Origin of the sequence: Aquiflexum lacus (assembly GCF_015476655.1) — a bacterium.
Lineage (GTDB): Bacteria > Bacteroidota > Bacteroidia > Cytophagales > Cyclobacteriaceae > Aquiflexum > Aquiflexum lacus.
In genome coordinates this window covers 57,672-115,342 of sequence record NZ_JABFHF010000018.1, presented here as the reverse complement: position 1 = coordinate 115,342, position 57,671 = coordinate 57,672, and the positions used below count along the sequence as shown (strand labels likewise).

Genomic DNA, 57,671 nt, shown 5'->3' with positions numbered 1-57,671 from the left:
TCGAATATAGGCTTTACCATAAATGGAGATCAGCTTTTTTTCCTCGAAGTATATGCCAAAAGGTAAATAAACTAACAACAAGGCCAAATGAACCAAGGAGGTAGGATAGGGCTGATAAAGAAAATATCCAAAAAAGATCAGTATCAATCCTGCGTAAATCGGATGTCTGATATAGCTGTGAACCCCTTTCGATACTAAATTCCCCTGATCTTCCAAGTCATCATGAGGCGATACGCCGAGAAATTTCTTTCCACTAATATATTTCAAGCTACGCACCAATACAATGGTGCCAAAGGCAGCGCCCATATATCCCAAATAAGTCAAAAAGGGGCTTTTATCAAAAAGAAGGGATTGCGGAATTCCTGCAGCGTAGATCAAAATCACCATTAAATGAAAAAGTGCAAATACAGAATACAGCAGCCTGTACCATATGTATTGTCTGCCCATCATTCCTTTAATTTTTCTTTTTATATTGAGGCTTGCTAAGAATGAATGCAAAAAATAGAATAAAACCCAAAGTATTACCAAAATCAAATACGACATGCTGTTTCTTTTTTTACGAATATCCCAAATCAGACATCAAAATGAAAATTTATCCTCAAGAGTACCTTAGTCACCCATAGGAATAATTAATTTTGATTGTTTTTATTTCCAATTGAATAACCCAAGATACATGAAGATAGGTTTAATAAAAGAAGGAAAAATACCGGCAGATAAACGGGTCCCATTTACCCCGTCTCAATTGGCTGAAATAACAGAAAACTATGCCGGTCAGCTTTCATTTTATGTGGAGTCGAGTGAGATAAGGTGTTTCACGGATTCGGAATACCAAGAGGCAGGTGTCGAGGTGGTAGATGATATTTCTTTTTGTGACCTTCTGATGGGAATTAAGGAAGTTCCTGTTGCCCAATTGATCAATAATAAAACTTACGTATTTTTTTCCCATACCATCAAAAAGCAATCACACAACCGAAAGTTGTTACAGACGATCTTGGAAAAAAACATTACCCTGATGGATTATGAATTACTTAAGGATCAAAAAGGAAATCGGACAGTTGCTTTTGGAAGATGGGCAGGTATCGTTGGGGCGTATAATGGACTTTTGACTTATGGGCAAAAAAGCGGTCTTTTTGACTTGAAGCGTGCATTTGAATGTTTTGACAGGGAAGAAATCAAAAGGGAATTGCATAAAGTTCAGTTACCTCCAATCAAAATAGTGGTGACAGGCACAGGAAGAGTGGCAAAAGGTGCCCTAGAGGTTTTGAATGAAGTGGGAATCAGGTCTGTACCGCAAAAGGATTTTCTGGTCCAATATTTCGATGAACCTGTATACACAATATTAAACGGAAGTGATTACAATCGGCGAAAAACCGACGGAGGCTTTGATAAGGAAGAGTTTTATAATTTCCCTGATAAATACGAAAGCCATTTTCTAAAGTATGCGGAAGTAAGTGATATCCTCATAGCTGCGGCCTATTGGGATCATCGGGCACCAAAACTTTTCCAATTGGAAGATATCAGCTCAGAAGATTTTTCTCTTTCAGTCATTGCTGATATTACTTGTGATATCAATGGTTCTGTACCAACCACATTACGTGTCAGTACCATTGCTGATCCTGTTTTTGATGTTGACAGAGAAAATTTCTCGGAATTACCCGCTTTTGGTAAACAAACGAGCATCTCCGTGATGGCAATAGACAATCTCCCTACAGAACTGCCAAGGGACGCATCAGAAGAGTTCGGAACACAATTGACCGAACATTTTATTCCAGAATTGCTCCAAGATAAGTCAGCGGTTTTGGAAAAAGCCACGATAGCCAAAGATGGCGATTTGACCATCGAGTTTATATATCTGAAAGATTACGTGGATGAAAGGAAAAATACAGAAAAAGATGATGAAGAATATTGAAAGATATATAGAACAGACGGTCCTGAAAGTTCAAACCACTGATTTGGATATAGAAAATCTAGTAAAGGATGCTAAGAATTACGGTTTTATAGGAATATGTGTACCTCCTTTTTGGGTTAAAAAGGCGAAAAGAGAAATCGGTGATTCTGACATTCAATTGGTCAGTGTGGCAGGTTTCCCTTTGGGTTATAATTTGACAGAGACCAAACTTTTCGAAGCGGAGCAGTTGATGAAAAACGGTGCAGATGAAATTGACGTTGTCTGGTCCATTACTGCTTTCAGAGCCGGCATGAACTGGCCGAAGATCGAATTGGCCAGAATGTCTCAATTGTGTCATGACCAAGAAAAAATACTCAAGGTCATCATAGAAACGGCATACCTAGACAGGGAAGAAATCATCAAAGCCTGTGAAATCTGTGCCGATGCAGGAGTGGATTATGTAAAAACCTCCACTGGTTTTGCTCCTGAAGGGGCAAAAGTTGAACATATTTCTCTTATGCGTGAACACCTTCCCAGCAATGTTGGAATCAAGGCAAGCGGTGGAATCAAATCTTTGGAGCAGGCAGTAAGCCTCATCAAAGCCGGTGCAGATAGGCTGGGGACAAGCTCAGGAGTTCAGATCGTAAAAGATTCCAGAAAAACTGATTCATAATTTTTAGCGGAATTATGACTAATTATCTCCGTTTTTGGTGATCTGGAAGTATCGGTATCCGTGTGGGGGGAACTGTCTTTTTTATTGAAATAGATCAACAGGAATGGAACCAGAAAAAATGTCAATAGAATATAAGCAAAACCCACAATTCTGGATCTGACCGATTCTTTGCCAAGGTAAGTGGCAATTTTTACCGGAATATTTCTTATACCGGAATAGGGCATAAAAATCAGTGCTCCTAATAAATTGAACAAGAAGTGGACAATCGCTATACTGATGGCTGCTTCTGTTTTGTAAATGGCTGCAATCGCAGCGGTGATTGTGGTCCCGATATTGGCACCTATGATGAAAGGAAATACTTTGACCAAAGAAACTTTCCTATTTGCTACCGCCGGCACTATCAACGATGTGGTAACTGTACTTGACTGCACAGCGGCAGTAAAAAACATCCCATACAAAAATGCTATATACGGATGTTTGAAAATATGTTTACTGAGATTGTTGTAGTTTTTGGAGACAAAAGTTTGGAAGACGGTGACCGACAAGTATTTAATAGAAACAAAAACCAAAATTACAGCTAATATCAAAGTAACTATGGGACTATTGATAAAATCAACCACCCAATTGGTCAAGGGTCTTGTAAAAAGGATATTGTAAGTATACTCAATATCATAATTCTTATTTTGGTCAAAAAAGGAAGTAGTCAGAAAAATGGCTGATTTACTCAAAAAACCAAAATAGATTTCCAAAGGCAATAATAAAATTACTGTAAGGATATTAAAAATATCGTGCAATACCCCTGCTGAAAGTGCTTTGCGGAACTCCCCTTTTTTCAAAATAAATGAAAAGGCCACCAAGGTACTCGTAATGGTAGTACCTATATTGGCACCCATTACCAAGGGAACTGCCTGAATCAAACTAAGATTGCCCGAAGCCACTACGGCAACTATCATCGCTGTAACGGTAGAACTGCTTTGAATTAAGGCAGTCATCAACAGCCCAACAAATAAGCCTACGAAAGGATTATTGGTAGCCTGAAACAATTCCTCTGCCAGTTGATTATTCATTCGGACCATTGACATGGTAAGCAAATCAATGGAAAACATGAACAGAACAAATGCAATCAGCATCTGAACAAAGGTCAGAACATTGTTTGGCTGTAAAAGGAATTTTTTCAGTTCGGTCATTTATACAAAAACCCCTTGCGCAAAGGGGTTAGATTCCTGTTAAAACAAATGCAAAGTAACTGTAAACCCATTTAATAAGAGCGGTTTTGATATGAAACTTTTGTTAATATTAATATAAAGATCTAGAAATGCCATAATCATTGTTGGAAACTTAAATATTTGCCCAGATTCTTTTTTGGCTATGAAAATTGTATTAATATCAACTTTATGTTTTAAAATCAGCTGTTGGATAAAAATAATGAGAATACCTGGGCTTAACAATTTCTTAATATACAAGCCAAATAATCTTCTTTAAATTTGCACCGGAATTTAAATTTCTTCCACACACCCATTTATGGCCAAACTTAAAGACCAAAACATCAATCAGGACGCTCTTTCCAAAGCGGCCTATTCACTTTTTGATTTTACAAAAAAGGAAAAATCATTTTTATTGGTTGTCTGTATCCTTATTTCGATTGCCGGAGTAATCACACCTTATACTTATTTGGCAATGTGGTTTGGTTTTTTTCTTGCTGCTTATTCAGCTATTGCCAATGACAGTATTCAGACCATAGGAACTTTCATAGCATCCAATCAGACAAGAAAGTGGTACTGGCTATGGCTCTTTATGGGGTTGATTTTTGTTGGAACTGTAACATACAGTTGGTTTACTTATAATGGGGATGTCACCTATCAGCGATTACAAGTTCCTGGATTGGATCGTGCTCCCGAAAACTTTGTTTTCTTACAACTTGCTGCCCCTATTGTGCTCTTGGTAATGACCAGGATGCGGATGCCTGTTTCCACCACGTTCCTGCTATTAAATGTATTCACTTACAAAGCGGGAACAATTGTGGATGTGATGCAAAAATCATTTTTGGGTTATCTTCTGGCCTTCGTCATTGCTATTATTGTTTGGTTCATTCTTGAAAAATTTGTAGAGACCTATTTAAAGGGTGAAGCCAAACCTTATTGGTATTTATTGCAATGGATTACCTCAGGTACTTTATGGGCTGTTTGGATTATGCAGGACGCTGCAAACATTGCGGTCTTCTTACCTAGACAATTGAATGTTTGGGAGTTTTTGGGCTATACGGGATTTGTCTTTCTGGGATTGGGATTTTTGTTTTACATGAAAGGGGATAGGATACAGGGAATTGTCAATGAAAAAACCCGTGTTACGGATGTCAGGGCTGCTACTTTAGTAGATTTTGTTTATGCGATTATTCTATTCTATTTTAAAATGCTCAATAATGTACCAATGAGTACAACTTGGGTTTTTATCGGTTTGCTTGGAGGTAGGGAATTGGCTATAGCATTGGCAAAATCCAAAAAACTAGAAAAAAGAAAAGCACGTCTATTCCGGGCCTTTTACCTTGCCAGAAAAGATTTGTTAAAGGCAACAATCGGACTTTTGGTATCCCTGATTTTGGCTTTAATAATCAATGACGGCGTTAGAGAGGAAGTATTTGACCTATTTAGATAATTGATCGCGAACCTTTATAAAGGCGTAGTTTTTTGAAAAAGACTGCGCCTTTTTATTTTCGGATGCTTATTTTGTAAGATGGATTTATACTCGGACAAATACTTTATGAATGAGGCCATGAAAATGGCCAAAATAGCCTTTGAAGAAGGTGAGATTCCTGTAGGGGCCATTATTGTCTGTAGGAACAAAATCATCGCCCGTGCCTACAACCAAACCGAAAAGCTGACTGATGTAACCGCTCACGCTGAAATTCTGGCAATCACCTCTGCCGAAAATGCCTTAGGTGCAAAATACCTCACCGAGTGTAAAATGTATGTGACGCTAGAACCTTGTGCAATGTGTGCAGGTGCCTGCTTTTGGGCCCAATTGGGAGAAATCCACTATGCAGCCAATGATCCAAAAAGAGGATTTTCAAGGTTAAGCGATAACCTGCTCCATCCCAAAACAAAAGTTCAATCGGGTCTATTGGCAGAAGAATCCAAGCAATTGCTTGATGAATTTTTCAAAAAATTAAGAAACTGAATCCTTTTTGAAGATTTTAGAACCATTTTTCCAGTTTGGTGGTTGCTTAAACGTGACAATCACAGAGAAATTATTTAATGTTTAACCATAAAACTTTATTAAAATGGCTTTTGAACTTCCCAAATTACCTTATGATTTTAATGCGCTTGAGCCGCATATTGATGCAAAAACGATGGAAATCCATCATGGCAAACACCACAATGGCTATGTCACCAATCTGAACAATGCAATAGCAGGTACAGACATGGAAGGCAAAAACCTGGAGGAGTTGATGAAATCAGCAGGTTCGAATGCTGCTGTAAGAAACAATGGTGGAGGACACTTTAACCACAGCCTTTTTTGGACTGTACTTTCCCCTACAGGTGGTGGAAATCCAAGTGGTGACCTTGCCGCAGCTATCAATGCGAAATTCGGCTCTTTGGAATCATTCAAGGAGGAATTTGGAAAAGCAGCAGCTACTAGGTTTGGTTCCGGTTGGGCATGGCTATCTGTAGCCAATGGTGAATTGGTAGTCAGTTCCACCCCAAATCAGGACAATCCTTTGATGGATGTTGCAGAAGTAAAAGGAACACCAATTTTAGGTTTGGATGTTTGGGAACATGCATACTACCTGAATTATCAAAACAGACGACCTGATTATGTTTCAGCTTTCTGGAATGTAGTCAATTGGGACGAGGTGGCAAAAAGATATACTGCTGCCAAATAAATCCCTTTTAATATCATTATAAAAAAGCCTTGGGAGAATTTCTTCCAAGGCTTTTTTGTATCCCAACCGAACGGTTTTTATGTACGATTTTGGAACAGTCCATTTTTGGATAAAAAACATATACAACTGTTTTTCAATTGTTTACAAACATTTTTATGCATTGGCATTTTATTTTCAATAGGTGTGGTACAGTACAATGAAAACTAAACCAACTATGAAAATTTCAACCCAGATTTTTACAATGCTATTCCTGTTCTTTCTAGGAATGAGCAATCTTGCCGCTAAGGAAGTGGCCCATATCACCGGACAGGTCAAAGACCAAAAAGGAGAAATTCTTCCCTTTGTGAATGTAGCATTGGTAGAAGCAGGAAACGGAATATTGTTGACAGGATCAGTAACAGATGAAAGCGGACTGTTCCTGATTGAATCTTCCCGATCAGGCAAGGTCCAATTGGTGATTTCCTCCATAGGATTTGAAACCTTCAAATCGGAAGAATTTGACATCAAACCAGGCTTCTCCAAAGATTTTGGCATCCTGGCAATCCAAGAGGAAGTCGGTAATTTAAATGAGGTCACGGTAAGGTCCACCCGGCCGGAAATTATTGTGGAAGCTGATAAAACCACCATCAATGTGGAAGGCACAGTTATGGCAGAAGGCAATACTGCCTTGGATGTCATCGCAAGGTCTCCGGGCGTATACCTCGATGAAAATGACAATATCAACCTCAATGGTAGATCAGGGGTCACTGTCATGATTAACGACCGTCAGACCTACATGAGTGCCAATGATCTGGTCAATTTCCTCAGAGCCATGCCAGCTGAAAATATCAAAAGCATAGAGATCATCAACAACCCTACTTCTAGATTTGATGCAGAAGGCACCGCAGGAGTCATCAATATCAGGTTAAAGAAAAACAATATTGATGGAATGTTTGGGAATGTTCAACTAGGTGGACTATATAATGGCCTATTTGCACCCAATACAGGTCTTAGCCTAAATGTAAAAAAGGGGAAGTGGACTAACATGGCCAACATCAATTATAGTGAATTCAATTACCACAATGACCTGAATATTAACCGGAATTTTCAGCTCAATGAGGGTGTGTCAAATTTTGATCAGAACAGCAGGATCACTACGAAAAGCCAAAACCTCTTTTTTACAGGAGGGTCAGATTATGAGATCAATGATAACCATAGCGTTGGAGTAAGTCTTCAAGCATCACAAAGAAAGGGAGAAGATGTAGGCAAATCCATGACGGAGATCATCAATCCGGGAACAGATGACCTTATCTTTATCAGATCCCTGAATGATGCTGACTCAAAAAATGACAGAATATTTGGAAATTTCCACTATGTAGGCATCCTGGATTCTTTAGGAACCAAAATCACAACTGATGTGGATTATACCAAAATGCGCTCAAACAGTACTGCCCTTTTGACCAACAACAATTGGATCAATGACCTGGAAGATCAATCTAGCAGGGACTATATACTGACCTTGAACGAAATGGATTACAGCATTTTGACTGCAAAGGCTGATTTCACCAAGCCTTTTGGCAAAGGACGTGTATTGGAAACTGGAGTGAAGGGTAGTTGGGTAAATTCAGACAATGTACTCGATCTTAGCAAGGCGGTAGAAGAAGAACCTTTTGCACCGGACCCTAATAGCAACCATTTCATCTATGAAGAAAATGTGCTGGCTGCCTATGCTACTTATAAGAGCAAGTTTTCCGAAAAAGTAAGTTTCCAAGCAGGATTGAGAACAGAATATTCAGATATTACCGGAACCTCGATCACCTTGGACAGGGTGGACAAACAAAATTACATTGACCTGTTCCCAAGCTTCTTTGTACAGCAGCAAGTGACAAAAGACTATCAGATCATTTACAATGCCAACAGAAGGATTGCTAGGCCAAATTACAGGCTTCTGAATCCATTTGTATATTATATTGATCCACTTACCACCGAACAAGGAAATCCCAATCTAAGACCACAATATGCAAATAACCTGGAGATGAACCATGTCATCAAAGGTTCCTATCAGTTTACTTTGGGTTATTCCTTGACCAATGATGTATTTCAGCAGATCTTCACACAGGATGAAGAATCCCGAACCACAACTACATACACCGCCAACCTCGACAAATCCCAAAACTGGAATTTCAGGGCGATGATCCCTGTAGAAATTACACCTTGGTGGAATACCAGCAACATGATCCAAGTAAACAACTCCAAGTGGAAATCAATGATCGGAGATGCCCTACTTGATGTTTCTCAGACATCTTTGACCTTGAGGTCACAGCATACCATCAATTTGCCCGCAGGATTTAAGGCCGAAGTAATGGGGATGTACATTGGCCCATCTCAATATGGACAAGCTTCGATAAAAGGCTTTGCATGGGTGGATGCAGGACTGACCAAATCCATCATGAAAGAAAAAATGACCTTGACCCTCAATGGCACAGATTTATTCAGGAGTCAATATATCCGCGCAGCTGTTCAATTTGATAACATTGATACCAGGTTTGAACAATATAGAAACACCCAAGGGCTGAGGTTTACAATTAGATATAAATTTGCCCAAGGAGAAAGCTTCAGGGTTTCCAACAGAAGTGGTAGCACAGAAGAAAGAAACAGACTAGATTAATTTTCCAGGGAGTGGCATTTCAAGAAACTTGAAATGCCACTCCCTGGAAAATTATTGATTGATAATTTAAATTTTGATGAGCCACCAAGAAACAGGTAGCCATCTACTGGCATGAAAGCAGATTATCGGTATCTAAATTTAAATATACCGATTAGAAGGAAAAATTGTCAGTAGGAATCAGCCCATTCATTAGGAAATGCAAATCTTTAACAGGCTTTATCCGAAAAATTGGCTGGTCGGATTAGATATTTATCTTTCTGGCATTTCAATTGTCATTTAATAATTTCTTTAATTTTATTGTCAAAATATTTCCCTCAAGAAATGAAAAAGATTTTATCAATCATTTTAATAAGCTTCCTTACTGTGGCTGTTTCAGCCCAAGAGTTTGATCATGAAAAATTGGATAGTTATTTTGAAACTTTGGCCTCCAATGATAAGTTGATGGGAAGCATCACAATGGCCAATAATGGAAAAATCATTTATCAAAAGGCTTTTGGCTTTGCAGACATAGAACTCCAAACACCCTTAAGCAACGATAGCCGGTTTAGGGTAGGATCCATCACAAAAATGTTTACTGCTGCGCTTATTTTTAAGGCAATTGAGGAAGGGAAAATAAAATTGGATCAAAAAATTGACATCTTTTTTCCGGAGGTGGAAAATTCTGAATTAATCAGCATCAGTCATCTGATGAACCATAGAAGTGGAATTCATAGCTTCACCTCAAATTCAGATTATTTGACCTGGCATACCACACCAAAATCAAGAAAAAGCCTCTATAGTATCATCATTGATGGAGGAAGCGATTTTGATCCTGACAGTAAAGCCGATTATAGCAATTCCAATTATGTGTTATTGACTTGGATTTTGGAAGACATTTATGAGGTTGATTATTCGAATTTGTTAGCGAAGTACATCACTAAACCACTGAAATTAGATAACACCTATATCGGCATAAAAACTTCCCCTGCGGACAATGAAGCTTTTTCTTATAAGTACTCGGGTGAATGGGTAAAGGAAGCAGATACAGATATGAGTATTCCTTTGGGCGCAGGAGCTATTGTCTCCACAACAGGTGACCTGACAAAATTTATTGAAGGACTATTCGAAGGGAAAATTATCTCACCGAATAGCTTAGAACAAATGCAGGAAATGAAAGATAACTTTGGAAGAGGTATGTTCAGAATACCTTTTTATGATAAGTTCTCCTATGGACATACAGGTGGGATAGATGAATTCAAATCAATGCTTGGGTATTTTCCTGAGGAAAATTTCAGCATGGCCATGTGTGTAAACGGAAGTGTCATTGACACTAATCAAGCGGCGATAGCGGCATTAAGTGCTTATTTTGGAAAAGATTATGAAATACCTGAATTCAAAAATATTTCTCTAACATCCGAGGAACTTGACAGCTATTTGGGAATATACAGCAGCCCAAATTTCCCTTTAAAAATTACCATTACAAAAGAAAACAAATCATTAGTAGGGCAAGCCACAGGACAACCTCCTTTCACATTAAATGCAGAAGGAGATCATATTTTCAGTTTTTTCCAAGCTGGACTTACACTGATATTCAATCCTGATAATGATGAAATGACCCTAAAACAAGGAGCAGGTGAATTTATCCTCAAAAGGACTAAGGATTGATTTGGTTAGTTTTCTTGGATTTTTTTTGCTTGGGTTGAAACCTCAATCCACATTCCAGGCTTGACATTGCTACGTCGCACAAAGGCTTATTCAAAACCAATCAAAGAATATCATGTGTTCCTCCTGCCAAGGGAAGGCAGGCGCAATGACAACAAACCGCATCTTCCGTCTTCAGTCTCCCGTCTTCCGTCTTTTTTAAACATCGGTCATCTGTCATCCGACATCGTCATCATCCCAACTTCCTACTTCCCTCCTTCCTACTTCAATATATAGCTCACCCCAAAATTAGCTACGATGTTCTTTTTATCCAGTCCCGGAACAAAATAAATATCAGGTACATTTTCAAGATACCATTTATAGTTGAGGGTGTTAACCATTTGTAGCTTGGCATTTAATAATAGGTTTCCAAACCGCCAATCTGTAATTAAAGATGGCACCAAATCCACATACTTGTTCCTCCAATCTTTGGAAGCTTCGTATCTGAAATAATAGAAATCATTGTTGTACACGATCCGTTCAAAATGGAATGCTACCCTATTGAAGTCTTTTACCCAAGCGATCTCTGCCCAGTTGACATTGGCTGCGGGACCGTAGCCCATCCCGAGTACCTGACCCTGATGGGTATATCCATGGCGGACATGATTGTGGATATACCAAGTATCCAAGTCTCGGATACTTTGTCTGATGGTCTGCCCGGTTTGTGTCATTTCAGCACTGAATTGAATAAATTGATTTTCCCCCTTTAAGGGCATTAGATTGGAAAATCCAAAAGTAAACCCTCTGTTTCTTTCAGGCGTAATCATGAAATCCATCAACCTCCTACTATTGCCATTGGTGCCATATTCTCCGTAAAATTCAAAATGTCCTTCAGCACTCATCCATCTAAAAAATCCTGAGCTGAATTGCTGTCTCCTATTTCTCACCGGATTAAATACGTTGCTGAGCCTTTTTTCTCCATTGAATATTGGGAGGTAATCGTCAAATCGGTCCATGTCTGACTGATACATGTGATTGACAGAAGCATAGCCCAAAGACAATCCCGGAATCCACTTGGGCTGATAAGATATAATCAACCCTGAGATATACCTGTTTCCATCCTCTCTTTTTGGAAAGTAGACAAAATTGTTCTGAAATATATAATCTGAATGTGGATGAAGGAAATCGGTACTTCTCAAAAACCCGGAAATCACCTGACCTTCAAAACTCCCTATCTTAGTTTCTATTGGTTTTTGCGTATTTAAAGTAAAATGCAGAAATCCAGGTGCATTGTTGCTCATGATGAGAGATGTTCTTTTTCCCGGTCCCCACCATAAATTTTCAGTTGATAGCCCAAATGAAACGCCGTTATGGTTAAAGCGAATACTTGACTGTCCTCCCAGTAGCCGGATATAAGCTGCTGTTCCAAACCTTTCCGGCATATCGATCCGGTTGAGGTACTCGTAATAATACAAAATGGTAGATTGATGTTCTATTGGAAAACCTTGGAATTCTCTATTTTCGGCAATAATGATTTCAGGTTGGAGCTGAATACTGAGTTTCCCATATTGCGCAAAAACTCCGGCACTGATCACATTCTGCATTCCTCTGTTTGGAATCATGGCCCCATTGTTCTGGCCAAAGGCATAATGTGAATTGTACTGGAACCTATTGGTGAAGGGTAATGCTAGAATTTTGACCTTTTCTTTCTCGTCCAAAAATCCATAAAACTCTGAATTCTCAAAATCTGCAAATGAACCATCAAGATCGAATCCAATTTCTTTGTCAAAAGCATAGACTGGGTATAATGGACGAATATTAAAAGAGGTTTTGTTACTCAATTCACCAAGCAACTGCATTCTCCTCATATATTCATCCAAGACAGGGGATCCGACCGGTACTGTTTGCGCAAGGGCCGCCGAAGTTGCCAGAATAAGGAGAAATACTGAGATTAATAACTTTCGGATTGTCTTCATAACCAACATCATTGCACCACAAAAGTTGACAATTCAATTTTTCCCACTGACCAGCTTTCATCACATTTGGGATCAGGGCTATTGGTCTGTACCAGTTCATCACCCAATGTAAGTTTTACACTGGGGCCTTCATGTTTAATCAATCTGGTAACTCGGTACTTTGTAGTACCGTTGGGTGTTCCCCTCAAATGACAAAGACCGGGAAGAATTGTTTGGATAGCACCTTCTTTGGGTAAATTTTGCCTAAAATAATCATGTGGATAGGATTGCCTGATACAGTATGTGGATTCACAGGGACTGTTGGAAAATGTAGTTCTCATGACTTCCTCCCCATCTACTTTCATAAACCAAAAATCAGGACCACTGAAGCCTTCGTCCAGATTGCCATCCCAACTGTCATGGATTAATAGCTCAATGGTCACCCTCACCACATTATGATAAGGAAGGCCTGGTATGGTCACAGATACTTCCTCATTGTTATAATTTCCCAAGATCGTATCATTCTGAAAAACAAAAAGTCTCCCATTTTCAAAATTGTGCAGGTCCATTTTTGAAAAATCGTTTGAATAAATATTTTCAAAGCTTTCACATCCACAAAGGGTATCTTGACAGGAATTTAATGTCAGCGATACAAATAATAAAATGAGTACAAAAGGGTGATAATGCTTAAACCGAAAGGACATGTGGGAATAAATGAAATCAACTTGATGCAATAAATCCGGTAAGGGAACCATCTGGAATACAAATAAATGAAAATTAAACCGAAAATGGATATTCTTTGAAGAGTTTGTATTTTTCATTCACCCCTGTCTCTTTTAATTGCTAGGTGAAATTGCTTTTCTTTATTTACTTTTGATGCTTCCAATCCCGGGAAAAATTACCTTTTTAAAGCAAAGTCAAAAAGTCTTAACTCATGATCAGTCCCCTTGAGCTTCAATCCAAAATAGACAGAACGGTCAACTATCAGGGATCAGAATACCTGTTTTTCAGTGGGACGGCTTATTTGGGGATGGGTAATGTTCCAGAATTTGAAAAATTGATCATAGGCAGCATTACCAAATATGGCATCAGCCACGGACTCAGCAGGATCAACAATATCAGGCTGCATGCTTACCATCAATTTGAAACTTTCTTTGCTGAAAAGGCCGGGGCAGAAAAATCCCTGGTTTGGAGTAGTGGCTTTCTGGCGGGAATGGCAGCAGTACAGTTTTTATCCAAGCATGCAGACCATGTATTTGTTGCCCCCGATACCCATCCTGCCATTTTACCGCATGGTATAAACACAGATCCTTTTTTAGATCATATCACCTGGGCAGAATCCTGCATAAAGAAAAGTGAGGAATTGCCCAATTCAAAAATCCTGATTTTGGCCAATGCAGTAGATCCTTTAATACCGACAGTCCATCAGTTTGATTGGATCAAAAACCTTCCTGATAGACATGATTATACTTTACTCATAGATGATAGCCATGCTTTTGGAGTATTGGGAAAAGGAATCTACGGGACCTACAGCCAATGGAAACATTTGCCTGTCAGGTTGTTGGTATCAGGATCCTTGAATAAAGGGTTGTCTCTGCCTGCGGGGATATTACTTGGCGATGCTGCAACGATAGATGAAATTGCCGGAACAAATATCTTCAGGTCTTCATCTCCTCCGGCACCGGGATATTTACAGGCTTTTCTTCAAGCAGAGTACCTCTATCAAAGTCAGCAACAAAAACTCAAAGAAAATATCAGACTCTTTCAGAATTTGACCAACAGTTTAAATGTTTTCAATTTTGTAGAAGGTTATCCTATATTTTCATTTCCAGATCAATCATGGTCAGAAAAGTTGTTTCAGTCAGGTATTATTGTTTCCTCTTTCCCTTATCCAAACCCTTTCGATCCATTAGCCAACAGAATTGTAGTTTCTGCTACTCACCATCCCGAAGACCTGATCCAGTTGCATAAAGTAATTTCTGGTTTGTGAGAATGAAGGGATTTGATTTAATTGGTTAGAATTTTAGTAATTCCGCAAGTAGAAATAAATTCTGACACTGGTTTAATATCTTTAAATTTCTAGTATCAAATAATATCTAAATTTCATCTAATGTCTCTCAAAACCAATTTCTTTAGCATCTTACTTTGCCTCTCTATTCTTATATCCTGCCAAACGAAAGACCAAAAACCTTTTGAAGATATCCCTGATACCTATCCTGTTCTGAAAAAGGTGCTTCAAAATCCTGATGAATATCAAGTTCAGATTGTCTATACCCAGATCGATAGAGATGAAAACAATGTGCCCTCTTTCCGGGATTTCGATTTCAGACTTGATGACGACAAATATTTTTATCCTGCCAGTACGGTCAAATTACCTGTGGCCATATTGGCTTTGGAGTGGCTTGGTGAACAGGATATTTATGGACTAACGGCGAAAAGTGTGATGCTGACCGATTCGGTCCGTCCATCGCAATTGCCCGCTGATAATGACAGCAGCGCTCTGACCTTGCTGCCCAGTATCTCGCATTACATCAAGAAAATCTTGCTGGTCAGTGACAATGATGCTTACAACCGACTCTATGAACTTTTAGGTCAGGATTATATCAATTCAAAAATGCAGGAAAAAGGCATGAACCATACAGCAATCAACCACAGATTGAGCATGCCGATGAGTGAAGAAGAAAACAGGTACTTTAATCCTGTTAGTTTCCTGAATGAGGAAGGTAAGGTCATTCTTGAAATACCCGAAAGAAAAACCGATAATATCTATTCAAACCTTGATCATCCCAAAATCGGAAAAGCGTATTTCAGCAAAGGGGAATTGATTGAAGAACCGATGGACTTTACATTTAAAAATAAATTTGCCCTCTCGGATTTCCATGGGGTAGTCCAAAGGATTGTATTTCCTGAGAAATTCGCCTCAAATGAGAGATTCAATATATCAGAAGAGGACCGAAACTTTATACTCCAATACATGTCCATGCTGCCCGGCGAGAGCGATTATCCCAAATATTATCTTCCTGAATACTATGACAGCTATTCCAAGTTTTTCAAGTTCGGTACCGACAAAAACCCAATTCCAGCACAATTCAGGATTTTCAACAAAACTGGCAATGCATACGGACATTTATTGGATGGATCCTATTTTGTGGACTTTGAAGAAGGCATTGAGTTTTTGGTGACTGCGGTTATCTACACCAATGCCAACAAAACGCTGAATGACGATACCTATGAATATGAAGAAATTGCTTTTCCTTTCTTCGCAGAATTGGGGGAATATCTGTATCAGTTGGAGTTGAAAAGGGAAAAAGAAAGGAAACCAGTCCTATCTAAATTAAAAATGGAATATTGAAATATCATAAAAAAAGCTGGTAAATAACCAGCTTTATACATTTTCTGCCATAAACTTATCCAAATCCTCCAGACTGATTAAGTTTTCATAATAAGCCCTTCCAAAGACCACTGCGGTAACACCCATATCCTTAAGTTTTTTGAAGTCATCAATGCTCCTGACACCACCGCTTGCAGCCAAGTGAATCCCGGGAAATTTGCCAACGATTTTTTGGTATAGTTCAAAATTCGGACCTTCCATTACGCCATCTCTAGTTACGTCTGATACCTTCAGGTATTTGAGACCTCTTTCATAGAATAACTCAATATGATCAAAAAGATCAATTTCAGTTTTTTTCAGCCATCCTCTGGTTTTGATTTTCAAATCGGAGGGATTGGTATCCGCGGCAAGGATAATTTTTTCCCTTCCATAGGAGACAAGCCATTGAGAAAATCTTTCAGGAAAAGATGCCGCAACTGAAGCAGCTGTGATGGTTTTCGCCCCAAATTCGAATGCCTTGAGCACATCACCATCTGTTGAGATTCCTCCCGTAAAGTCAACTGTCAAATCTGTATAACCGGCTATGGCTTCCAAGATATGGTAATTTTTAGGTTCTCCTCGCCTTGCACCATCCAAATCAACCAAATGCAGCCACTTGATACCATGGTCCTCAAATGCCTTTGCTATTTCCAAAGGATTGTTGGAAATCACTTCCTGGGTTGCAAAATCACCCCTTTTTAAACGGACACACTTACCGTTGATAAGGTATATAGATGGGATAATATCAAACATAGTTGTATAATTCAATAGGTTTAAAAAGGATTTCTAAAGTTATGGGATTAGATCAGAATCTGGATTTAAATTATTTACTGATCGGATTTAAAGATAATACAAGATAGGAGAATTTGACAAGCCTCCCCCAAAATGTTTGGTAAATTTACCGCTCACCACTACCAAAAAAGAATTCGAAATATCAATAAGCCAGTTTTGCAACAGTACCATTGCTGCCTGAGGCCCAAACCGATGTGCTTGTTTTATCCATTTTGACCGCATGATAACCCTCATCTGAAAATCTGACCCAATTCTCGCCTCCATCTTTGGAAAAATCAGATCCATTGGGACCAACACAGATCAGCCAATGAAATCTCTGAAAATACTGAACCCCAGACCTGAATCCTGAAGGTGCTTGTCCTTCGCCTAAGCGCCAGGTTTTTCCGTCATCCACGGAAATGACAAAGTTTTTGCCCACTCCATCTATTTCAAGAAAATCACCTCCTACACCTACCATTACCTGACCTCCGATTTTTGCCAATGAAAATATCCCTTGGGAATCTTTATCCTGAATGATGGGAGTGTCATAAGTATTCCAATGGTAACCATTATCTGAGGAATGGTAAATCTTGCTGGCATTGCCGGCACTAGCAAACCAAATGTTGTCATAATCCACCAAAATGCCAGAACCGCTCGCAGCAAATGAGCCTCCGCCTTTTGGTCCATCGGGAGACAATTCCAACACCCTCCAGGTATCACCCTCATCCTTTGTCTCAATTAATGCCCATTTGCCATTTACCACATCACCAACCACGTAGCCCTTGTTATGGATAAAATCCATCCCATCAAAAAAATCCTCATCGGATCCTTGAAATTTTTTCTCCCAATTATTTCCTCCATTATTTGTTTTGTAAATCACCGCAGGCTGACCAGCTGAAAGGACTATTGCAGTATTCGCGTCTATTGCCTCAATATCCCTAAAATCGACCGTATCCAATCCCGCAACAACCCCTGATTCCCATGTTTCTCCTCCGTTGAGTGTTCTCAGCCAAGTTCCGTTAGAACCACTGGCCCAAACAATCTGATCTGTCAAAGGAGATAAACCCCTAAGAGATGCTTTGGTTGGCGTATCCAACTTTTGCCAGCCGGATGGAATTTCGGGGATCTTAGTTTTTTTTTCTTCATTACAAGAAAAAAAACTGATCATGAAGAAAAGGGAAAACAGGTATTTGGCCATATTACTTTATTATTTTAAAATTAACCCAGATCATATCAAAGTTCGTCTTTTTCAATTAAATAATCAGGGTTAAAACAAAAAAAGCGACAAGTTGACTTATCGCTTTTTTATTTCATGGGATCATAAAATTACATTTTGGCAGAATAATTAGGCGCTTCCCTTGTGATGCTGACATCATGAGGGTGTGATTCTTTGACACCGGCAGCGGTAATTTTTACAAATTTACCGTCTCTTTGAAGGTCTTCAATGGTTTTGGTGCCGCAGTAACCCATACCGGCCTGTAACCCTCCTACCAATTGGTACAAAACTTCTGAGACAAGACCTTTGTAGGCAACCCTTCCGACAATACCTTCCGGAACAAGTTTTTTGATGTTGTCTTCAGCATCTTGGAAATACCTGTCTTTAGATCCGGATTCCATGGCTTCCAAAGAACCCATGCCTCTATAGGACTTGAATTTTCTTCCTTCGAAAATGATCATTTCTCCCGGTGCTTCTTCTGTTCCTGCCAAAAGCGAACCGATCATGATAGATCCCGCCCCTGCAGCAATGGCCTTGACCAAATCGCCGGAATAGCGGATACCACCATCTGCTATGACTGGAACATTCTTTCCTTTGAGGGCTTCGGCACATTCAAAAACCGCAGAAAGCTGTGGAACCCCCACACCTGCAATCACCCTGGTGGTACATATACTCCCAGGACCCACTCCGACTTTTACAGCATCCGCGCCGGCATCTGCCAATGCCAAAGCAGCCTCGGGCGTGGCAATATTTCCTACAATTACATCTAGCTCGGGAAAAGCATCTTTGATTTTCCTGCAGGTTTCGATTACACCCTTAGAATGTCCATGGGCGGTGTCGATAGAAACGACATCTACTCCTGCATTTTTGAGGGCTTCAACTCTTTCTACAATATCTGCCGTGACACCAACTGCTGCCCCAACCCGCAATCTTCCAAATTCATCCTTGCATGCAAAAGGTTTATCCCTTCTTTTAAGTATATCCTTGTAAGTGATCAGCCCTGTCAGTTTATTTTCATCATCGACAATGGGTAATTTTTCGATTTTATATTCCTGAAGGATTTCCTCTGCCTGCTCCAAAGAAATTCCTGCTTTGGCAGTAATCAGATTCTCTTTGGTCATAATGTCCATGATTTTCACATGGGGATCTTTAATGAAGCGTAGGTCTCTGTTGGTGATGATACCCTTCAGCGTCCTTTGATTATCAACCACGGGAATACCTCCGATATGAAATTCACGCATAATGGCTTCGGCATCTCTTACTTTAGCACTGATGTCCAATGTAATGGGATCTAAAATCATCCCTGCCTGAGAACGCTTCACCTTCCTTACTTGGGCAGCCTGCTTCTCAATGGACATGTTCTTGTGAATAAAGCCAATGCCGCCCTCCAAGGCAATGGCTATGGCCAATTCAGCTTCTGTAACCGTATCCATAGCCGCAGAAGCCAAAGGAATATTCAGCCTGATGTTTTTGGTAAGTTGAGTGGAAGTGTTGGTGTCGCGCGGTAGGACTTCTGAGTATCCCGGGACAAGAAGCACATCGTCGTAGGTGAGTGCTTCAAAGAGGAATTTATCGTTATTTCGATTCATAGCAAATATTGGTTAGGTAACCCTATTTGCCCGTCAAAGATACACACAATTTCTATTGGCAATCAAACCGATGTCAAATAAAATTCAAGTTTCATACAAATTTCATCTGGAAAAGGGAATTTTCTTTGGTCATCACGGATGAAAGGGACTTTGATTAAGTTTTTTAAGTTTTACTCCCCGAATCAGGAAATAAGTCAATAAACCTACAGGGCCCAGCATAAAAGTGAGAATCAAACAAGGTAAAACAATCCACCTGTTGATGTCTTTTTCCCAGGCATCTTTGGTGATCCACATCCCCACAAAAAGATCAAAAACCAAGTAGTGGATCCATCCTGCCAACAAAGCTTCATCAGATCCAAATAAAGTCCTAACCTCAGCCAAGCTGCCAAATCCCCCTTCAGATTCTCCTCCAAGACCCATCACAATATAAAACAGATAAGTCAAGGCTAAGATGATAAATACCCCAGAAAATAAGGTTTGATATATCCATTTGCGGGGATAAAAAATGAACAGGGCAATCCAGGAAAAAAAGGCCAATGTGCTGGCCATTCCAAATACAGCTTCAAGAGTCGTCATGATTGGGTTGAATTTTAGTTTTTGATGAAATTAACAAAAATTCCCAAGCAGTCTTTTATTTTGATGAAGAATCTTTCCTTTTCAACTTAGCAATATAAAACCCATCAAATCCGCTTTCCTGGGCCAACACTTTTTGGTCTTCCAAAAGCTCAAACTCCTTTCCCTTTTCAGATGCCAGGAATTTTTCCACTTGATGTTGGTTTTCGGAGGGTAAGATACTACAGGTAGCATAGACCATAATTCCTCCTTTTTTGACCATGGAAGAATAATTTTGTAAGATTTCCTGTTGGATGGCCTGCACTTTTTCAATCGATTCGGGACTGAGCTTCCATTTGGTGTCCGGGTTTCTTTTTAATACTCCCAATCCGGAACAGGGAACATCCAAAAGCACACGGTCTGCAGATTCACTCAATCTTTTAATGGTTTTATTCCCTTCAATTACTCTGGGTTCAATGATACTGATACCATTCCGCCTTGCTCTTATCTTAGTGTTCTGAAGTTTCCATCCCTCCGTGTCCATCGACAATATCCGACCTTTGTTCTGCATCAGGGCCGCCAAATGAAGGGATTTTCCTCCGGATCCTGCGCAGGCATCTATTACCCGCATGCCAGGTTCTACATCCAATGCCGCAGCAACAAGTTGTGATGAAGCATCCTGAACTTCAAATAATCCCTCTTTAAAGGCGGCGTTTTTAAAGACATTCTGCCTTTTGGCCAAGACCAATGCATCTTTATATCCCTTTGGTGCATAGGACTCAATGTCTTCATCTGCCAAACGGTTCATCAATTGTTCCCTAGTGATTTTAAGGGTATTTACCCTCAGAACTACTTCTGCCTGCTGATTGAGGGTATTGATTTCTTCCTCCCATTTATTGCCTAATTGTTCGGCACCCATCTCATCCAACCAGTCCGGAATAGATTGGATGACTGCCCTGTTATTCAGCCTTTCATATCTTCGGTGAATGCCATCACCATCAAGACCTTTGAATTCTTTCCAATCAGGTAAAGTTCTTCCCTGTAGAAACCAATAGGTGCCAAAAAGCTGATAGGTGTCTTTGGATGGACTCAAAAAATTAATCAACCTCCACCATCTTACCATATCATAGACAGATTCCGCAATGAAGCCCCTGTCCCTTGCACCCCATTTTGGATTTGATTTGAGGGTTCTTTCTATTACTTTGTCCGCATATCGGTTATCATTGAAAATTTCGTCTATAGCCTGAACGACTGCATAGACTGTATTTGTGAAAAGCTTCATGTTTTTTTATTTGAGAGCACAAAGATAGGAAGATTCCCAAGAGCGGAGTGGTGAAAACCAAAATCCCTACTATGGATATTTTTGTTAATTTTGCCCTCTCATTAAAAATAGATTTTATGCTTGACAAATTACAAGCGCTGAAAGATAGATTCATCGAAGTTGGCCAGCTCATCATACAGCCTGATGCCATGTCGGATATGTCCAAATACACCAAGTTGACCAAAGAATACAAGGATCTTGAAAAAATAGTGATCCTGTATGACGACTATAAAAATGTACTGGACAATATCAGCAGTACCAAAGAAATTCTGGACAAGGAAAAAGACACTGATTTCAGGGATATGGCCAAAATCGAGTTGGATGAACTGAAGGATAGAATGGTGGAACTTGAGGAGGAGCTCAAACAGCAATTGATACCCAAAGACCCCAATGATTCCAAAGACTGTATCCTAGAAATCCGGGGCGGTACGGGTGGTGATGAGGCTGCAATTTTTGCAGGTGATCTTTTCAGAATGTATGAAAGGTTTTGCGAAAAACAGGGTTGGAAACTGACTGTTCTCGATTTGACTTTCGGTTCTTCAGGAGGCTACAAAGAAATTATCAGTACCATCACCGGTGCAGATGTGTACGGGATGATGAAGTTTGAATCAGGTGTACACCGCGTCCAAAGAGTTCCTGCCACTGAGACACAGGGAAGGGTGCATACTTCTGCTGCCACTGTAGCCGTGCTTCCCGAAATGGATGAAGTGGAAGTGAATATCAATATGAACGAAATCCGAAAGGATACCTATTGCTCTTCCGGCCCCGGTGGTCAATCTGTCAACACAACCTATTCAGCTGTTCGTTTGACACATATTCCCACTGGACTTGTGGTAACTTGTCAGGATGAAAAGTCTCAGATTAAAAACTTTGAAAAAGCCTTAAAAGTACTTCGATCAAGACTTTATGAAATCGAATTGAACAAACACAATGAAGCCGTAGGAGCCCAAAGAAGGTCCATGGTGGCAAGTGGTGACCGTTCGGACAAAATCAGAACATACAATTATTCCCAAAGCCGGGTAACAGACCACCGTATCAATAAGACTGTCTATAATCTTCCTGACATCATGGATGGTAATATTGAAGAATTTATTTCTGCCCTTAGATTTGCAGAGAATCTTGAGAAAATGAAAAATACGGGAATGGAGGAAGTCTGAAGAAAGGATGAAGGTAGAGGGTAGATTTTAGATTTGGGAAGGAGGAAGGATAAAGGACGGTTAAATGATGAAACTACAAAAGTGACAAAAGAATACAATAAGTTACTGAATATCAAGCTTTTGGTAATTTAGTCTTTTGTTCGCTTTTGTTTCTTTTGTGGTTCAAATAATATTCCCTACGTGATTATCCACAAATTTTCAAAGGAATCTTACATCCATCCATCAACCATCATATCCACCTCTTCCAAAAGTCCTTTCAATTGATTGTAAGATTTGACAGGGGATTTACCTTCCTCTTCATGGTCCGAGGACGTTGAAAAATCACATTTTATGCTGTCTTGGGCTTTCTTATTTTGTCTTTTTTTATTCTTTTTGAAATAAGACCTATCATCAAACCCTATATATTTTTCCTTGTTAAGGATATCGGGAGTGTTCATAGTTTCCAAATTACATAAAAATGATATCCCAGGTAATTTATGCTCATCGTGTTGTGTAGTCAAACTAAATCCAGATGATAAGGAAATCAACAAGAGGACTAAAATAAGTCCATAGGACTTTGACAATGATCGTTCAAAATACATAATAGGTTTGGGTTGGCGCAATTACATGTTTTTGACTACTTCTTTTTTGGGAAGTCGGATGCTCCACATACCTCTCAAATCTCCGATTTTATGACCTTTGGCCTTATCTTCGGGATATAGTTCGTCCAGGACTTTTTGGGTTTCAGGACTGATTTCAGTACCTGTCTGTCCATGGCAATTAAGACAAAGTGCATTGGGAATCATGATGGCCTTGGTAAACAACAAAACTTCCCCACCTTCAATTTTCTGGATATTTGGTTCATTCGCAATGTCGTTTTCACCATTGTAAACATAAGTATCCAAAATTCCTTCTTCATATTCCAAAGGCTTATCAGCAGGGTTTCTATATTGATTGGATACCCTTTTGATCTCCACATTGTATTTATCTGATACTTCTTTTAGGATCGGCAGCGCGTTTACATTGCAGAATTTGATGGCTTCAGGAACTCCTTCATTTGCGATGGCCTCCTGTAAGGCTGATATCAATTGCTTTTGAGCTTCATTACTGATTTCCTCTCCCCATACCATGGCTGCCTGAATGATGTCTGCCTCATTGAGTTTTTTGACTTCCATGCTTTTATTCACTTCCTCAAAAACATCCTTACTCACTCTTTCATTTGAATTACAGGAGATTAAAAGCAATGTTAACAAAACTAAATTAAATAAATTTTTCATTTTTTTTTTGCTTTCTACCCTACAAAAGTAGATGTAAATCACGAGTTTCTAAAGACATTATTGCTGTTTATATCCCAAATCTGCTAATTAAATAGTTTCAAATGTCTCTTGAGCATCTCCTAATGTTTCATTTATGGGATTTAGTCCTATTTTTGTATCAATAGAAGCATGAATTTACACGATGAAGCGCTTAGCACCCATTCTTATTTTTATTTTATTTCACAGTCTTGTTTATTCCCAAACTTGGAGAAGAGTGGGAGGCTGGGGCAATCAACTTTCAGGAATAACATGGGTCAGTGATGAGACTGGTTTTATTGCCGGAGATCAAGTCATTTTGAAAACCATTGATGGTGGACTCAGTTGGGTAGAGCAGGAAGCTCCTTCCAAAAATAAAATGTTAGGGGTTAGTTTTTTCAATGAAACCCTTGGCCTCATGGTTGGTGAAGAGGGAGTCGTGTACCGTACAACCAATGGAGGGCAAACGTGGCAATTTTCCAATGCCGGAACCCAAAGGACCTTGAAAAGTGTCAAATTTCTGAATGAAACAAGGGTGTATGCCGTAGGTGAAAACGGAGAAGTTTTCCGATCTACCAATGGAGGGCAAACTTGGGCAAGGCAATCAGTGGGCACTACTTCAGATCTCAATAGCCTGTTTTTTGTCAATCAGGATACAGGATATATTGCCTCCTCCGATGGTCAGGTCATCCTGACTTTTAACGGGGGAAACAATTGGAACATTCAAAACACAGGACAGACCAAAAATCTAGCCGATATCTATTTTACCACAGGTACGGAAGGATTTGCAGTCGGGCAACAGGGTACCATCATCAAAACCACGGATGCGGGCTTGAGTTGGACACTTTTGAACAGCGGAACAGAGAGAAACTTAAATGCCGTTTCATTCAATAAGTCAAATCCTAATCTGGGTGTTTTCCTTGGAGAAAATGCCACAATCTTAAGAACAGTCAATGCAGGTACCACCATTGATGGTATCAATATCAACAATACACAGAATTATAATTCCGTCAGTTTCAGAAGATCGGCCAATGTGGTATTTGCAGTAGGTGAAAACGGTTTGGTTATTTCCTCCAACAATTCCGGTTCAAGTTGGGCTGTAAGGCTTGCCGGAAGGGACAAGGATTACTCAAACACACAATTCAGAACCGCGACACTTGGCTATATCATCGGTGAGGAAGGGTTGGTCTTGTCCACCAACAATGGCGGAAACTCTTTAGCGGATCGTTCGAGGCCGCTTTCGGTGACTTTCAATGACTTGGCATTTACTACCAATGCTTTTGGTTATATCGGCGGAGATAATGGAATACTCCTTCGAACCACTAATTCCGGTGGCAATTGGACTTCGCTCACTCCGGGAACCGAAGGTGCAATCAATGGCATTTATTTTTTCAATAATGCTAATGGTTTCATTGTCGGCGCAAATGGATTTATGGCCAAAACTTTAGATTCCGGGGTTACTTGGTCTGAGTTATCTGTTGCCAATACGGCAGTCACCTTGGTTGATCTTGAATTTTTTGATGCTACTACTGGTATAGTCATTGGAAAAAACGGATTTGTTGCCCGAACTGATGATGGGGAAACCTGGCAGGTTGTAACCTCTCAGTCTTCTGAAGATCTTAATGGCATAAAAAAATTGGACGAACAAACTGCCATTGTCATTGGAGATGCCGGTACAATCCTAAAAACTTCCGACCAAGGAAAAACCTGGACTAAAATCAATGCAGGAATCACAAGAAAATTAAACGCACTGGACTTTCTGGATGAATCTGTCGGATTTGTAGCTGGGGAAAAAGGATGGATGATGTCTACTCGGGATGGTGGGGAAACTTGGGCAAGTATGCCAACAGCTACATTTCAGGATTTTACAGGAATCAGTTTTGGGGATCTGAGCAGTGGATTTGCAGTGGGCGAAAAAGGTACCTTATTCAATTATAGCTGTCAGGTACCGGAAGAAGCCACGGTGATTTTTGGGGAAGACAACATCTGTATTTCACAACAAATATATACTGTACAGAACAATGAAGGCCCTGATGCGGAATTTGAATGGAGGGTGGATGGAGGAACAATTCTTGAAGGTCAGGGAAGCAATAGAATAGTAGTAAGTTGGGATGTCCCAGGAAGAAATGCTGTTTTGGTACGAGGCAAAAACAATTGTGGAAACGGACGTACCAAAGGCCTCGAAGTCTTGGTTTCGACACAACCTCAGGCGATTATTGACATTGAAGGAGAAGGAGTCACTTGCCAAAATGAATTGATGGATTATCAAGTGACAGAAATTCCGGGTACGGTATTTATATGGGAACTGGAGGGCGGAGAAATCACAGCAGGTCAAGGTACTTCACAAGTAACTGTAATGTGGACTGGACTAGGTCAAAGACAATTGAAAATAACACCAAACAATCCCTGCGGTGTTGGTTCAACTTTCAGCAAAAGCATTCAGGTATTGACCCCACCAGAACAGCCTTCCGAAATCATTGGCCCTGAAATGGTCGGATTGACAGAAGAAGAATATGAGGTATCCAATGTGCCAAATGTCAATTTCCAATGGAGTACCAGTGGTAATGCAGGAAAAGTAATCAGTGGACAGGGAACCAATAAAGTAAAAGTTCAATGGGAAAAAGAAGGAGACTATACCCTTACAGTAACTCCTATGAACGGCTGTAATTCAGGAATATCCCAAAGTCTCGAAGTAAATGTAAATCTGATCACCAGCATTAATCCAGAGATTTCATTAGGGAAAACGTCTGTCTACCCCAACCCATCTCAAGGAGATGTCATTGTTTCTTTTAAAGGGATAAACCAAGTTAACTCCATATCGGTGACTGATATGTTGGGGATTGAAATCAGAAAGATTATACCTTATGGTGGAGAAGATCTTGTAGAATTCAAAGGACTTCCAAAAGGAATGTATGTTGTGTCTATAAGGAGTAGGGAAAAAGAGTATGTCAGTAGGCTTTTGGTGAGATAAGGGGTTTGGTTCAGTGGACAGTCGTAGTTTTGTTAACAATCTCAATAGGCAGTCTCAGTGGGTCTGTGAGGAAAAAAGAGTTTGGTGAAAAATATTAAAGTTTATTCCCTATTGGGAATTCAGGTTTTTTCTCAATTTCAACAATATCAAAACTTAGACTTCAATCAGAATGGCTTCATTTTTAAAATAAACCCAATATCTTTTTACTGAAACTGATAAAACTCCGTTATCTTAATGTTTAAATAATTGTTTGTTCATGAAATTACAGGGAAAAGAAAATATTTGTTTGGTAACTTGGCATGAAGGGCACTTTCACAGTCTTTATCCTATCGCCAATAATCTCAAAATTTCTAAAAATCTTAGAGACAGCTTTCCTTCTCCTTATACCATACATGATGCCCGTCATTGGATTGAACATAACCAAAAATTCAATCCTCCACAGAATTTTGCCATAGAATACGATGGAAAACTTGCCGGGTCGGTAGGCTGTGAAATTGGAAAAGACGAACTGAGAACCAATATGGAAATTGGTTTTTGGGTCGCAGAATCATTTTGGGGTAAGGGAATAGCCACAGAAGCTGTTCAGCTTTTTACCGAATATGCACTCGCCAAATTTCCCGATGTAAAAAGAATCTTTGCCCAAGTGTATGATTTTAATGTTCCTTGTATGAAGGTTTTAGAAAATTCCGGATATGAACCGGAAGCTATCCTAAAGCATGCCTACATTAAAGAAGGTCAAATCGGCGACCTATTTCAATATGTCATTGTCAGGGAAGAGGTGGAAAAATTTTTTGATTGATCTTTCAAATTAAACATTTATTACATTTGCCCCCTTATGAAATGGGCCCTACCAATATTTATCTTCTCCTTCTTTGCTTCCCAAATGGTAAGTGGCCAAGTCTCCAAAGATTCAGTTGGAAATTCAGCCCCTATCGAAAAATTATTTGATTTTGGTGATCTGGTAATAGATAAGATTTCAGGAGAAAATTGGGCATTCATCCCAGCTGTGGTGTATTCTCCCGAAACAAGCCTAGGGTTGGGGTTAAGGGCCATTAGAGTATTTAGATACAAGGAAAAGCAATCCTCAACGCTTCGTCCTTCTTCTCTTCCCATTACCTTTTTGTACACCCTGAACAATCAGACCATTTTCACCACAGAACTCGACATTTGGGCAAATGACAACAAAGAGTATCTCAATGCCAGGTTAGAGTTGTCTAATTTCCCTTTCAAGTTTTATGGAATTGGCAATGAACCTGTCATCTCAGAGGGAGAATTTTACACTACCCGGTTTGCTTATATTCATCTCAATTACCAAAGAAAAATTGCACCGGGACTTTACCTAGGACCTAGATATGAGTTCCGGGTAGATGATATTTTCAGAAGAGTTCCCGGAGGAGTCTTGGAAACGACGCAAGTCCCAGGATATGATGGTCAAAGGATTTCAGGCTTGGGATTTGTATTCAACCATGATACCCGTGACAATATATTTCAACCCACCAAAGGCTGGCTCAACAGCGTAGAATGGACAGGATACGCTTCTTTCCTTGGCAGCAATTTTAATTTTAGCCAGTATACCCTAGACTTCCGAAAGTATTTCAAAACCAATGAAAAACAGGTCTTGGCGCTGCAAAGTTGGTGGAGCTTCACCACAGGAACCCCTCCTTTTCAACATTTGTCACTGATTGGGGGAAGCGACAGAATGCGGGGTTTTTTTGAAGGCCGGTACAGGGATAACCATGCCATGGTGCATCAGGCAGAATATAGACTACGTTTATATAGAAATTTGGGTATGGTGGTTTTTGGCCATGCAGGACAGGTCGCAGCCCATGCATCTGATTTCAATTGGAACCGCTTCAAATATGGAGCAGGATTTGGATTCAGGTATAGACTCAATCAGGAAGGACTAAATATCAGGCTTGACTTTGCTTTCGGTGATCAAAGGGCATTTTACTTTGGATTGAATGAGGTGATATAGCTTATAATTCCTGCGGACCTACATTTTTTTTAAATAACTCTTCCAATAAACAGTAAGTCTATTTGGTGTTTTCAAAAACTATCGATTAATTGTTTCGTATTCGATATTGATAACCCAATATCTTTAATGGTTTAATATGAAAAATTTTATCATTTTTTTCTTCTTGATTTTTATATTGGCTTTCCCTGAATACGCTTTCTCACAATTTGAGATTAAAGGGAAAGTTCTGAATAGTGAAACCAATATGCCATTGGAATTTGCAACAGTATTTATCAACAACACTACTTTTGGGGATATTACAGACGCTGAAGGGAAATTTACGATTCAAATACCTGAAGGTAGGCATGAATTGGTCATTAGTTTTGTAGGATATCAAACTTTCAGATACAGTTTTAACACACTCAGTTTAGCTGAGAATTATACTTTCAAAATCTCTCCTGAAATCTTTGATCTGGAAGAGACGCAGGTGTCGGAAAAAAGGGATGAAGCATGGTACAAAAACCTTGAAATATTTACCCAAAGATTTTTGGGAACGAGTTTCAATGCTCAAAAATGTAAGATCATCAATCCTGAAGTATTGATCTTGGACAATGAAACTGATAAAAATGTATTATTGGCAAGGTCTAAGGAAGCCTTGGAAATAAGGAATCCCAATCTTGGCTATACCATCAAATTTATTCTGGAAGGTTTTGAATATAACTTTGAGAACAAGGTCATGAAATTTGCCGGAACTCCATTTTTTATAGAAGATAAGGTTGTCAAGCGCAAGCAAAAAAGGATTGATGAACAACGAAGCAGGGCATTTAATGGAAGCGTAAATCATTTTATGCGGTCTCTTTATCAGGATAGATTAAAAGAAGAAGGTTTTGAGATCTATGGCTTGACAATGGCACCTAATCCTGAAAAACCTGATATCGCCACAATCGAGTCAGCAAAGAATCTGATTGAGGAAACCAATACTCCAGTAGTTTGGGATAGTTTGGGCAGAGTTATAGCAAAAGAAAGTTTGCCTGATGAAATCGAGATGTTTTCAGAAAAACCTATGGAAAGAAACGAGGTGGTAGAGATTTCCAGAAATGACCTGTTGTTTCTAACTTACAATCAACCTATTTTCATCCTTTACCTCAACGAATTTGAAGAGCCAAACTATAGGGATGTAGTTGATAGCAAATCACTTAAGAGTGGTTATGGTAACAGATTTAAAATAGAAATAACTTCTGCAGACCAAAAACAGGTCAGCAAATTGAAAATGCAGGGGAAAGCAGTTCAGCTTTTCGAAAATGGCAGTTATTTCCATCAACTCGACATTTACGTTGAAGGCTATATGGCCTGGGAAAAAGTAGGTGACCTGATGCCCTTTGATTATGGAATGGAGAATTAGGTTCTAAACCTATTAAAAAAGCTTTTGAAAACGTATAGTACTTTGGACCAATATAAACATCCAAGTTAATTTATCCGTTTTTTCATTATATTGACAAACTAAAAAGTCCTTGCATGAAGCTCTTGACACGTCCGTTATTTATCCTACTTTGTTTTTTAATTCAATCCTCAGTTTTTGCACAGGACCAATTTCCCATCGTCAATCTGATAGACCAATACTCAGAAAAATACCCTTGGGAAAAGATATACCTCCACACCGATAAACCGCATTATTTCTTAAACGATACCATTTGGATCAAAGCTTATGGCCTGATTGAATCCAATAAGGAACTGCCGGAAGCTACACCTACGATGCCTTTGTATGTCGACCTTATCGATGGGAAATTGGACAGATTGGTCAATCAGATCATCATCAAAATGGAAGATGGAACCGGACAAGGGGATTTTGTTTTGCCCAGAGACTTGGTTCCCGGGGCATATACCATCAGGGCATATACCCAATGGATGCGTAATTTTGGAACAGATGCGTTTTTTCAAAAGGACATTTGGGTGGGTGACTTAGGTGATGGATGGGAATTCCGAAGCAGAGACCCGGAACTGAACCTGCAATTTTTCCCTGAAGGTGGTAATCTGATAAACGGAATTAAAAGCAAAGTCGGGTTCAAAGCTACCAATGTATATGGCAAAGGGACGGATATCATAGGATATGTTTTAGATGCCAAAAAAGACACCCTTTTGCGCTTTGAATCTGAATACTTGGGAATGGGTCAATTTATGTTTACACCTCAGAATAACCAAAACTATGAAGTGGTGGCTAAGTCTGTTGACAAAGATTGGACAAGGTTCAGGTTTTCTACTGTACAGTCACTCGGATATGTTCTTGAAATCAATCCATTTATCTCAGAAGACGAGATAGAGATAAAAATTAGCCATAATCTAGGAAAAGGGATAAGTGGTGAAAAATTACATTTATTAGGTCTTTCAAAAGGCAAGGTTGTATATCATGGGGAATTTGATGGGTCTCTGGGCAGCAACAGTATAGTCTTGGATAAAGATGATTTTATGCCGGGTTTGGTCACTTTTACTTTAATGGATGAAGAAACCACCCTATTGGCAGAACGATTGGTTTACATGTTACCATTTGCCAGGGGATCTGCTAATTTTTATACGGAGAATAACACATACAAACCCAAGGACTGGGTCAAGATGGAAATTGAAGTCATGGACGAGTTTGAGAGTCCTATTGAGGGTAATTTTTCCATTTCGGTCACGGATGCTTATCAGGTGATGAATTTGGAAAACAGCCAAAATATCTATTCTTACCTACAGCTGAGTTCCGAGGTCAAAGGGGAAATAGAAGAGCCGTATTATTATTTCAATCCTGAAAACAAAAATGCAGAAAAGTATCTGGACAATCTCCTCCTTACACAAGGGTGGAGGAGATTTTCTTGGGAGCATTTAGCCAGATTGAAGAAGGATCCTGAATATGCTTTTGAGCCGGGTCTTTCTATTGGTGGGAAGGTTTTTAGGGCAAATGACAAACCTATTCAGGAGCCTCACAACCTTACCTTGATGATTGACCACGGCTTTGGAACCCCATTTGTCCACGAAGGTGTAACAGATGAAGTTGGAAATTTTTCTTTTATAGGCCTGGATTATCAGGATTCTGTATCCATGTATCTTCAGGCATTTATAGAAAGAGATAGAAAATCCGCTCCTCCGAAAGAGGTGAAGAATAATGAGGTGGAATTTTGGGTTCCTGAAAAACCTATATCTGAAAAAAGCAAATACATCAGTTTCCCCAATGAAGACAAGTTTCTGGACTTCGATGAATACATGGTCACGGTCAAGGAGGCTAAGAATCTTATGGAGCAATTTGTCCTGAGTAGGGAAATCGAATTGGGAGAGGTAACGGTCAGGGGTAGAAGAAGCTCCCTTATCCCTGACAACAGGGCAATTCAGTACAATGACAACCCGGATTTGTCCCTCATTGTTACCGAAGATTTTTATTCTTTCCAGAATATTTTTCAATTATTACGAGGACGTTTTCCGGGTGTAAATGTGGCCGGTGATGTTTTCAGTGTCAATCCACCTCCGGCGGTCCTTGTCCGCGGAGGGGCTATTTCCGGAAGTGGTCTGACAGGGGCAACATTTTTTCTGGATGGGAATCCCGCTATGATTGGACTTATAGCTAACCTACCGGTACCAGAAATTGAGCGAATTGATGTTTTACGTAGTCTAAGTAAGGCCTCTGTTTATGGCGCTGATGGGGCGGGTGGTGTTATCAATGTGTTGACCAAATCAGGAAATCCAAACAGGGATTTCAGTGATGATCCGACAATGGGAAATGCCTCATTGGAAACCAAGGGCTATGCGCCTGTGAGGGAATTCTATACCCCTTCGGCAATTCCCGATTTCAATGCTCCAATTGCTATTGATTACCGATCCACCATATTTTGGGCACCAAATATCAATACTAATGAAAGAGGAAAGGCAGCCATAGAATTTCCGCTCTCGGAAGGAAGTCCGGAAGTACGAATAAATTTGGAAGGCCTGTCCAAGACCGGTGAACCAATACGCGCCACTTACCAATTTAAAGTCAACTAAAAGTTGTAAGATGAATATTCAAGGTATTTTTGAAAAACCCGCGATTAAATTTTTTATCATCTCATTCTTTTTTTCCCTGCATGTCAACGCCCAGTTTGTGGTCAAGGGCAAGGTGCTGAATGTGGAGAATTTGGAGCCCATACCGTTTGCGACAGTATTTATCAGTAATTCCAGCTTTGGAGATGTAACTGATACCAATGGTTTTTTTGAAATTCCCATACCTGCCGGCAATCATGAGTTGGTGATCAGCTTCATGGGCTTTGAACCGTTCAGCTATTCTATTTCTACCTTGGCCTTACATGAGTCTTATGAATTCAGGATAAGTCCTTCACCAATTGATCTGAATGAAAGAGAAGTCACTGCAGAACGAGACAAAGCATGGTATGATAATCTGGAAATCTTTAAGGAGTTTTTTTTAGGCAACAGTGTAAATGCTTCCAAATGCATTATTAAAAATTCGGAAGTATTGATATTGGATGATGAAACGTTCCCTAATGTCCTGCAAGCCAGATCCAAGGAGATATTGGAAATAGAAAACCCAAATCTTGGATATACCATCAAGTATGTCCTGACAGGATTTGAACTGGACAAGCAAAAAAATCAGGTTTCTTACTCAGGTTATCCGTTTTTTATTGAAGACCAATTGCCTAAAAGGAGGCAGCGTAAGGTCGAAGAAAACAGGAGGACAGCATACCTTGGCAGTGTGATGCATTTTATCAGAACCTTGTACCAGGGAAATAATATGGAGGAGGGCTATGAAATTTATACTTCAGAAAAAGTCCCCAATCCCAAGAAACCAAGTGAAGAGGAAGTCGAAAAACTCAGGAACCAGCTAGACGATACAAAAGATAAAATGAGAAGGTCATTTATTGAAAGTCTCATCAAAGACAAAAACCTTCCTGACTCAATTGATTCTCCAATTGGAACCCCTATCGACCCTACTATTCTAATCGGTTCTACAGCTACTGGGAAAAAATTCATCACCTATACTACCCCTGTCTATATCGTTTATACCAATCAAACAGATGATCCTGCATTTTTGCAGTACAGCCTTAGAAATGTCAGCAAAACCATTCGCTCCTTGGGAGTTGTTGATGAGCCTAACAGGGAATTTGTCTCTAATCTACCTCAATTAAGTTTGATGGACATGAGGGCAAAGGCGGTACAGATTTTTGAAAATGGCAGTTATTTCCACCCCTATGACCTGTTTTTTGAGGGTTATATGGCTTGGGAAAAGGTCGGGGATTTGTTGCCTTTTGATTATGGGAGAGAGGATTGATCTAAACTATTTGTAAAGTACAATTGTAAAATAGTACAACTATTTGCGAAGTACAGGACCAAAAACCTACTTGAATTGCTTTTTAAGTGTTTTCTCGATACCTGATAATGAAGCATCAAAAAATCTTTCGCCGCAGATTTAGTAAACCTTAAAAAAATAGGGCCATTCATTCCGAATCTGTGGAATCGAGGGTCTTCCGCATATTCAATTACCACATAGCAACATAGAGCACATAGTTATTAAACAATCACTTTCAGTTTCATAGAAAGGCACAAAAACTATTTGCTCTATAGGACTATGTGGTAAATCATGTATTCATGATCAAAATTTTCAACTCAAAACCTTCGAGGTCCTGGCGTCGCGGTAGGGAAGACCTCAAAGGTTGTGTTAGTAGACCTTTGAGGTTTTTTTAACCTTGAAGGTCTTAAGGCTATACATTTATAGCGTTTACGATTTGAGGGAAAACCTTCGGGGTCAAAAAAAGACCCCAAAGGTTTTAGACCCCAAAGGTTTAGGTTTTTACTTTCTTTTGGCCTTTCTCATAGGGTTATCGCCGGTAGATACTCCTCGGACACCACTCGCTCCTTTAAACAATTCAAACCTACTTGGTTCAAATTGTCTTGGCCAGTAGTTGTTGGATTCGTCTATGTCGGCAGTTTCTCGGAACGGATCAAGAACGATACTCTTCACTTCTTTCTTCTTCGCAAATACTTTGCTTACTTCCCATTCATTCAATCTCCAGATTTCTGCAGGGATTCTTTCCACTTCTGAAGTACCATCGGCGTAATTGAACTGAATGATCAAAGGCATCACCAAGCCTCCAATATTCCTGAATTTCATCTCATAGAAATTCAAACCGCTGTTGAGCAATTCCTTTTCCTTAGGACTCAATCTTGCCATAAAGTCTTTATAGGCTTTATCATCGTCCGGTGTCACTGCAAATGGATTATAGGTATAATAAAAATCTCTGGTAGCCGGATCTGCTTCTACAACTGTCACAGGAGTATCTTTCAAGTTGTAGGTTTTACTGACATAGGTTTCCTCAACTTCAAAAGCTTTCTTTTCATCCGCCTTTTTCTCGGCAGGAGTTCTATTATCCAATTTGTACCAGTTCACAGTCTCCAAAGAAATGTCAACAGGATCAGTTCCATAGAACCAACCTCTCCAAAACCAATCCAAATCAATACCGGAAGCATCCTCCATGGTTCTGAAGAAATCATCTGGGGTAGGATGTTTGAACATCCATCGCTGAGAATACTCCTTGTAAGCATAATCGAACAATTCTCGGCCCATAATGGTCTCTCTCAAAATATTCAGACCCGTAGCAGGTTTCGCATAGGCATTTGGACCGAATTGAATGATATTCTCAGAATTGGTCATGATAGGTTCCAACAAATGTTTTTCACTTCTCATATAAGGCACAATTTTGTGGGCAGCACCTCTTCTTGAAGGAAAATTCCTATCCCACTCCTGTTCGGCAAGGTATTGCATAAAGGTATTCAAACCTTCATCCATCCAAGACCACTGACGTTCGTCTGAGTTGACGATCATTGGGAAATAGTTATGTCCCACCTCGTGAATAATTACACCGATCATGCCGTTTTTAATCGCTTCTGAGTAAGTCCCATCTGAATCAGGTCTTCCATAATTGAAACAGATCATGGGGTATTCCATACCATTTGTAGCCTCCACTGAGATGGCTACTGGATATGGATAATCAAAGGTTCGAGCAGAATATGATTTAAGGGTATGGGCTACAACCCTGGTGGAATATTGCCCCCAAAGTGGATTGGCTTCTTTGGCATAGTAAGACATGGCCATGACCTCATTGCCACCCTGTTTCACTGCCATGGCATCCCAAATCAATTTTCGGGAAGAAGTCCAGGCAAAATCCCTCACATTCTCAGCATGGAATTCCCAGGTTTTCTTGTCTTTGGCTTTTTGTTTTTCCAATCTCTCAGCTTCCGCTTGGGTACGGATGACTACAGGATTATCAAAAGTATTTTTAGCTGTGTTCCAACGGTCCAATTCAGTAGAACTCAATACTTGTTCAGGATTTTGAAGTACTCCTGTAGAACCTACCATATGGTCAGCTGGAACCGTGATTTTGACTTTATAATCACCAAAGGTCAGGGCAAATTCCCCCCTTCCTACAAACTGCTTGTGCTGCCAGCCTTCAAAATCTGAATATACTGCCATTCTCGGAAACCACTCTGCCATGGTATAGAGGTAGTTTCCATCATTTTCAAAAAATTCATAACCCGGACGTCCACCAATAAAACTCATCCTGTCATGGATATTGAAAGTCCAATCCATGGTGAATTCGGTTTTTTCTCCGGCTTTTAATGGCTGGGGTAAATCTACCCTCATCATGGTTTGCACGATGGTAACAGGGATATCATTTCCTCCCATATCCTTCACAGAAAGTATTTTGTATCCCAGATCTAGATCATGCCATACAATGCTTTCGAGTTGCCTCATGGACATCCTTGGATTAATTTTACTTTCTGCAATCTTGGGGGTATTGGAATCCTTGGCCCGCTCATTTTGGTCAAGTTGTATCCAAAGGTATTTGAGGTCATCAGGGGAATTGTTGAAATAGGTAACTTTCTGCCATCCTTTGATGGACTGATTGTCATCATTCAGTTCAACTTCAATTTCATGATCTGCTTTTTGTTGCCAATACATATGCCCCGGTGCACCGGAAGCCGTACGGTAAACGTTGGGTGACCTCAACATGGGTCCTAGCTGCTCAAATCTTTCTGCATGATTCTGTTCTGACCATTGTGCCATGGCCGAAAATCCGCCTAGAAAAAGGAGCGTTAAAAGGATGGATAGTTTTTTCATATTTATTTTATTAACTCTAAATCAATTTGTTAATGCTATATTTTTGCTTGCTTTTTTGTTAACATACTTACTTGAAATGGACAGAAGACAGAAGACAGAAGACGGAAGATGGTCCTATTTCTACATTTGCCTTTCCATTGACTTGGATAAACCAATTCTTTGCAGCAAAGTGGAAATACAATTTTTCAATCCGCCACGGCGAACAAGTTTTTCTAATTTTCCAATCTTCAAATTTTTCAATCTTCAAATTCTTTGCTTACCAAAACTTCGTGTCAATCATCATCATCACTGCCATACCAAATACAATTGATGATATAATCAACGCCCAATCTTTTTTGTTCACGCCCACTATTCCAACTAAGATCCCTGCAACCACCATAAAGATGGCCACAATCACCAACTGACCTGCCTCCAATCCTAAATTGAATGCCAACAAAGGTTGAAATATCGAAGCTTCCTTTCCCAACAAGGACCTCAGATAATTGGAAAAACCCAAGCCATGGATCAATCCAAAGAAAAGTGCAAAGAAATAATTGACCTGAATTCCTCTACCTGAACTTGGCTTAGGGGAAAGGATATTGCTAAATGCTGTGATGGCTATCGTAACAGGAATAAGAAATTCCACCCAGTCCGAATTGATGCTGACTAATTTCAAAGTGGCCAAGGCCAGGGTGATGGAATGGCCTATGGTAAATGCAGTCACCAGAATGATGATTTTCTTCCAATCCCGTAATACATAAATGGCACATAGTGCGACTACGAATAATATATGATCGAATCCTTTCAGATCGAGAATATGTTGAATACCTAATTGAAAATACAGTTGAAACTGTCCCATGCGCGCTTTAAGAAATTATAACCTGAATAATTTTCAGGACTGCGAGTATAATGTATAATTTGCAAAGAAAATAAAATTAAGGAAGCCTTATGCAATTGAATTACATTTTCATGCTCTTTTTGGGATGGAAGGTGTTTTTTCACCCTTTCTATATCAGTTTGACCGAAATCAGATACAATCCAGAAAACCAAAGCTTGGAAATCGCCCAAAAAATCTTTTGGGACGACCTTGAGGTTGCGTTGGCTGATGCCTATAAAACCAAGGTTGATTTTTTGAATCCAATCAGTCAGGAAGCTTTAGAAGATATGGTTAAGTTCTATTTGTTGGAGAAAAATGAAATTATGGTCAATGGTCAAAAAATAAGCTTGGACTATCTTGGGTTTGAAATTGAAGAAGAAGCAGTTTGGTTTTATATGGAAGCCTTGAAAGTTCCTGTGCCTCAAATAGTCCAAATAAGAAATGAGGCCTTGATCGAACAATTTGAAGGACAACAGAATATTGTCAACTTTTACAAAGAGCAGAAACCCAAAAGCCTGATTTTGTACAAGGGAAAAGAAATAGGTACATTGAATTTTTGATAAATTGTCACCAATTTAGAGATACAATTAAAGAAAAAATCATACAACCTAAAGACAAGAAGCAGTTGGAGGCTTTGGAAGCAATGTTTAATGCTTTTGGAATTGAATTTCGTTTAAAAGAAACCCAAGACTTCTGGGATCAAATTCCAGAGGAGATAAAAAATATTGTAGAAAGCTCCCAACAACAAATAAAGAATGGTGATTATTTCAGTCTTGAGGAAGTAAAAAAACACTTTGATAGCAAATGAATTATGAAGTCATTTTTTCTCCAAATGCATTGAGTACCCACATTTCTTACATTTGGTATGTTCCGGATTGCTCCAAAATCTTTCCATTATCGGTGGCAATTGATTGACTATATCAGTGACTTCGGCATACTCTTCATAAAGTTTGTTCCCACAGTTTTCGCAGTGCCAAATGAAACCATCTTTCTCGCCAGGTATGCGATACCGTTCCATGACCAGACCAATGGTATTGGCAGGTCTTCTAGGAGAATGTGGAGTTCGGGCAGGTAAGAGAAACATATCGCCCTCTCCTATGGTAATGTCCCTAACTTCACCCTCGTCTACAATTTTCAGCGTGATTTCCCCTTCCACCTGATAAAAAAATTCCTCTCCTTCATTGTAATGGAAATCCTTGCGGGAATTGGGCCCTCCTACTACCATCACAATAAAATCATCATTCCCTTTGTACATCACCTGATTGCCGATGGGCGGTTTTAGCAAGTGACGGTTTTCTTCAATCCATTTATGAAAATTGATAGGTTTAGCAATTGGCATCTTATCTGTTTTTAAAGGTTTTGTTAAGATATGGTCACTTGTTCCTAAATCAAAATCAATTCAGGAAGATTTGGTTCTAAAAGTATTAAATAACTGTTGTTTTTTGGTTTCTTTGATACACCAATTCCCAAATATTATGAACCTTCCTATCATTGACACCCATTGCGATGTCTTATCCTATCTGGCCAAAATTCCAAATGCGGCACCTGATAAGTCCGATGACATTGCCTGTTCCATCCCTTTACTGGAAAAAGGAAATGTTAAATTACAGGTTTGTGCCATCTACACTGATGTTTCGGCTGGAAGTATGGAAATTGCGACAAAACAGGCCTTCAAGTATCGCGAGATGTTGATGACTTATGGAGATAAAGTTTGCCAAGCTGATGAACCATTTTTATCAAATTTGGAAAATGAATCTAAAATAGGATTGGTCACAGCCATAGAAAATGCTGCAGGGCTCGCCAATGAAAAAATAGACGTTTCCAAAGCCTTTGAGCAATTGGAAAGTTTGATCAAGCTTACGGGAAGGATGGCTTATATCAGTTTGACCCACCATACTGAAAACAGATTTGGGGGAGGAAATTATACAGAAGGCATTGGATTGAAAGATGACGGGAAAAGGCTTTTGGACTACATTTCCGGTAAAAAAATCGCCATCGATCTCTCCCATACTTCGGATATGTTGGCTGAAGGTATATTGAATCATATTGATATAAGCAAACTTGATATTCCGGTTATCGCAAGTCATTCCAACTTCCGAAAGATATGGAATCACAAGAGAAACCTGACTGATGAATTTGCCAAAGAGGTGATCCATAGAAAAGGTCTGATCGGTATCAATTTTCTTCGTGCCTTTTTGGATGATAAAAATCCTGGAAGGCTGTTTGAACATATTCTGTATGGATTCGAAATCGGTGCGGAAGATCAAATGTGCTTCGGAGCGGATTATTTCTATACCAAGGACTTTGCTGATAAAAGCCGTCATCCTTTCTATTTCCCTGTAGCAGAAAATGCTTCAAAATACCCTTCAATTTTGGAGAAACTCTCTCAAAGTCTTTCAACAGATCAACTTGAAAAGTTGGCCTTTAAAAACTGTCAGCGGTTCTTTTCCCAATTATGGAAAGGCCAATAAATACCCTATTCACCAAATTTCATTAAATACAGTGAATATGTTCACTGAATTTCATTAAATTTGGTGAATAGCTTAAATTTTATGATATCAAGAACACTAGAAGACATTATTAAAGAGCGGATCAACAAAGGGAAAGCCATCATTGTGGTTGGTCCAAGACAAGTTGGTAAGACTACCCTAGTGCAACATATTCTGAAAGAAAATGAATATTTAAGTCTAGATGGAGATATTGCAACAGTTAGAGAATTGTTGAGTGAACCAAATTTAGAAGACTTAAAGACACTCCTGAAAAACTATCAATATGTTTTTATTGACGAAGCCCAAAGAATTCAAAACATAGGCATTACGCTTAAAATAATTGTTGATAATTTCAAGGATATTCAACTAGTGGTTACAGGGTCGTCTGCATTTGAACTGAATTCTACTATAAATGAGCCATTGACCGGTAGAAAATGGGAATACAAAATGTATCCGATATCGTGGGCTGAATTAGAAAACAGTCAGGGGTTTCTATCCTCTGTCCAACAACTTGAGATAAGATTGATCTATGGTTTTTATCCTGATGTTTTGAATCATCCTGGAAATGAAATGGAAGTCTTGAATGAGCTTGCGGGATCTTATTTATACAAAGACATTTTAGCATTCGGTGGAATACGCAAACCGGAAGTGCTTGAAAAATTGTTAAGGGCCTTGGCTTTTCAGGTAGGCAGTGAAGTAAGCTATAATGAATTGTCCCAGCTTGTTGGTATAGATAAAAATACTGTAACCAATTATATTCAGTTGCTTGAACAGAGTTATGTTGTATTTTCATTGCATAGTTTCAGCAGAAACCTTCGCAACGAAATCAAAACCAATAGAAAAATTTATTTTTATGATAATGGAATTAGAAACGCTATTATTCAGAACTTTAATCCTTTGGAATTGAGACAGGATATTGGGGCTTTATGGGAAAATTTCCTGATTTCAGAAAGATTAAAATTCAACAATTATAGCAAGCGGTATGTGAAAGGATATTTCTGGAGAACTTTCCAGCAACAAGAAATCGATTATCTGGAAGATGCCAATGGGAAAATAAATGCTTTTGAGTTCAAGTGGAATCCAAAGGCTAAAACGAAAATTCCAGAAAAATTTGTTGAATCCTACAAGGCAACTTTTAAAATTATAAACAAAGACAATTTCAGGGATTTTCTTTTATAATTTTCTTTCCTACATTTTGCAAACCTTCTTATAATTCTTCATGTATATTGCCTGTATGTCCAAAAAGTATTTTTCTCTTTTATTGATGCTAACTCTTTGTAGCTTTCAGGCTTTTTCCCAAGGCTTTGTCAAAAGATATATCAATGGAATTCTCAATGATACATCTGATATCAGCAAGCCCCAATTTTTGGTTTATCCAACCTTGGCCTATGCCCCGGAAACAAGTTGGGAGATCGGACTTTCTTCTTTATTGGTCTATTATGCAAAAAGAGACACTTCTAACCGTTTGAGTGAAATCAATGGTTTTACCTTTTTTACCCTTGAAAACCAATATGGACTTTGGTTTGACCATGCCATCTATTCAGATCAGAACAAATGGTTTTTTCTGGGAAGGATAAGGTTGCAGAGTTTTCCGCTGAAATACCATGGCATAGGAATGGATACCCCTGAAGATTACCTCGCTCTTGTAGATGCCAATCAGATCATGATCAAAGAAAGGGTATTGCGGGAAGTAAAAAGAAACCTGTATTTTGGATTGGAAGCGGACTTTCAGCGTATTTCAAGGGTTGATTTCCAACCTTCCCCCGAAGCTCCTGAATTTGATCTTCCCTTAGGCTATACTGGATCTACCAACTTTGGCATTGGCTTAGGATTGGTATATGATGACAGGCATAATGTGCTGAATGTAAGGAAAGGAAGGTTTTCAGAACTGGCATTTTTAAGGTATTTCCCTGCTTTTAGTGATTTTGGTTTTAATACCATCATTTCCGATACCAGAATATTCACCCCTGTAGGCAAAAACAATGTATTGGCCTGGCAACTCTTAGGGCAGTTCAATTCCGGTGATGTACCATTCAACCAATTGGCGCTAATGGGTGGAGACAGTATGATGCGGGGGTATTATTTGGGTCGGTTCAGGGACAATAATCAATTGGCCACCCAGATAGAATTTAGGATGTTACCACTGCCTTTAGGTTTTACAAACAGGATTGGCGCAGCTGCTTTTGCCGGTACAGGAACAGTCTTTCCCGATTTTTCCAAGTCTGCGATCCACAAGGTTGTTTGGTCGGCTGGTGGGGGATTGCGGTTTTTACTTTTTCCCAAAAAAGATATTTACACACGATTTGATGTGGCTTTTACGCAGGAAGGAACAGGGTATTATTTATTTATCGGAGAAGCATTTTAAGACTGATAGATTCGAGAGATTGAACGCTGATGACGCGGATTGAGCAGATAGTCGCAGGTCTAATCAGCGAAAATCATAAAAATCCGCGTCATCAGCGTTCTATAATGACTTTTTAGTTTTATATTAACCGAATGATTTAATCAACAGATTTTAAACATCGCTTTTTAAGAAAACTCAAATATTCGATTTTACTGGTTATGAAAAAATGGCTTTTAGGACTCACTGGCATCATAGTGATTGCTTGTGGGGATAAAGAGACGAAGGAAAGCAGCAATCCTTATGCAGATTTCAATATCAGCATTGACACGGTAATGGTGGATTCAGGAAATGAAATCCTGATGGCCGCCACCAACAACTATGGACATGCAATCAGCCGTGATTTGAAAAGGCTTTACAATTGGGATCCTAATTCTTCTCAAATCGAAACTGTTGACTTGGATGAATTTGGGCTTTTAGAAAAAACAGCTTTTGAAAAAGAGGGGCCAAATGGAGTTGGTGAGAATGCTTATGTATTAAGGACTTTTGGAAAAGATCAATTGGCATTTATAGGCTGGGATGATAGAATTGCCATCACCGACTTAAAGGGTGAAGTCATTCAAAGAATCAAATTGAATGAACCTTGGATGACAGAAGGTTTCGATGAAAAAGGACAGCTTTCTTTTATGGATTTTTCCGATGATGGGAAGAAAATTTACTGTGGTTTTTTAAACTTTAAAAAATTGGATTCTGATATCCTGGAACTGGACCTAGAAAATCAACAAAGGAACATACTCTCCTTGTCCGAATTTGCCAAGCGGGATAAATATAGGATTTCATGGGTCTCTGAGAATGGACAGAGCAGATCAATGACACATCCTAGTCTTGAACTCATCAAATGGCAAGATCAGATACTCTTCTTCACCAATGCTGTCAACAGCATTTATCATTACAATCCACAGCAAGATACCTTGGTCATCCATCAATATGACCAAATACTTACCCCAAATGAAAAAACTGGTACTTACAAAAACGATGTGTCTTCACAAGAAGAAATGTGGGAAATAGGCCGCCAAATAGGGCAAGAGGTGAATTTCACAAAGTTGGTTTGGGACGATCAGAACAAGGTATTCTATCGTTTTACTTATTTTACCTTGCCTAAGGTCGCAGAAGAGGAGACAAAATACAGAAGCTTTATCAGCATCTTAAGTCCGGATTTTGAGCTGGTCGGAGAAAAAGAAATTACTGACTTAGGGATAAAAATGCCAAATGCACAATTCGTGAAAGATGGCAAAATCTATCTTTTTCTCAACTTGGATGATGAGTTGGCTTATATAAGGCTACAGTTAAACTAAAGAGTGATCCGGATAAATGATATTAATGGATACCTGCCCTCCGGGAGGCGGGTTAGATATTGGTTGATATTAATAGCTAATCCCGAGTTTTAAGATATAGTTAAATCGATAAATGATGATTAGGCAATTTCTATTCTTTATTTTCTGTGTATTCGTCTACTCTTGTTCGGAGAAAGAAAATACTTCAACCAACCAAATGGGTATTCTGACTTTTTTAGATAAAGCTACATTCCCTGATCTTTTGAGTTTTTCGATGTCAGCTAAAGCCTGATCAGTGAATTCAATCACATAGCTCATAGACCCAATAGTTTATCAAAGTCTTTAGGATCGATTTTTGTCGTTTTACCGCTTTTATGTTGCTCTATCCCCTTTAAAATATGGGCCTTTACATTAGGATCCATTAAATATTGATCTTTAAATCAACTCCGCCCCAATCCCATTACCATCCAGAAAAGTCACCCCATCCGGCGTGATAATGACCCCTTTGGCAATGTCCTTAGCCAAGAGCATCGCACCATCCATATCCACATAATCCAATAAAGGTGCTATATGGGCAATAGCAGATATGCCTATGGAAGATTCGGTCATACAGCCAACCATGGTTTTCATTCCCAGTGATTTGGCTTCTTGAATCATTCTTAATGCCGGAGTGATTCCGCCTGCTTTGACCAATTTGATATTGATGCCATGGAACAATCCATGACATTTTTTGACGTCCTTTTCTAGAATACAGCTTTCATCAGCGATAAGGGGAAGTCTACTGTGTTTGAATACCTCCTTCATGCCTTCCAAGTCATCTTTAGGCAACGGTTGTTCCATAAACTCCACATTGAGTTTGGCCAATTCTTCTGAGTATCCAATGGCTTGGTCAACAGTCCAGGCACAATTCGCATCAATTCTAAAAACCGCATCCGTATGCTTTCTCAATTCACGGATGATTTCCATGTCATGGTCAGTCCCAAGCTTGATTTTGTATAGTGGCCAATCAACTTCTTTCATTTTGGCAACCATATTTTCTATACTATCTATGCCTATGGTGTAATTGGTAACCGGAATGGCTTTGGGATCAAGATTGAGGTACTCATAGAGTTTTTTACCCTGCATTTTTGTATACAAATCCCAAGCAGCCATGTCTAATGCACATTGGGCAAAGGGGTTTTTCGTAAAAATATATTTGCTGATTTCCCAAAGCTCCTGAGGCTTTTCCCAATAACCCAATTCTACAAACTCCCTGCTTTCCTCCAATTTTTTGGATATATTATCCGCAGTCATTCCATAAAATGGGTTGGTAGTCGTCTCACCTAGGCCAACATACTTCCCTTCTTCCAACTTTACAATCACGGTATCTTGAACATCTCTGCTGTGGTGAGCTATAGTAAAAGTATGTTTGAGGGGCAAGTCTTTGACAAAGAATGATAGCTTCATAGTTAAATTTCAATTTTGAGGCAAAAGTAAATTTATTTTTTTGCTTAAGTTCCTAACTTAGGAAATTAAATTAACTCAAATTCCCAATGAATAAAGATAGTTCTATTAAATTATTGCTCAGTGTTTTTCTTCTTATTCTTCATTTAACTGTTTCCTGTGAACAGAGAGTGGCTATTCCAAACATAGATGTTCCTGTTTTAGAATCTGCATACGAGAAGTACAAGGAGAAAAGTGTTCAGGCCAGAAGATTCAAAAATGCAGATGTCATCCATTTGGTGAAAGACCGAAAAGGTGATTTTGAAGTTTTAGAAATAGGTAAATCCGTAGAAGGAAAATCCATCTACCAAATGACCATGGGAAATGGCCCGACCAAGGTCATGTTGTGGTCACAGATGCATGGAAATGAAGCAACCGCTACCATGGCTTTATTTGACCTCTTCAATTTTTTGGAAGGCAAAGATGATGGATTTGACAACCTGAGAAACAACTTGAAGGAAAAACTTACCCTGCGCTTTATTCCCATGCTCAATCCTGATGGAATGGATCAATGGAACAGAAGAAATGCCCTAAATATAGACCTGAATAGGGATGCTGCCCAACTTACCTCTCCAGAAGCGGTAATATTGAAAAATGCCAGAGATTCATTTTCTCCTCATTTTGGCTTCAATTTGCATGATCAGAATATCTATTACACAGCAGGAGAAAATCCAACTCCAGCTGCAATTTCAGTTTTGGCCCCTGCCTACAATTACGAAACAGAAGTCAATGACATCCGAAAAAAAGCCATGCAGGTCATAGTAGGTATGAACAGAGTCGTTCAGGAAGTTGCCCCGGGGCATGTTGGGAAATATGATGATGCCTTTGAGCCCAGAGCTTTTGGAGACAATATCCAAAAATGGGGTACGAGCACGATTCTTATCGAATCCGGGGGATATCCAAATGATCCGGAAAAGCAGTATATCAGAAAACTGAATTTTATGATTATCCTCCATGCCCTCCAGGAAATTGCCGATCAGAGCTATGAAAGCTATTCCCTTGATGATTATTATGGGATTCCTGACAATTCTACCAGATTGATGGATGTCCTGCTCAAAAATGTATCCATGAATAAGGGTGACTTAAAGTATAAAGTGGATCTAGGTATCCGACAGCGGGAAGTAGATGCACATGATTCCTACTATGTCAACGGAGCGATAGAAGATTTGGGAGATTTGTCCATTTTCTATGGTTTTGAGGAATTGGACGCAACAGGTATGGAAATAGTAGAAGGCAAAATTTATGAGAATGAATTTGAAAAACTCTCAGACATTACTCCTGAAAAAGCTTTCGAATTGCTCAAAGAAGGGTTTCTAGCCGTGAAAGTAAAAGAAGCAAGCGATTGGGAATTGTATAATTTGCCCATTTTGGCGTTGCAAAATTCCGCCTCGATCCCTTTTGATATCCGTATGGGTGGAAGTACTAATTTTTACCTTGCTGAAGGAGGAGTATTGAAATATGCCATTGTCAATGGTTACCTCATCCCTCTTGATGCTCAACCTAAAAATGGGTATAAACAGCGGGTTATGTGAGATTACCTACTAACCAATCAAATTTGAAAACCCAGCATTTCTTTTTATATTGATTTCGAACTTTAAAAATAAGCCTATGACTGTCACCCTAATTATCGTTGCTCTTGCAATTCTTTTAGCATTTTATGTCATCAGTATTTACAACAGGTTGGTAAAATTAAGGACTACTGTTTCAGAAGCATGGAGCGGCATTGATGTTCAGCTGAAAAAGCGATATGATTTGATCCCAAATCTATTGGAAACGGTAAAAGGCTATGCTACCCATGAAAGAGAAACCTTGGACAGCGTCACACAAGCACGGACTGCCGCCCAATCAGCCCAAGGCGTAGCGGAGCAACAGGCCGCTGAAAACAACCTAAACCGATCTCTTATGGGGTTGTTCGCTGTAGCTGAAAGGTATCCTGATCTAAAATCCAACACCAATTTTCTTCAGATGCAAAAAGACCTTGCTTCCATTGAACAGGATATTGAACGGTCGAGGCGATACTACAATGGTTCCGTGAGGGATCAGAATATTTTGATTGATTCTTTCCCAAGTAATCTGGTAGCCAATAATTTTGGATTTCAGAAATCCGCGTTTTTTGAACTTGACAGTATCACCGAGCGAAGTGTACCAAAAGTCAGTTTCAAGTGAAAAAGCTATTTTTTTTCTTTCTTACATCTGTTTTTGCCTTTTCTCTTCATGCCCAGGAGGAATACATCAGGTCATTCCACTCGGATTTGCAGGTAGATGCTTCAGGCATGCTGACCGTTACTGAGACCATCGAAATTTATGCTGCCGGCGATCAGATCAGAAGAGGGATTGTGAGGACCTTGCCTTTGTCCGGCACGGATTATCGTTATAAAACTGTCAAAACCGATTATAAGGTCATCCACGTAAAAATGAATGGCGGGGACAGTCCTTATGATACAGAAAAGAAGCAGGGAAAATTGTTTATCAATGTTGGTGACGATAGTTTTTTGGAACCTGGCTGGTATACTTTTCAAATAAAATATACTGCGGAAGGGCAACTGGGCTATTTTGAGGATTATGATGAGCTGTATTGGAATGTGAATGGCTTTGGCTGGGATTTTAGAATTGCAGGCATTTCAGCAGCTGTCCAAATTCCTCAAGAAGCGGAATTTTTACAATCTTCTTGCTATACAGGATATTCAGGCTCTACTGAACAAAACTGCAGTACTGAAACGCTTCCCGATGGTAGAATGATGTTCAGGGCAGAAAACCTTGCTTCCGGGCAAAATCTCACCATAGCAACAGGATTTACCAAAGGAATTGTAAGTCTTCCTCCCCCGCCTACTTTTTTTGAACAGTTTGGTTTATTGATATTTACATGTATTATGACCTTAGTCCTTTTGGTCTATTACATCTATACCTGGCAAAAGTATGGGGTGGATCCACCCAGCCCAACTGTCATCCCTGAATTTAACCCTCCATCCGATTTGTCCCCAGCTTCTTTGGGTATGCTTCATAAAGGATATTTTTGGGGAGAGTTGATATCTGCTTCTATTGTACACTTGGCTGTGAATGGGTATTTGAGAATTGAAGAAAAAAGCAAAGATCAGCTCTTTGGATTATTTAAATCCACCGAATTCCATTTGGTAAAAATAAAGGAGGGTGATGATGCTTTGCCCAAAGAAGAGCGGAAGCTGATGCAATATTTTTTCACCAATAGCAATATCGTGGTCATTGATGGAAAATACAGCAGCCATTTTAAAAGTATGTATCAGGCCTATATGAACAGTTTGGTGACGGAGCATAAACCTTTTTTAACACAGGGGAGCAATTGGAAATTTTGGTTTGGTCCCGTTTTTATTTTTATAATTTATGCTTTGGTGGCAAGAAGATTTGATTACAATTATTATGGTCCACCAACAACGCTGGATTTTAATATTGGAGACATTCCAATACTTCCTCTGGCTATTTTCTTTGTGGTTTTTATCAGCATTTCTCTTATAAAAAAAAGGGGGACAAACTGGTTGTTTTTTTCCTTGATAGGGATGTTGTTTTTGGGGGGTTCTTTTTATTTATTTTCCAATAGTGCCATTTCACTGAATAATTTTACGCTTATTGTTTTTATTGTTTTCGCAGTCATTTCTTTCTTCACCTATATCTATCTGATCCGTAGGCCAAGTGAAGAAAAATTGGATTTAAAGGCAAGAATTGACGGCTTCAAAAGGTATTTGAGTGCTGCTGAAGAAAGACAACTTCAGATGTTCAATCCTCCAAAGTTGACTCCCGAAGTATTTGAAAAGCTCCTTCCGTACGCCATGGCATTTAAAGTGGACAAAATCTGGGGACAGAAATTCCAAACCTTAATGGAAAGAGCCAGCCTTCAAAACCAGCACCGCACTTCTTGGTATTCGGGCTCCCGGGCATATTCCTATGGTGCATTGGGGAATCATATCAACAGATCCCTTACCAATTCCATCAATCGTTCCTCAGGCACGAATAGCAGCGGCGGCAGTGGATCATCAGGTGGAGGTTCTTCCGGAGGTGGAAGAGGCGGCGGAGGCGGAGGCGGACGTTGAGTTCAATTTAACAATATGGTATATTATTGTAATTTTAAGGAAGTAATTCATTTCCGCTACTATGAAAAAACATCTTACCGCTATCATTTTTGCCTTGTCCATCATCATTGCAGCAGCTATCTTGGGCAATGCCATTATCAACAGAAATAAAAAATCAGGTACGGTCGATGTCACTGGTTTGGGGCAACAGAATTTCACATCAGACCTTGTGGTATGGGAAGGGAATTTCAGTAGGGAGAATTATGAAATCAAAACAGCCTATTCTGATCTTGAAAAAGACCGGAAGGCAGTCACAGAATATTTGGTGGCCAAAGGCATTCCCAAAGAACAGATTATTTTCAAAGCGGTGAATACCAACCCTCTTTATGATCAAAATTACAGCAGCAATGGAAATTTTATGGGCCAGACTTTCAAGGGTTACCAATTGAATCAGTCCCTTCAGATTGAATCCAAGGAAGTGGACAAAGTAGAGCAGATTTCGAGAGAGATAACCGAATTGCTGCTTCAGGGAGTAAAATTCTATTCACAGCCACCCAGATATTATTACACAGAATTGGAAAGTCTGAAAATCGAAATGATTTCCAAAGCCACAGAAGATGCAAGGCTAAGAGCAGAACGGATTGCTGAAAATTCAGGATCAAAACTGGGTAGATTGATCTCCGCCAATATGGGTATTTTTCAGATTACAGGTCAGAATTCCACAGAGGATTATTCATGGGGTGGGACTTTTAATACTTCCTCTAAAGAAAAAAGCGCATCGATTACGATGAGGCTGAGTTATGGGGTGAGGTGAAATCACCCTCTGTTAAACTAATTTGAAATTAGGACATCTTGATTTACTGATATTTTGAAAACAGGGGTTATAAGGTTAATTTGGATATTCGTAACTTTATCAAAAAGAAATGGAATTGACAATGGATATTAAATTTGAACAATTGGTTGAAATCGTAAGTCAACTGCCTGAAGATTTGAAAGAGAAACTTTTTGAATCGGTAAATCAGAAAGAAAAAACCAAGAGATCAGCTTCGAAAGAAGATTTTCAAAAGCTAATCTTAAAGGCTCCTACATGGACAGATGAGCAAATAGAGGCTTTCAAAAATGCCAGAAAGCATATTAACCTCTCAAGAATAGCATGATACTTTTAGATTCATCGGTGTTGATCGATCTTTTTAGAAAAAAAGATAAGTCAAAATCTTATTTTTTTGAATTATTGTCGGAGGAAAATGGTTTCGCAATTTCAACCATCACACAATATGAGATTGGTATTGGAAATAAGCTTTCTAACTCTGACTTTTGGAATGAATTATACAATAAGCTAACCATTTTACCTTTTGACCAAAATTGTTCAATAGTTGCAATTGATATTTATACTTTTTTGAAAAAGCAAAACAAATTGATTGATTTGGCAGATTTACTAATTGGAGCTACAGCAAAATACCACAATATTCCTTTAGCCACTTTAAATAAAAAGCATTTTCAAAGAATTGACGGACTAGTTTTAATTTGATTATTTTAATCTGACTATCCCGATTACAGGATTTTGCTCTTCCTTTCAAGCATTTGTAAACCCAATTGTTTTTACATAATAGAATGTGTCACTGCTGGCATCCAATAAATTAAGAACTACAGGATCACCTTCATCATCAAGTGGCTCCCCTTTGAAATTATAGGCCTTTGAAGTTAATTTTTGATCAATAATATGACCTAACTATTTTACTGGATTATTTGCTTTCAGAGTAATTCTATTATTCCTTGGTTATGGATAATACCACAAAGCACATCTCGTCATTCATATTCTCATAAATCCAGATATTACCATCCTTGGCAAAATGCTTAGGAAACTGGCCTGAAAATGATTTTGTGAGTTTTTTGTCCAAGCCAGGCACTTGTGCTTCTCCAATAAGGTTTAGGCCCTTATCTAAAACTGACAAGAAAATTCTAGATTGGACACCAGACCGGTTTTCGGAATTGGAGGGTAAATCCATATAAGAAAATCGATAAAAAACCTGGTTTTGCTCATCCCAAAAAGGAGGTAAGAAATGTATCTCCTGATAGAATCTGGCTAGTTCCGCATCCAAGCTTTCCTCAGTTTCATGCTCCAATTGGTAATTAACGATTTTTTGATTAACGGTCAACTGACTGTTGAAGTTTTTCACATAAAGTGAATCCTTAGTTGTATCATAAATTGCCATTGAGCTTATTGTCGGATTTGATAAAACCACTTTATTATCGAAACCTTTCAAGGCCACACTTGGTCCACTTCCGAAGCTGCTCTTCCCAATCCACAAAGTAATGGCATACTTCGATAGATCATGAAAATCAGGCAAAGAGACTCTTAAAACATCATAGGTTTCTACATGAAAAACACCCAATTCAGTGGCTTTAGAATCCCAGCGATTGATCAAAGCGTAAAGCTTTTCGGCTTTTTTATCTAGAAAGGTATATTGACTGATGTACTCACCACCTGACATTAGGTCATTTTCTAAAAAGAAACTATCATACCGTATACTCATCAGTTTATTCCCATCAAATGCAAATAATGAAGTCCCCCTCATATCTGTGATGGTGAATTGATTTTCATTTCTGATTTCAAATCCACCAAAAACATCCCCAGTCCCATTTGGGCCCTCTTTCTCGAAGGGGATCTTTTCCTCAAGTACCAGCCGATCCAAATTGATTTTCTCTAGGGTATGGTCATCCATATTGAAGTTCAAAAGGTATTTTCCATCCACACTAACATCAGCAGTCTGTAATCCATATTTCAAAAAAATAATCTCCTCACCGGCATCCACCATAAGGGTATCAATTAAGAATTCAACATCCTTCAGATATCCCCAAGCTAATTTTCCAACAGGCTTTGAGCAGGAGAAAAGGATTTCAAGAAGTAGGAAATAAGAGAATAGAATATTTTTTTTATTTGTAGGCATTATTACGTGGGTCAAATACTTCAAATTTAATTCCTTAAAGATGGCAAGCGATACATCACGATCAGCGGATTTTTCTCCTCAATTCCATCCTCATTCCTATGTATGGAGTAAAACACATCTTTATTCAATGGCTTTGGAATCATTTCATGTGTCATCTCCTGATCAAATAATTGCCTTAAATGAATTAGGGGACGATTGTTTTCCAAATCAATTACAATAAAAAAGGAACGATAGTCATATACAACATGTAAAAACGCATTTTTATCGGACATCACCACTTGGCTTATTCCCAATTGAAGTGTGTTGTCAAATCCAGTGAAATGTAGCAAGTATTCAGGAACCAAATAATCCTCCTCCATTCTAAAGATCGTGTCTGTGTCACTATGCGATGATATATCTCCCCGAATGATTGGCATATAAAACAAGATTGCGTTGTTTACCCGACTTATTATCCTAAGGATTGGATGGATAATTGTGTAATTTGAATGATAGCCGTAAAGTGGCCTTTCCCAGTTTTCAATTTCTAGGGTTTTGGGTTCAATTGAGCTTATCACCACCTGACGAGGCTTTTCCTTGGTACCATTAAGCGTCTCCTGAACAACCAGAAGGGTATCATTTTCTATATAGAAGGAGATAGGATGCCCCGGCAGTTTATTGCTTGTCGATTCAAATTTTCCTTCGAGGTTATAGGAAATCACGGTCATTTTTTGCCAATCTGCCACAAAGACAACATTTTCCTTTTCATCCAAGTGAATCGCATAGGGCATAGTATATTCATCTGGCCCCTCTCCCTTCTCCCCGATTTTCCCGAGAAAACTACCATTGTTGTCAAATTTTAAAAGTCCGTGTACTCTGTCCGATAGGAGAATGAAGTTTTCTGAGAATACTATATCTTGGATTGCAGTAAGGGGAGGATTTCCCGGAGCTTCAAGGTTTATGGTGTCCAGAATTTCAATCTGCAATCCTAGGGAATCTCCCAACAAAAAATCCTTCCTGATCTCTATTGTATTGATGGATACTTTGGTATCCACATGGTCTTTATTTCCACAATTTTGCAAAAGGGAAAAGGAAAGAACCAGCAAAATCAGATTAGAGTATTTCATATTCCATATTAGAAAGTCTGCCCGATGAATCTTTTAGGAAACTCATTTAACTCTACAGTTGCGATGTCCTTAAAAAGCGGTAATTTCAATTAAAATAATAGTTAAAATCTTGATAAGCAAATATTATCAAAAAATTAGTCATAAAAACACTTAGCCGAAAATGTGATTACGGGCCAAAAGTCTAAAAAAAAAGCGAGACTTATTCAGTCTCGCTTTTAACTACAGTTAGTTCTATTTCTTCTCCGGATTCATCTAGGAATCTGTACTCCGTCACTGGGAGGGAAGAGTCTTTTGTCAGTCTAACCCACTTAAAGTATTTGAAAAACCACCTTACTCTCGGGGAAATAAACCCGTTGGTAAAATACGCATACAGGTAAGGGTGTAATCCTATTTGGATGTGGGAAACATTCTGGATAGTAGCAATATGCTCGAGGTCTTTTTCCAATTGATCCGCCACCAAGATGGAGGCTTGGATCTTTCCTGTACCGTTACATGACGGACAGGTTTCTTTGGTGACAATGTTGACTTCAGGTCTTACGCGTTGTCTTGTAATCTGCATCAGACCAAATTTGGTCAGTGGCAGGACAGTGTTTTTGGACCTGTCGTCTTTCATCTCTTCCCGCATCGCATCATAAATGGCTTTCTTATTATCAGCCTTTTTCATGTCGATGAAGTCAATGACGATGATACCTCCCATATCCCGGAGGCGTAATTGTCGGGCAATTTCTTTGGCTGCGACCAGGTTGGTTTTTAAGGCCGTCATTTCCTGTTCGCTTTCTTGGTTAGACTTGTTCCCACTGTTGACGTCTATGACGTGAAGGGCTTCGGTATGCTCAATGATGAGGTATCCGCCCTGTGGGAGACTTATGGTCTGACCAAACAAGCTTTTGATTTGCTTCTCTATTCCAAAATTTTCAAAGAGCTTCGCTTTTCCGTTGTAAAGCTTAACAATTTTTTCCTTTTCAGGGGCAATAGATCTGATGTAAGACCTGATTTGATCATAGATCAATTCATCCTCTACGGTGATTGCATCGAATGATTCGTTGAGCAGGTCTCTAATGATAGAGGACGCCATACTCATTTCTCCGATTACCTTGTCGCGGCCTTTTGCTTTGGCCAGTTTTTTCATGCCATCTTCCCACGTAGTATAAAGGTTTCTCAAGTCTTTGTCAAGTTCTGTGACTGACTGACCTTCTGCTACTGTTCTGATGATTACACCAAAATTGGCTGGCTTGATAGAAGTGATTAAGCGGACCAGTCTTTTTCTCTCGTCCGCACTGCGTATCTTTTTGGATACGTTGACAGTGTCAGAAAAAGGTACTAAGACTATGTATCGACCGGCAATGGAGAGCTCACACGATAATCTTGGGCCCTTGGTAGAGATGGGTTCTTTGACCACCTGCACCAATACTTGATTGTTTTTAGAAAGGACATTGGAAATTTTCCCAAGCTTTTCTATATCAGATTCTTTCTCAAAACCCTTTAGGTTAAGATTTGAATAGTTATTGTTGCGTACAATCTTTGTAAATTTGTTAAGGCTGTTGATCTGTGGACCCAAATCCTGATAATGCAGGAAGGCATCCTTTTCATAACCTACATCAATGAAAGCTGCATTCAGCCCATTGACAATTTTACGGACAGTACCCAGATAAATATCCCCGACCTTAAACTGATTTTCTCCACCTTCTGAGTGGATTTCGACCAGGCTTTTATCTTTGAGAAGGGCTATACGACTACCGGTTGGAGCAGAATCAATTAATAATTCTGTGCTCAATCGTGTCTGGTTTTATATGTTAATGAACGTTTACTTTAAAAACTCAAAAAGAAGAAGTGTATTACTTCTTCTTATGTCTGTTTTTTCTAAGTCTCTTTTTACGCTTGTGCGTGGAAATCTTATGTCTTTTTCTTTTTTTACCGCAAGGCATAGTTTTAAAGATTTAAAGTGGAACAATTATTTATAGCCTTCCCAGATAACTCTCCACACTTGCCAAAACCATTTGGTCTGAGGTCATGTTTTGCACTAGCTGAAATTGCTTTTTGGCTTTATTATTTTGTTTTGTCTCGAAATAACTTACTCCAAGGTAAAACTGACCTTGAACATTGTCAGGATGATAACGTACTAACTCCTCAAACCGTTCAGCTGCCCTTTTATATTGCCCTGATTGCATAGACAATACGCCCATGTTATAGAGACCGTCTTCATTTGCAGGATCTTCTTCCAAAACTTCTCTAAGCATGGTAATTCCTTGCATTGGACTGGGAGAGGAAACATAAGTCATCGCAACTTTTGTTTTGAGGTCTAATCTTTTTGGATCTTTATCCAAAACTTTATTTAGGTAGGTTCTTGACTTTTCTGCCATCAAAGCTACCTTTTGTTCGTCCATGGCAAAACTGTAAGCATCATAGTAAGCAGAACCTGCTTTTTCCCAACTTTCAATGGTTTCGGTTTTGAGTGCGGCTTTTTCCAAGAAAAATGCTGCGCTGTCAAATTTTCCCGCTTGGGTGTACAAAGATGCTAATTCCTCAGCCAAAGATGCATATTTTTCCTTACTTTCTGTCTTTTCCAAATCTGACGACAGCATATCAATAGTATTCCTTTCCTCTAATCCTAAGGGGGCATCGTGGATTTCTTCCACATTGGTATCTTGTCTGTTTTCACCTTCGCTGATTAAGGCGTTTCCTTCATCATTGTCAACAATAAATCTGGGTAGGGAAAACAAAACAACGATACACGCTATCCCAAGGACTGATACTATGATTTGGGATTTTTTCATAAGGAAAAACAGCTCTCAGGATTAATCCTGAGGAGCAAGTTCTTTAATTTTCTTACTGTTTTTAATTTTCTCAACAAACACTTTAGAAGGTTTGAAGGCCGGAACATAATGCTCATCGATTACAATGGCTGTGTTTTTAGAGATGTTACGGGCGATTTTCTTGGCTCTCTTCTTGTTGATGAAACTTCCGAAACCTCTTACGTAAATGTTATCTCCCTCTGCCATGGAATCTTTTACTACTTTGAAGAATGCCTCAATTGTTTGAGTCACATCGTCTTTCTGAATTCCAGTTTTGTCTGAAATTTTGGTGATTACTTCTGCTTTAGTCACTGTATGATGAATTTAAATTGTTATCCAATAAGCTTAACGACCTATTAACCAACTGTTTTTGGGACTGCAAATTTAAAGGAAGCATTTCAATATAAAAACAAAATGTTCAAAATTAGATGGAATTGTTTAACATTGCCTTAATACAATAATAGTTGTCGTTTTGAGTTACAAAGCTTTTGTCCATAGATTGTTGGAGTGGTATCCCCTAAATAAACGGGATTTGCCTTGGCGAAATACCCAAAACCCATATATCATTTGGTTGTCTGAAATAATTTTACAGCAAACCCGGGTCGCACAAGGTCTCCCATATTTTGAGAAATTTCTCAAAAATTACCCAAATGTTGATGATTTGGCATTTGCACCGACTGAAGAAGTGATGCGTCATTGGCAGGGTTTGGGATATTATAGCCGTGCCAGAAACCTTCACCAATGCGCCAAAGATATCATCGAACAATATCAGGGTGAGTTTCCCAAAACTTACAGAGATCTATTGAAACTGAAAGGTGTCGGTAGCTACACCGCAGCAGCAATTGCCTCATTTGCTTTTGAAGAACAGGTTGCTGTCGTGGATGGAAATGTCTTTCGGGTCTTAGCCAGGTATTTTGGTATTCCAACAGATATTGCAAGTGGTCCTGGCAAGAAGGAGTTTGAAAATCTGGCCAATAAGCTCATCCCAAAAGATAATCCCGGAGAGTATAATCAGGCAATAATGGAATTTGGCGCATTACAATGTGTGCCCAAAAATCCGGATTGCGAAAATTGTCCAGTAAAAACAGGTTGCTTTGCTCGAAACAATCAAATGATTGAAAAACTACCTGTCAAAATCAATAAACTTAAAATCAGAGAACGACATTTCAGATACACCTATATAACGTGTGGACATGAGTTGATTGTTAAAAAAAGGGGGGGAGGTGATATTTGGCAAGGGCTTTATGATTTCCCATTAGAGGAATCCGACATAAAATTTTCTTCCGATCCCGATAATGTCCTTTTAGCTAGTGACTT

50 protein-coding genes (2 of these 50 cut by a window edge) are annotated in these 57,671 nt (G+C 39.2%); 29 read left to right on the top strand and 21 right to left on the bottom strand.

Annotation, left to right across the window (positions count from 1 at the left end):
• Positions 1-564 carry the 5' portion of a methyltransferase family protein gene (locus tag HMJ38_RS16310; RefSeq protein ID WP_317174545.1) on the bottom strand. It extends 54 nt beyond the left edge of the window, so the window shows 564 of its 618 coding nt (coding positions 1-564); the start codon lies at positions 562-564; its stop codon lies beyond the left edge, outside the window.
• A gap of 109 nt (positions 565-673) precedes the next feature.
• On the opposite strand from HMJ38_RS16310, the gene HMJ38_RS16305 reads away from it, so the two are divergent.
• The gene (locus tag HMJ38_RS16305) at positions 674-1,909 is read left to right on the top strand and encodes an NAD(P)-dependent oxidoreductase (protein ID WP_194975483.1); all 1,236 of its coding nucleotides are present in this window, start codon (positions 674-676) and stop codon (positions 1,907-1,909) included.
• The gene (gene deoC, locus HMJ38_RS16300) at positions 1,896-2,561 is read left to right on the top strand and encodes a deoxyribose-phosphate aldolase (protein ID WP_194975504.1); all 666 of its coding nucleotides are present in this window, start codon (positions 1,896-1,898) and stop codon (positions 2,559-2,561) included. The genes HMJ38_RS16305 and deoC overlap by 14 nt, the downstream gene beginning before the upstream one ends.
• Here the strand turns inward: deoC and HMJ38_RS16295 are convergent.
• Entirely contained in the window at positions 2,525-3,748 is a 1,224-nt protein-coding gene (locus HMJ38_RS16295) for a Na/Pi symporter (RefSeq protein WP_194975482.1), read from the bottom strand. The two genes, deoC and HMJ38_RS16295, sit on opposite strands and share 37 nt — an antisense overlap.
• Before the next feature lie 334 nt (positions 3,749-4,082).
• Between HMJ38_RS16295 and HMJ38_RS16290 the strand changes: the two genes are divergently transcribed.
• The 5 genes from HMJ38_RS16290 (at position 4,083) to HMJ38_RS16270 (ending at position 10,732) form a co-directional block, all read left to right on the top strand.
• The gene (locus tag HMJ38_RS16290; RefSeq protein ID WP_194975481.1) at positions 4,083-5,213 is read left to right on the top strand and encodes a hypothetical protein; all 1,131 of its coding nucleotides are present in this window, start codon (positions 4,083-4,085) and stop codon (positions 5,211-5,213) included.
• Between the two features lie 78 nt (positions 5,214-5,291).
• Entirely contained in the window at positions 5,292-5,735 is a 444-nt protein-coding gene (locus tag HMJ38_RS16285) for a nucleoside deaminase (protein WP_194975480.1), read from the top strand.
• A gap of 103 nt (positions 5,736-5,838) precedes the next feature.
• Positions 5,839-6,441 (top strand): superoxide dismutase, encoded by a 603-nt coding sequence (locus HMJ38_RS16280; RefSeq protein WP_194975479.1) that lies wholly within the window; start codon positions 5,839-5,841, stop codon positions 6,439-6,441.
• Between the two features lie 214 nt (positions 6,442-6,655).
• Positions 6,656-9,088, top strand: a complete 2,433-nt coding sequence (locus HMJ38_RS16275; RefSeq protein ID WP_194975478.1) for an outer membrane beta-barrel family protein — start codon at positions 6,656-6,658, stop codon at positions 9,086-9,088.
• Positions 9,089-9,409: 321 nt separating this feature from the next.
• On the top strand, positions 9,410-10,732 hold the full coding sequence (locus tag HMJ38_RS16270; protein WP_194975477.1) for a serine hydrolase domain-containing protein: 1,323 nt from the start codon (positions 9,410-9,412) through the stop codon (positions 10,730-10,732).
• Positions 10,733-10,989: 257 nt separating this feature from the next.
• Here the strand turns inward: HMJ38_RS16270 and HMJ38_RS16265 are convergent, their stop codons facing one another.
• Both HMJ38_RS16265 and HMJ38_RS16260 read right to left on the bottom strand, forming a co-directional pair.
• Positions 10,990-12,684 (bottom strand): capsule assembly Wzi family protein, encoded by a 1,695-nt coding sequence (locus HMJ38_RS16265; protein WP_194975476.1) that lies wholly within the window; start codon positions 12,682-12,684, stop codon positions 10,990-10,992.
• 8 nt (positions 12,685-12,692) lie between these two features.
• Positions 12,693-13,232, bottom strand: a complete 540-nt coding sequence (locus tag HMJ38_RS16260) for a hypothetical protein (RefSeq protein ID WP_228780099.1) — start codon at positions 13,230-13,232, stop codon at positions 12,693-12,695.
• Between the two features lie 365 nt (positions 13,233-13,597).
• Between HMJ38_RS16260 and HMJ38_RS16255 the strand changes: the two genes are divergently transcribed.
• Both HMJ38_RS16255 and HMJ38_RS16250 read left to right on the top strand, forming a co-directional pair.
• Positions 13,598-14,653 carry an aminotransferase class I/II-fold pyridoxal phosphate-dependent enzyme gene (locus tag HMJ38_RS16255; RefSeq protein WP_228780098.1) on the top strand — a complete coding sequence of 352 codons (1,056 nt, stop codon included), beginning with the start codon at positions 13,598-13,600 and terminating at the stop codon, positions 14,651-14,653.
• 120 nt (positions 14,654-14,773) lie between these two features.
• The gene (locus HMJ38_RS16250) at positions 14,774-16,015 is read left to right on the top strand and encodes a serine hydrolase (RefSeq protein ID WP_194975475.1); all 1,242 of its coding nucleotides are present in this window, start codon (positions 14,774-14,776) and stop codon (positions 16,013-16,015) included.
• A 33-nt stretch (positions 16,016-16,048) separates the two neighbouring features.
• Here HMJ38_RS16250 and HMJ38_RS16245 read toward each other — a convergent pair whose 3' ends face one another.
• The 5 genes from HMJ38_RS16245 to HMJ38_RS16225 form a co-directional block, all read right to left on the bottom strand.
• Positions 16,049-16,786 carry a 1-(5-phosphoribosyl)-5-[(5-phosphoribosylamino)methylideneamino]imidazole-4-carboxamide isomerase gene (locus tag HMJ38_RS16245; protein WP_194975474.1) on the bottom strand — a complete coding sequence of 246 codons (738 nt, stop codon included), beginning with the start codon at positions 16,784-16,786 and terminating at the stop codon, positions 16,049-16,051.
• 181 nt (positions 16,787-16,967) lie between these two features.
• Positions 16,968-18,002 (bottom strand): WD40/YVTN/BNR-like repeat-containing protein, encoded by a 1,035-nt coding sequence (locus HMJ38_RS16240; protein ID WP_194975473.1) that lies wholly within the window; start codon positions 18,000-18,002, stop codon positions 16,968-16,970.
• A 128-nt stretch (positions 18,003-18,130) separates the two neighbouring features.
• A complete protein-coding gene (gene guaB, locus HMJ38_RS16235; protein ID WP_194975472.1) occupies positions 18,131-19,609 on the bottom strand; it encodes an IMP dehydrogenase in 1,479 nt (492 codons plus the stop codon).
• 132 nt (positions 19,610-19,741) lie between these two features.
• The gene (locus HMJ38_RS16230; protein ID WP_194975471.1) at positions 19,742-20,185 is read right to left on the bottom strand and encodes an ABA4-like family protein; all 444 of its coding nucleotides are present in this window, start codon (positions 20,183-20,185) and stop codon (positions 19,742-19,744) included.
• A 55-nt stretch (positions 20,186-20,240) separates the two neighbouring features.
• Positions 20,241-21,443, bottom strand: a complete 1,203-nt coding sequence (locus HMJ38_RS16225; protein WP_194975470.1) for an RsmB/NOP family class I SAM-dependent RNA methyltransferase — start codon at positions 21,441-21,443, stop codon at positions 20,241-20,243.
• Positions 21,444-21,559: 116 nt separating this feature from the next.
• Here HMJ38_RS16225 and prfA point away from each other — a divergent pair, with 116 nt between their 5' ends.
• Positions 21,560-22,639, top strand: a complete 1,080-nt coding sequence (gene prfA, locus HMJ38_RS16220) for a peptide chain release factor 1 (protein ID WP_194975469.1) — start codon at positions 21,560-21,562, stop codon at positions 22,637-22,639.
• Between the two features lie 209 nt (positions 22,640-22,848).
• Here the strand turns inward: prfA and HMJ38_RS16215 are convergent, their stop codons facing one another.
• Together HMJ38_RS16215 and HMJ38_RS16210 are read right to left on the bottom strand one after the other, a co-directional pair.
• Positions 22,849-23,076 carry a hypothetical protein gene (locus tag HMJ38_RS16215; RefSeq protein ID WP_194975468.1) on the bottom strand — a complete coding sequence of 76 codons (228 nt, stop codon included), beginning with the start codon at positions 23,074-23,076 and terminating at the stop codon, positions 22,849-22,851.
• A gap of 165 nt (positions 23,077-23,241) precedes the next feature.
• On the bottom strand, positions 23,242-23,895 hold the full coding sequence (locus tag HMJ38_RS16210; RefSeq protein ID WP_194975467.1) for a Tll0287-like domain-containing protein: 654 nt from the start codon (positions 23,893-23,895) through the stop codon (positions 23,242-23,244).
• 181 nt (positions 23,896-24,076) lie between these two features.
• Here HMJ38_RS16210 and HMJ38_RS16205 point away from each other — a divergent pair, with 181 nt between their 5' ends.
• The 6 genes from HMJ38_RS16205 (at position 24,077) to HMJ38_RS16180 (ending at position 34,122) form a co-directional block, all read left to right on the top strand.
• Complete coding sequence (locus HMJ38_RS16205) at positions 24,077-26,881, top strand: YCF48-related protein (RefSeq protein WP_194975466.1); 2,805 nt, start codon at positions 24,077-24,079, stop codon at positions 26,879-26,881.
• 256 nt (positions 26,882-27,137) lie between these two features.
• Positions 27,138-27,680, top strand: coding sequence for a GNAT family N-acetyltransferase (locus HMJ38_RS16200; RefSeq protein ID WP_194975465.1), 543 nt, complete (start codon positions 27,138-27,140; stop codon positions 27,678-27,680).
• A 36-nt stretch (positions 27,681-27,716) separates the two neighbouring features.
• Positions 27,717-28,856: a BamA/TamA family outer membrane protein gene (locus HMJ38_RS16195; protein ID WP_194975464.1), complete on the top strand. Its 1,140-nt coding sequence runs from the start codon at positions 27,717-27,719 to the stop codon at positions 28,854-28,856.
• Between the two features lie 136 nt (positions 28,857-28,992).
• The gene (locus HMJ38_RS16190) at positions 28,993-30,237 is read left to right on the top strand and encodes a carboxypeptidase-like regulatory domain-containing protein (RefSeq protein WP_194975463.1); all 1,245 of its coding nucleotides are present in this window, start codon (positions 28,993-28,995) and stop codon (positions 30,235-30,237) included.
• A gap of 113 nt (positions 30,238-30,350) precedes the next feature.
• Positions 30,351-32,843, top strand: coding sequence for a TonB-dependent receptor plug domain-containing protein (locus tag HMJ38_RS16185; RefSeq protein ID WP_194975462.1), 2,493 nt, complete (start codon positions 30,351-30,353; stop codon positions 32,841-32,843).
• 10 nt (positions 32,844-32,853) lie between these two features.
• Positions 32,854-34,122: a carboxypeptidase-like regulatory domain-containing protein gene (locus HMJ38_RS16180; RefSeq protein WP_194975461.1), complete on the top strand. Its 1,269-nt coding sequence runs from the start codon at positions 32,854-32,856 to the stop codon at positions 34,120-34,122.
• A 519-nt stretch (positions 34,123-34,641) separates the two neighbouring features.
• On the opposite strand, the gene HMJ38_RS16175 is transcribed toward HMJ38_RS16180, so the two are convergent.
• Both HMJ38_RS16175 and HMJ38_RS16170 read right to left on the bottom strand, forming a co-directional pair.
• Entirely contained in the window at positions 34,642-36,969 is a 2,328-nt protein-coding gene (locus tag HMJ38_RS16175) for a M1 family metallopeptidase (RefSeq protein ID WP_228780097.1), read from the bottom strand.
• 256 nt (positions 36,970-37,225) lie between these two features.
• Complete coding sequence (locus HMJ38_RS16170; protein WP_194975460.1) at positions 37,226-37,807, bottom strand: HupE/UreJ family protein; 582 nt, start codon at positions 37,805-37,807, stop codon at positions 37,226-37,228.
• An 89-nt stretch (positions 37,808-37,896) separates the two neighbouring features.
• Between HMJ38_RS16170 and HMJ38_RS16165 the strand changes: the two genes are divergently transcribed.
• Together HMJ38_RS16165 and HMJ38_RS16160 are read left to right on the top strand one after the other, a co-directional pair.
• Entirely contained in the window at positions 37,897-38,385 is a 489-nt protein-coding gene (locus HMJ38_RS16165) for a DUF6702 family protein (RefSeq protein WP_194975459.1), read from the top strand.
• Entirely contained in the window at positions 38,382-38,633 is a 252-nt protein-coding gene (locus HMJ38_RS16160; protein WP_194975458.1) for a hypothetical protein, read from the top strand. The genes HMJ38_RS16165 and HMJ38_RS16160 overlap by 4 nt, the downstream gene beginning before the upstream one ends.
• Before the next feature lie 9 nt (positions 38,634-38,642).
• Here HMJ38_RS16160 and HMJ38_RS16155 read toward each other — a convergent pair whose 3' ends face one another.
• Positions 38,643-39,164: a 3-hydroxyanthranilate 3,4-dioxygenase gene (locus HMJ38_RS16155; protein ID WP_194975457.1), complete on the bottom strand. Its 522-nt coding sequence runs from the start codon at positions 39,162-39,164 to the stop codon at positions 38,643-38,645.
• 136 nt (positions 39,165-39,300) lie between these two features.
• Here HMJ38_RS16155 and HMJ38_RS16150 point away from each other — a divergent pair, with 136 nt between their 5' ends.
• The 4 genes from HMJ38_RS16150 to HMJ38_RS16135 all read left to right on the top strand — a co-directional run bounded on the left by HMJ38_RS16150 (position 39,301) and on the right by HMJ38_RS16135 (position 44,010).
• Positions 39,301-40,296 carry a dipeptidase gene (locus HMJ38_RS16150; RefSeq protein WP_194975456.1) on the top strand — a complete coding sequence of 332 codons (996 nt, stop codon included), beginning with the start codon at positions 39,301-39,303 and terminating at the stop codon, positions 40,294-40,296.
• 81 nt (positions 40,297-40,377) lie between these two features.
• Positions 40,378-41,493 (top strand): ATP-binding protein, encoded by a 1,116-nt coding sequence (locus tag HMJ38_RS16145; RefSeq protein WP_194975455.1) that lies wholly within the window; start codon positions 40,378-40,380, stop codon positions 41,491-41,493.
• A gap of 40 nt (positions 41,494-41,533) precedes the next feature.
• Positions 41,534-42,679 (top strand): BamA/TamA family outer membrane protein, encoded by a 1,146-nt coding sequence (locus HMJ38_RS16140; protein WP_228780096.1) that lies wholly within the window; start codon positions 41,534-41,536, stop codon positions 42,677-42,679.
• Between the two features lie 197 nt (positions 42,680-42,876).
• A complete protein-coding gene (locus tag HMJ38_RS16135) occupies positions 42,877-44,010 on the top strand; it encodes a DUF4221 family protein (protein ID WP_194975453.1) in 1,134 nt (377 codons plus the stop codon).
• A gap of 156 nt (positions 44,011-44,166) precedes the next feature.
• Here HMJ38_RS16135 and HMJ38_RS16130 read toward each other — a convergent pair whose 3' ends face one another.
• Both HMJ38_RS16130 and HMJ38_RS16125 read right to left on the bottom strand, forming a co-directional pair.
• Complete coding sequence (locus tag HMJ38_RS16130; protein ID WP_194975452.1) at positions 44,167-44,307, bottom strand: hypothetical protein; 141 nt, start codon at positions 44,305-44,307, stop codon at positions 44,167-44,169.
• A gap of 117 nt (positions 44,308-44,424) precedes the next feature.
• Positions 44,425-45,435 (bottom strand): dipeptide epimerase, encoded by a 1,011-nt coding sequence (locus HMJ38_RS16125; protein ID WP_194975451.1) that lies wholly within the window; start codon positions 45,433-45,435, stop codon positions 44,425-44,427.
• A gap of 86 nt (positions 45,436-45,521) precedes the next feature.
• On the opposite strand from HMJ38_RS16125, the gene HMJ38_RS16120 reads away from it, so the two are divergent.
• The 6 genes from HMJ38_RS16120 (at position 45,522) to HMJ38_RS16095 (ending at position 51,039) form a co-directional block, all read left to right on the top strand.
• Positions 45,522-47,003 carry a M14 family zinc carboxypeptidase gene (locus HMJ38_RS16120; protein ID WP_194975450.1) on the top strand — a complete coding sequence of 494 codons (1,482 nt, stop codon included), beginning with the start codon at positions 45,522-45,524 and terminating at the stop codon, positions 47,001-47,003.
• A 76-nt stretch (positions 47,004-47,079) separates the two neighbouring features.
• Positions 47,080-47,637: a LemA family protein gene (locus HMJ38_RS16115; RefSeq protein ID WP_194975449.1), complete on the top strand. Its 558-nt coding sequence runs from the start codon at positions 47,080-47,082 to the stop codon at positions 47,635-47,637.
• Positions 47,634-49,532 (top strand): DUF2207 domain-containing protein, encoded by a 1,899-nt coding sequence (locus tag HMJ38_RS16110; RefSeq protein ID WP_317174542.1) that lies wholly within the window; start codon positions 47,634-47,636, stop codon positions 49,530-49,532. The genes HMJ38_RS16115 and HMJ38_RS16110 overlap by 4 nt, the downstream gene beginning before the upstream one ends.
• A 61-nt stretch (positions 49,533-49,593) precedes the next feature.
• Positions 49,594-50,325, top strand: coding sequence for an SIMPL domain-containing protein (locus HMJ38_RS16105; protein ID WP_194975448.1), 732 nt, complete (start codon positions 49,594-49,596; stop codon positions 50,323-50,325).
• Positions 50,326-50,446: 121 nt separating this feature from the next.
• A complete protein-coding gene (locus tag HMJ38_RS16100; protein ID WP_194975447.1) occupies positions 50,447-50,668 on the top strand; it encodes a hypothetical protein in 222 nt (73 codons plus the stop codon).
• Positions 50,665-51,039 (top strand): type II toxin-antitoxin system VapC family toxin, encoded by a 375-nt coding sequence (locus HMJ38_RS16095; protein ID WP_194975446.1) that lies wholly within the window; start codon positions 50,665-50,667, stop codon positions 51,037-51,039. The genes HMJ38_RS16100 and HMJ38_RS16095 overlap by 4 nt, the downstream gene beginning before the upstream one ends.
• A 238-nt stretch (positions 51,040-51,277) precedes the next feature.
• On the opposite strand, the gene HMJ38_RS16090 is transcribed toward HMJ38_RS16095, so the two are convergent.
• The 5 genes from HMJ38_RS16090 to HMJ38_RS16070 form a co-directional block, all read right to left on the bottom strand.
• Complete coding sequence (locus tag HMJ38_RS16090) at positions 51,278-52,459, bottom strand: DUF4221 family protein (protein ID WP_194975445.1); 1,182 nt, start codon at positions 52,457-52,459, stop codon at positions 51,278-51,280.
• Between the two features lie 26 nt (positions 52,460-52,485).
• The gene (locus tag HMJ38_RS16085) at positions 52,486-53,562 is read right to left on the bottom strand and encodes a 6-bladed beta-propeller (RefSeq protein ID WP_194975444.1); all 1,077 of its coding nucleotides are present in this window, start codon (positions 53,560-53,562) and stop codon (positions 52,486-52,488) included.
• A 199-nt stretch (positions 53,563-53,761) separates the two neighbouring features.
• A complete protein-coding gene (locus HMJ38_RS16080) occupies positions 53,762-55,336 on the bottom strand; it encodes an Rne/Rng family ribonuclease (protein WP_194975443.1) in 1,575 nt (524 codons plus the stop codon).
• Between the two features lie 181 nt (positions 55,337-55,517).
• Complete coding sequence (locus tag HMJ38_RS16075; RefSeq protein ID WP_194975442.1) at positions 55,518-56,336, bottom strand: tetratricopeptide repeat protein; 819 nt, start codon at positions 56,334-56,336, stop codon at positions 55,518-55,520.
• Positions 56,337-56,357: 21 nt separating this feature from the next.
• Complete coding sequence (locus HMJ38_RS16070) at positions 56,358-56,666, bottom strand: HU family DNA-binding protein (protein ID WP_194975441.1); 309 nt, start codon at positions 56,664-56,666, stop codon at positions 56,358-56,360.
• 160 nt (positions 56,667-56,826) lie between these two features.
• Between HMJ38_RS16070 and mutY the strand changes: the two genes are divergently transcribed.
• A protein-coding gene (gene mutY, locus HMJ38_RS16065) for an A/G-specific adenine glycosylase (RefSeq protein WP_194975440.1) crosses the window boundary here: on the top strand, positions 56,827-57,671 show its 5' portion. 229 nt of this gene lie beyond the right edge of the window; only the first 845 of its 1,074 coding nucleotides appear in the window; its start codon is at positions 56,827-56,829; its stop codon lies beyond the right edge, outside the window.

Excerpts from the sequence above, each read along its gene's own strand:
- HMJ38_RS16090 (WP_194975445.1), bottom strand. The coding sequence starts at position 52,459 with ATGCCTACAAATAAAAAAAATATTCTATTCTCTTATTTCCTACTTCTT.
- HMJ38_RS16155 (WP_194975457.1), bottom strand. The coding sequence starts at position 39,164 with ATGCCAATTGCTAAACCTATCAATTTTCATAAATGGATTGAAGAAAAC.
- deoC (WP_194975504.1), top strand. The coding sequence starts at position 1,896 with ATGAAGAATATTGAAAGATATATAGAACAGACGGTCCTGAAAGTTCAA.
- HMJ38_RS16115 (WP_194975449.1), top strand. The coding sequence starts at position 47,080 with ATGACTGTCACCCTAATTATCGTTGCTCTTGCAATTCTTTTAGCATTT.
- HMJ38_RS16285 (WP_194975480.1), top strand. The coding sequence starts at position 5,292 with ATGGATTTATACTCGGACAAATACTTTATGAATGAGGCCATGAAAATG.
- HMJ38_RS16305 (WP_194975483.1), top strand. The coding sequence starts at position 674 with ATGAAGATAGGTTTAATAAAAGAAGGAAAAATACCGGCAGATAAACGG.
- HMJ38_RS16100 (WP_194975447.1), top strand. The coding sequence starts at position 50,447 with ATGGATATTAAATTTGAACAATTGGTTGAAATCGTAAGTCAACTGCCT.
- HMJ38_RS16140 (WP_228780096.1), top strand. The coding sequence starts at position 41,534 with ATGTATATTGCCTGTATGTCCAAAAAGTATTTTTCTCTTTTATTGATG.
- HMJ38_RS16150 (WP_194975456.1), top strand. The coding sequence starts at position 39,301 with ATGAACCTTCCTATCATTGACACCCATTGCGATGTCTTATCCTATCTG.
- HMJ38_RS16190 (WP_194975463.1), top strand. The coding sequence starts at position 28,993 with ATGAAAAATTTTATCATTTTTTTCTTCTTGATTTTTATATTGGCTTTC.
- HMJ38_RS16225 (WP_194975470.1), bottom strand. The coding sequence starts at position 21,443 with ATGAAGCTTTTCACAAATACAGTCTATGCAGTCGTTCAGGCTATAGAC.
- HMJ38_RS16135 (WP_194975453.1), top strand. The coding sequence starts at position 42,877 with ATGAAAAAATGGCTTTTAGGACTCACTGGCATCATAGTGATTGCTTGT.
- HMJ38_RS16290 (WP_194975481.1), top strand. The coding sequence starts at position 4,083 with ATGGCCAAACTTAAAGACCAAAACATCAATCAGGACGCTCTTTCCAAA.
- HMJ38_RS16255 (WP_228780098.1), top strand. The coding sequence starts at position 13,598 with ATGATCAGTCCCCTTGAGCTTCAATCCAAAATAGACAGAACGGTCAAC.
- HMJ38_RS16195 (WP_194975464.1), top strand. The coding sequence starts at position 27,717 with ATGAAATGGGCCCTACCAATATTTATCTTCTCCTTCTTTGCTTCCCAA.
- HMJ38_RS16270 (WP_194975477.1), top strand. The coding sequence starts at position 9,410 with ATGAAAAAGATTTTATCAATCATTTTAATAAGCTTCCTTACTGTGGCT.
- HMJ38_RS16215 (WP_194975468.1), bottom strand. The coding sequence starts at position 23,076 with ATGAACACTCCCGATATCCTTAACAAGGAAAAATATATAGGGTTTGAT.
- HMJ38_RS16175 (WP_228780097.1), bottom strand. The coding sequence starts at position 36,969 with ATGAAAAAACTATCCATCCTTTTAACGCTCCTTTTTCTAGGCGGATTT.
- HMJ38_RS16240 (WP_194975473.1), bottom strand. The coding sequence starts at position 18,002 with ATGGCCAAATACCTGTTTTCCCTTTTCTTCATGATCAGTTTTTTTTCT.
- HMJ38_RS16120 (WP_194975450.1), top strand. The coding sequence starts at position 45,522 with ATGAATAAAGATAGTTCTATTAAATTATTGCTCAGTGTTTTTCTTCTT.
- HMJ38_RS16200 (WP_194975465.1), top strand. The coding sequence starts at position 27,138 with ATGAAATTACAGGGAAAAGAAAATATTTGTTTGGTAACTTGGCATGAA.
- HMJ38_RS16205 (WP_194975466.1), top strand. The coding sequence starts at position 24,077 with ATGAAGCGCTTAGCACCCATTCTTATTTTTATTTTATTTCACAGTCTT.
- HMJ38_RS16185 (WP_194975462.1), top strand. The coding sequence starts at position 30,351 with ATGAAGCTCTTGACACGTCCGTTATTTATCCTACTTTGTTTTTTAATT.
- HMJ38_RS16130 (WP_194975452.1), bottom strand. The coding sequence starts at position 44,307 with ATGAGCTATGTGATTGAATTCACTGATCAGGCTTTAGCTGACATCGAA.
- HMJ38_RS16145 (WP_194975455.1), top strand. The coding sequence starts at position 40,378 with ATGATATCAAGAACACTAGAAGACATTATTAAAGAGCGGATCAACAAA.
- HMJ38_RS16170 (WP_194975460.1), bottom strand. The coding sequence starts at position 37,807 with ATGGGACAGTTTCAACTGTATTTTCAATTAGGTATTCAACATATTCTC.
- HMJ38_RS16245 (WP_194975474.1), bottom strand. The coding sequence starts at position 16,786 with ATGTTTGATATTATCCCATCTATATACCTTATCAACGGTAAGTGTGTC.
- HMJ38_RS16260 (WP_228780099.1), bottom strand. The coding sequence starts at position 13,232 with ATGGACCTGCACAATTTTGAAAATGGGAGACTTTTTGTTTTTCAGAAT.
- HMJ38_RS16075 (WP_194975442.1), bottom strand. The coding sequence starts at position 56,336 with ATGAAAAAATCCCAAATCATAGTATCAGTCCTTGGGATAGCGTGTATC.
- HMJ38_RS16095 (WP_194975446.1), top strand. The coding sequence starts at position 50,665 with ATGATACTTTTAGATTCATCGGTGTTGATCGATCTTTTTAGAAAAAAA.
- HMJ38_RS16275 (WP_194975478.1), top strand. The coding sequence starts at position 6,656 with ATGAAAATTTCAACCCAGATTTTTACAATGCTATTCCTGTTCTTTCTA.
- prfA (WP_194975469.1), top strand. The coding sequence starts at position 21,560 with ATGCTTGACAAATTACAAGCGCTGAAAGATAGATTCATCGAAGTTGGC.
- guaB (WP_194975472.1), bottom strand. The coding sequence starts at position 19,609 with ATGAATCGAAATAACGATAAATTCCTCTTTGAAGCACTCACCTACGAC.
- HMJ38_RS16230 (WP_194975471.1), bottom strand. The coding sequence starts at position 20,185 with ATGACGACTCTTGAAGCTGTATTTGGAATGGCCAGCACATTGGCCTTT.
- HMJ38_RS16105 (WP_194975448.1), top strand. The coding sequence starts at position 49,594 with ATGAAAAAACATCTTACCGCTATCATTTTTGCCTTGTCCATCATCATT.
- HMJ38_RS16165 (WP_194975459.1), top strand. The coding sequence starts at position 37,897 with ATGCAATTGAATTACATTTTCATGCTCTTTTTGGGATGGAAGGTGTTT.
- HMJ38_RS16280 (WP_194975479.1), top strand. The coding sequence starts at position 5,839 with ATGGCTTTTGAACTTCCCAAATTACCTTATGATTTTAATGCGCTTGAG.
- HMJ38_RS16180 (WP_194975461.1), top strand. The coding sequence starts at position 32,854 with ATGAATATTCAAGGTATTTTTGAAAAACCCGCGATTAAATTTTTTATC.
- HMJ38_RS16210 (WP_194975467.1), bottom strand. The coding sequence starts at position 23,895 with ATGAAAAATTTATTTAATTTAGTTTTGTTAACATTGCTTTTAATCTCC.
- HMJ38_RS16250 (WP_194975475.1), top strand. The coding sequence starts at position 14,774 with ATGTCTCTCAAAACCAATTTCTTTAGCATCTTACTTTGCCTCTCTATT.
- HMJ38_RS16085 (WP_194975444.1), bottom strand. The coding sequence starts at position 53,562 with ATGAAATACTCTAATCTGATTTTGCTGGTTCTTTCCTTTTCCCTTTTG.
- HMJ38_RS16295 (WP_194975482.1), bottom strand. The coding sequence starts at position 3,748 with ATGACCGAACTGAAAAAATTCCTTTTACAGCCAAACAATGTTCTGACC.
- HMJ38_RS16125 (WP_194975451.1), bottom strand. The coding sequence starts at position 45,435 with ATGAAGCTATCATTCTTTGTCAAAGACTTGCCCCTCAAACATACTTTT.
- HMJ38_RS16265 (WP_194975476.1), bottom strand. The coding sequence starts at position 12,684 with ATGAAGACAATCCGAAAGTTATTAATCTCAGTATTTCTCCTTATTCTG.